We start from the raw sequence: 57671 nt of genomic DNA on the forward strand, positions 1-57671 counted from the left end.
TCATGTACTTTCATTGACGATTGTTGAAACTGATTATTCTGCCATGCTGAAAAATCTTTGTATTGAATGGTCAGTGGTGACAAATGCACCTCTTTCCCTTCATCAAGATCAGTGTAGATTGTTATCAGGTCCTGTATAAAAACGGCATCAGACCAGCCATCATTTATAATATGGTGCATGTTCGTTAGCACAATATGTTTTTCTTCAGCTATTTTAATCAGCGTCACCCGGAACAGCGGGCCGTTTTTCAGGTCAAATGGCTCATGTACGAGCTGGTCTGTGATCTTACGTACTTCCACATCCGGATCCAGCTCCGGTTGAAGATTGATATACTGAACTTTAAAGTTAAAATCAACCAGCTGATGTACTTTCTGAAATATTTCATTGTCTGCTGTTTCAAATGTGGTCCGTAGTATTTCATGTCTGTTGATCAATATATTGATAGCCTGTTCAAACAGCGGTCTGTTGAAGGACCCGATTATCTCGTAGGCATCACATTCATTATAGGCAACTGAGGTGGCTTCGAACTGCGATAATATCCATAGCCTCCGCTGGGCATGGGAGGTTTGATACAAGAGTTGTTCCGGCAGCGCCGGAATATCCGAAAATGTATTTGTTCTGGCTTTTTCAACAACGGTACAAAATTCACTTAAGACAGGATAATAAAATATATCTCTTAGATTAACATCTGCATGCAGCAGCTTATGAATTTTGGATGCAAGTCTTATGGCTTTTAGTGAATGCCCGCCCAATTCAAAAAAATTGTCGTTCAGCCCCACGTTATCCACATCAAGTACTTCTTCCCAGATCCGGGCCAGCCGGATCTCTGTTTCTGTTTGTGGCGCCAGGAACTGCTTCTCTTCCCTTGCTTCTACCCTGGCCGTGAGGACCTTCCTGTTTATTTTCCCATTGGAGAGCAAAGGCATTTCATCCAGTATAATAATTTTACCAGGCCGCATATACTCCGGAAGACTTTTATACAATCCCGCCTGTATCTGTTCTATTGTTATTCCCCCCTTTGCTGCGGCAGACACGTAGGCCCACAGAGAATGCTCCCCGTTCTTTTCTTCGCGTACAACAGTGCAGGATAATGCCACTCCGGGAATACCGCTAATGCAGGCATCTATCTCGCCCGGTTCTATCCGGTGGCCACGGATCTTCACCTGACTATCCTGCCGTCCCAGGAAGAACAAATTACCCTCCGGACTATATTTACCCAGGTCTCCTGTTTTATACATCCTTTCACCAGGATAAAAAGGATCAGCTGTAAAGGAAGGGTTATCTTTCAAATTAATATATCCTCTGCCAACACCAGCACCTGCAACACAGATCTCACCCTGAACCCCGGGCGGGCAAAGCTGTCCTTCACTATTCAGCACGTAGATCCGGAGATTTTGCAACGGCCTGCCTATCGCAACATTGTTTGTATGCGGCGCGCTATCCATAAAAAATAATGCCACATCATCTCCCGCCTCCGCAGGCCCATAGGCATTGATCATCTTTATTGCCGGGAAATGGCTAAACCAGCGGTCAACAAGAACCGGCGCAACGGATTCGCCTGTAATGATAAGATATTGCAACGACGATAACTGTAAACCAGTATCCTCTGCTACTTCCAGGATAAGCTGCAGATAGCTCGGAACGATTTCCAATATTTTTACCCCATCAGCTTCTATGGCCGCCAGAAAGCCTGCCACATCCAGGATATTCTGCTCCGTATAAATGGCCGTTGTTCCTCCTGCTATCAGCGCGGTAATAAATTGCCAAACAGAAATATCAAATGATGCGGATGCCGTTTGTGCCAGTATTGTATCTGAACCTATACCCAGTGAACGGATCATCGCCAGCTTGTGATTCAGCATGCTGCCGTGTTCTATCATAACCCCCTTGGGAATGCCGGTGGAACCCGAGGTAAATAAAACATATGCCAGATCAGCTCCGGAGGGCTGTCTTGCATCGTTCCGGGTAGCCGGGAAGACCATCAGCTCATCCAGAAAGTCCTGGTATTTTTGCCTGGAATAGCCGTTAACAGGGCTGGGAACCTTTTTATCAACGACCAATATGGTATCATACCTGAACCGGGTCAGCTCATTTTCAAGTACGCCAAGCTTTCCCGTATGCATAACTTCTTTAACGACCGGATTTTCATATGCAAAGTCATCATAAAAGCTCCGGGAAACAAACAACTCATTAGACCAGTTGACTTTTGTTATGTACCCGGTTCCGGGGTGCTGTTCTTTGAATGTTTTAAGAGAATGCAGCAATTCATGTTTGCTATCCCGGTCCATAATATCCCCGAGGAATAATATTCCCGTATTGCTAAGTAAGCCAATAGCATCAGACAATACTTTTTTCAGGTACTGATGATTTCCGAAATCCTGAATAACACTATTCATGATAATTACATCAAAGCTGCCTTCAATTCCGGATATCAAATGCGCAGGAAGATGCAGCTGCCGGATATTATGAATTCCTTTCTCATCAATAATCTCCTGATTCCTGGACAAAGTTACTGCCGACTGATCGATGGCAACATATTCGCTAACCAGTGGCGCCAGGTGGAACATAGTAAATCCGGATCCGCATCCGATTTCAAGCACCTTTGATGAGGTACTGAGATAAGGTAACAGCTTTGTAAGCACATTCCCGGAATATTCCTGCATCTCCGCCGCACTCAGTGGCTGCCCGGTATAGCTGCTAAACCACCCACCTGTTGCAATATCGTCTTTGCCGTCCTCCGCTACTGCCTCCCAAAAAGCCTGTTGTTCACGAAACAAGGCGTCATTCAGCACTACATCGTTCCTCCTGCAACCGGGGCACAGATAACCTGTCAGCGACTTATTGTCCCATATTAATTTATCCGCCAGATCAAGATAGGCTGACCCGGTAATCAAAAACTTTGTGGAAGAAGCTTCCAGCATTTCCAATATGCGGTCGTAAGGCAGTGACGGATCGACCGGCATATATGCTGCATTCGCTTTCCAGATCCCCAAGATGCTTTCAACAAAATCCGGGCTTCTGTCCATGAGAATACCTACTATATCCCCTTTACCCAGATCTCTTCCAGTAAGGTAATAGGCAAGCCGGTTAGTTTTCGTATACAACTCATTATAGCTGATTGCCGTTGCACCAAAACGAATGGCTGGTTTTTCAGGATACTTACGGCAGATCTCATCAATCAGCACATCTACCGGCGCCGCTGTATTTATTTTAACAACCGGTCCTTCGCTCCTGGTTAACACTTCTTTTTCCTGGGCCGGCGACAACAATGCTAATTCACTAATTTTCACCTCTGCATTGGCGAGCACCTGATCTACCAGGTTCGCAAAATGCATCATCAGCTGATCGATGAACGAAGGAGAATATACCTCGCTATTAAACCCGGCTTTAGCCAGCAGCCGGGAGCCGGGGAAAAATGATATTTCAAAATCATAACTGGTCTGGTCAAAGATCTCCAGGTCTGAAATCTCGAGCTTGTCCTCCGGGCCTTCCTCATCAGCAGCGGTTTCCGGATAATTCTGAAAACTAAAAAGATGGTTAAACAGCTCTCCTTTTGTATCGGCGAATTGCTGAATATTTACCAAAGGGAAATGATGAAACGCGCTGGTTGCAGCAGCGTCTTTTTGCGCCTTCCGGAGCGCAGATAAAAATGACTCCTCTTTAGAAAAAATGAACCTGATCGGGATCGTATTGATAAACAGTCCAATGATCCGTTCTACGTCCGGTATGGAGGGGGGGCGGCCCGAGACTACCTCTCCAAAAATAACATCTTCATTATTGTTATACTTAAGCAGTAAAACAGCCCATATTGTTTTTAACAATATATTCAGTGTTACCTGCTGCGTTTTTGCCATATCAACGAGGCGCTGCGTAACATCCCCTTCAAAATGGAAATCGTGGTTTACTTTGCAATACCGCTGGCCAAACGGAACGGTTGCCTCATCTAAAAGTTTGGTGGTGGCTGAAAAATCACGCACATAATTTTTCCAGTATTCTTCTGCACTTTGGTGGCGGGTACCGTTCAGCCATTTAATATATTCTTTGTAAGGCACCGGAGGCGGCAATACCAATGGCTTGCCACTTATCAGCGAATGATAGGTTCGCAGCACTTCTGCCGCCAACACCCTTGTACACCATCCATCAAACAAAATATGATGCCAGGTCCATATCAGCTTATATTCCTGGTCGCCCACTTTTATCAGACTCACCCTCATAAGAACATCCTTGCTAAGATCAAACCCGGCCTCCCGGTCGTTCTTTTTAAATTCTTCGACAAACTGATCTATTTCTTTCTTCCGGCTTAAATAGCCGGTTTCCTTATAAGCGACTGCTATTTCCCTGTTCTTGAGCACTACCTGAAGCGGCTTTTCTATTTTTTCGAATACAAAGGCCGTTCTTAGAATATCATGCCTTTTAAAGATCAGGTTAAAAGCCTGGTTAAATCCGGCAATATCAATGGCTCCCTTTATGTTAAAAGAATATTGCTCCATATAGACCGATGCCGATACCTCAGCCAGCGAATGGAACAAAATACCCTCCTGTAAAGGCGTCAGTTCATATATGTCTTCAAATTTGTGATTCATAGATTTCTTTATTCAATGGGAGGTTACAGTTACCGCATTTCGGGATCAGATCAGGCTATCTATTACATCAAGGTCTCCGGATGACAGTCCCTGGTAAGTCAGATCGGAAGGGCTTAAGAGTGTACCTTCCCGCTCCTCTGTTTCTGAGATCAGCATAGCCAGGTTGTTTTTATAGGTCAGCAATACATCCGTCATTGTTTCCTCTTTAAAATGCTTACCATTATAAGCAAGCTGGATTACGAGATCATTGTCAATCATCACTCCTGAGAATAAGAACTGGTACTCACGGATCTCTGCCGGGTCCATTAATTCACCGAGGCTCATTGACACAACATCGAATGAACCTGTTTTTGCCTGTCTGAATTGCCCGAGATAATTAAAACAAACCGCCGGTCTATACAGCTTTAACCGGTCTTCAGCGGGAAGCATATAAGCAGCAACATTATACGCCAGCGCCAGCCTGGCGGCACGATTCAACGTTTCCTTACAATAACGCAATTCCTGGATTCCCTGTCCTGCCTCATCCCCGTTTAACAGTACCGGGTAAATATTTGTAAACCACCCAACTGTCCGGCTAACATTCAGGTTTTCCGGAAGATGATCTCTTCCATGAGATTCTACAGATAAGTACAGCGCCTCCCTGTTGAAACACTGCCTGTAGGTACGTCCCAGCGCACAAACTAGGAAATCAGTGATCCCTGTTTTCAGCTTTTCATGTAATGACTGCCCCAGTAACTGTGCCGTAAGCTGTTTTCCAATGCTGATATTCACCTTACGCTCATTCCCTACATAGTCCGGAACATCCGGATCAAGTTCAGCGGGAACATTCTCCGGAATACCTTGCTGCAGGGACTTCAGCTGCCTTGTTTCCTGCCGCAGCTGATCGCTCAGGCTATACCGGAATAGTGATTCTGCCCAGACCTTATAGGCATCTGTTTTCATTGGCAATGGTGCATTTCCTGCTGATCTCAGCAAGGTATCCAGGTCTTCCAGCAGTATTCTCCATGATACGCCATCCATCACCAGGTGATGAACAGATATGATTAAATGCTGCTTATCATTTACTTTAAATTCAGCCGCTTTAATCAGTGAAGCATCGTTCAATTGTATACTATCATGTAAGGCACTTATTTGCTGCGCTAAAAGAGGGTCATTTAACGTGGGAAATGTTCCCAGCGCATAAACCTGATGCCCGGGGATATCCGGCCGGTTAAGCTGCAACACTTTCCCCGGATATTCATCCAGGTCAAATGTTATTCTTAACGCATCGTGATGCTGTATCAGCCTGGAAAAAACCCGTTCCAGCATATCTGCTCCCGTTTCCTTCTCAAGACCAACAATAACAGCCTGGTGAAACTTATGAGGATTTACTGTATATAGCTGAAAAAAACGATGCTGAATGGGAGTCAGGGGAATTTCTCCGGTTACCTCCTCCTGCGCGGACGTTACTGTTAATGGCGCCAGGTCTGCTGCAATTGCCTGAATGGACAGCTTATTGAATATATCTCCTACTTCGAGCTGGTAGCCCTTATTCTGAACACGTGAACAGATCTGAATTCCTATAATTGAATCCCCGCCCAATGAAAAAAAGTTATCATTGATACCTATGTCTTCCCTACCCAGCACTTCTTTCCAGATAGCTGCCAGCAGTTTTTCCTGTGCTGTCCGCGGGGCTACATATTCCCGCTGTACTGCGGCTGAGGGATCGGGAAGCTGACTATAATCCAGCTTGCCGTTTGTTGTTAACGGAAATTTTTCCAACCGGATATATTGCCGGGGGATCATATAACCGGGGAGCACCTGCTCTAAACAGGAAGGCGCAAAATCCTCCGATGATGACGACCGGTAATAAGCGATCAATTGCCCGTTATTCACTACCACGATGGCTTCCGCTATATCTTTCTGCCGTCTCAGCACGGCTTCCACTTCTCCCGGCTCTACCCGGTGGCCCCTGATCTTTACCTGCCGGTCTTTACGACCTATATATGCTACTTCTCCGTTCGGGAGCCATCTCCCCCGGTCTCCCGTCAGGTATACCCGCCGTTCTTTCAATGGCCCGTTGCTCAGATCAATAAACTTCCGGTCCGTTTCTTCCGGCTGATTAAAATAACCCAGGGCCAGGCCTGGACCTGCCACCACAATTTCTCCGGCTATGCCTATTGGCTGCAGCTGGTAATGATCATCTACAATATAGATCCGGTTACCGGCCATAGGGACACCGATATTTATTTCCCCCACTGCCCCGATCTTCTTTACCGTACAGCCGATCGTAATCTCAGTAGGCCCGTACTCGTTATATATTTCTATCTCACTGCTGATAGCATGTAAACAACGTACATGACTGCTATGCAGGGCTTCGCCTCCGACAATTACCTTCCGCACGCCGGTACCTGCTACGTTCATTTCCCGCAGCACCTCTATATGAGAGGGTGTTAACTTCACCGTGTTTACACCGGAATTCACATCAAAAACTTTTGCCAGGACGGTTCCCCCTTCGCTTTCCGAAAATATTTCCAGGCAATCGCCCCTTAACAGGGTTGTAAACAGGCTGGTGAGTGTTAAGTCAAAAGAGGGGGAAGTAAAAAAGGCAAAGCGATGCCCGGTTGTATCATTAAAATAGTAACTGTTGGCCCAGGACACATAGTTAGCAATACTCCCATGGCTGATCATGACGCCTTTCGGCGTGCCCGTAGAGCCGGATGTATACAACATATAACAGCCATCTTCACTGCTCAGGGGCGCCGGAGCCACCGCCTGCTGGCCGGCGGCTGCGATCTCTGTTTCCTGCAGATCTATCACCAGCAGCCTGCCCGGGTAGATCGCCATCAGGTCGTTCATGTAAAAAGACTCGGTGATCAGCACTGCAATGCCGCTGTCTGCAATAATGGACGCGATGCGGCCGGAAGGATACTGCGGGTCTATCGGAATAAAGACCGCACCAGCCATGATCGTTCCCAGTATGCTGGTAACCATATCTGCCGAGCGATCCAGCAGGATGCCCACGTTCTCCCCCTTACGGACAGAAAGATCTTTTATCAGAAAATGGCTCAGGGCATCTGAGCGTGCCTCCAGCAACGCATAAGTAAGCGCTTTCCCTTCATGGCTGATGGCGATGTTATCTCCATGAGAAAGGCATATTTCCCTGAAACCGGTTATCAGAGATCTTGCCGGGCTATTATTACTGCTGCTGCTGTTGAAAGTATCTGTCAGTAAATTAATTTCCTCGGGGCGCAGCAGCAGGTTATTCGAAAGGGGTAAACTATTGTTTTCCAGGAAAAATTCAAGCAAAAGCTTGTAGTACAGGCCAAAATATTTTATTTCAGCTTCATGGTAAATAACCGGGTTATAAGCAATACTGTAACCCATCCTGTTATTTGCAACGCCAAACCCAAAATCGAAATTTGTATTGGTGCTTTCAAAATATTCAACAATGGAGTCAACAACCGGTACCTCTTTCGCATGCTGATAAATATGAAAGTCAACGTAGCTGAACAGCACATCAAAGATCACTTTGTTTTTATCTGTTTCAAGCTGCTTTTTTATTTGAACGAAAGAAAGTTTGTCTACGCTCTTTAGATTTATCAACTTATCATTTACCCGCTTCAACAATTCTCCGGATGTAAATTTCCCTGCCCCTACATCCAGTTTAAATGGCACTGAATTCAGGAAACACCCGATAATTTTTTCACCGTCTTCTATGGCCGGTCGGCCGTCAGAGACCAATCCTACAATAACTTCATCTTTTAAGGTCGTCAGATGTACAAGATATAAGAATACGGCAAAGCAAACATGCTTAACACTCATATCAGCGTCTGATGCAGCCGCCAGCAGCTTATGCTGCAATTCCTTGTCAAGCTCAAAATAGCTGCGGCGTGTAACAACTTTTGTTTCATACGTTCCGCTTTTGAATGGCAATCCACTAAAGGAACTTTCCCTTAGCTCATTTTTCCAGAACCCGGTAACCTCTTTGTTATTAGCCATCTTCAACTGCTCTACCAGGTAATCCTTGTAGGAAGCCTTTAGCGGATATATATTTACCGGGTTGTTTTGCTTTAAGTCCTGGTAAAGATTATTCAATTCAGTAATGAGCGATGCCCTGCTCCAACCATCGATAATGGCATGATGAAAACTAAATAACAATCCGATCTCATCGTTATTCATATCGTAGATCATTACCCGCCATAAGCCGGGTTCATCATTGAATCCCTGCTGACGGTCGAGCTCCATATCCTTCTCTATGACTGACTTTTGAACGGCCTGTATTTCTGAAGATACATTGCGATACTTCATTTTTGATGTTATATCGAATGGCTTCATAACAATCTTATACGGTATTTCCGTATTGTTGATCACATACCTGCTTCGCAGTATTTCGTGCTTATCTGCAATTTTCTGAAGGGCATTCTGTAAAAGGGAAAGATTAAACGCATTATCCTTAAACTGATAGAAGAATTGATCATGATAGGTACTTGCTGCTTTTTGTAAACGGTTATGAAAGATCATGCCTGCTTCTATATCGCTTAACGGATAAACATCTTCCCATTTGCCGGTTTCTATTCCGGCAGCTTCATTATCCCCGGTCACCTTGTTTTTAAAGTCCGACAAATACTGCAGTATTGCATTTCCTTCCTCTTCGTTTTCTACCTGGAACTCCTGTTCCAGTCTTTCGAGTAAGCCAATAATAGATTGCTGATTAAAAACATCTTTTATCTCCAGGGTAACCCCAAATACCTTGTTGATCTTACTTACCAGGCTGATTGCTTTGATAGAGTCGCCACCTAATGAAAAAAAGTTATCATTGATACCCACCCGCTCTCTTTCCAGCACTTCTTTCCAGATAGCTGCCAGCAGTTTTTCCTGTGCTGTCCGCGGGGCTACATATTCCCGCTGTACAGCAGCTGTGGGATCGGGAAGCTGGCTATAATCCAGCTTGCCGTTTGTCGTTAACGGAAATTTTTCCAACCGGATATATTGCCGGGGGAGCATATAACCGGGGAGCACCTGTTCTAAACAGGAGGGCGCAAAATCCTCCGATGATGACGACCGGTAGTAAGCGATCAATTGCCCGTTATTCACCACCACGATGGCTTCCGCTATATCTTTCTGCCGTCTCAGCGCGGCTTCCACTTCGCCCGGTTCTACCCGGTGGCCCCTGATCTTTACCTGCCGGTCTTTACGGCCTATATATGCTATTTCTCCGTTCGGGAGCCATCTCCCCCGGTCTCCCGTCAGGTATACCCGCCGTTCTTTCAATGGCCCGTTGCTCAGGTCAATAAACTTCCGGTCCGTTTCTTCCGGCTGATTAAAATAACCCAGGGCCAGGCCTGGACCTGCCACCACAATTTCTCCGGCTATGCCAATTGGCTGCAGCTGGTAATGATCATCTACAATGTAGATCCGGTTACCGGCCATAGGGACACCGATATTTATTTCCCCCACTGCCCCGATCTTCTTTACCGTACAGCCGATCGTAATCTCAGTAGGCCCGTACTCGTTATATATTTCTATCTCACTGCTGATAGCATGTAAACAACGGACATGACTGCTATGCAGGGCTTCGCCTCCAACAATCACCTTCCGCACGCCGGTATCTGCTACTTTCATTTCCCGCAGCACTTCTATATGAGAGGGTGTTAACTTCACCGTGTTTACACCGGAATTCACATCAAAAACTTTTGCCAGGACGGTTCCCCCTTCGCTTTCCGAAAATATTTCCAGGCAATCGCCCCTTAACAGGGTTGTAAACAGGCTGGTGAGTGTTAAGTCAAAAGAGGGGGAAGTAAAGAAGGCAAAGCGATGCCCGGTTGTATCATTAAAATAATAACTGTTGGCCCAGGACACATAGTTGGCAATACTCCCATGGCTGATCATGACGCCTTTCGGCGTGCCGGTAGAGCCGGATGTATACAACATATAACAGCCATCTTCACTGCTCAGGGGCGCCGGAGCCACCGCCTGCTGGCCGGCGGCTGCGATCTCTGTTTCCTGCAGATCTATCACCAGCAGCCTGCCCGTGTAGATCGCCATCAGATCGTTCATGTAAAACGACTCGGTGATCAGCACTGCAATGCCGCTGTCGGCAATAATGGACGCGATGCGGCCGGAAGGATACTGCGGGTCTATCGGTATAAATACCGCACCAGCCATGATGGTTCCCAGTATGCTGGTAACCATATCTGCCGAGCGATCCATCAGGATGCCCACGTTCTCCCCCTTACGGACAGAAAGATCCTTTATCAGAAAACGGCTCAGGGCATCTGAGCGTGCGTTCAGCAACGCATAAGTAAGCGTTCTTCCTTCATGGCTGATGGCAATGTTATCGCCATGAGAAAGGTATATTTCCCTGAAAACGGTTATGAGAGACTTTGCCGGGCTATTATTGCCGCTGCTGCTATTGAAAGTATCCGTTAACAATTTTATTTCTGCCGGATGGATATACCTATATCCGGCAATGGCGCAATAAGGATCCTTCAGTATTTCGGTTAGCAGATTTCCAAAGTTGTTCAGCAGATTCGCGGCAATTTCCCTGTCGGCAGCGAGGCTGTTAAAATTCAACCTGAGCGCGGAAACATCCGGCCAGCCTACCAGCGATATCCTGCATGCATGATCCTGCATCGCTTCATCCGGGCCCTGTTCTTCGCCACTCAGCAGGGCAACAGCATTGCGGAAGGCAGGATATTTGTCGTCACTGTTTGCGGGCATATTTCCGGCGGAAGCCAGCGACTTATTAATCTCAGGCTTCATATCATTGAATACCGATTTGAAATTCGTATCTGCCCTCATCCGGCAGGCCAACAATAGATTTCCCTGGTAAGCACCCGTCCCTTCATTTGGGAAATCAGTTACTGTGAATATATCCTGCTGACCTGTATACTTAAAGATCAACACATTTAGCGCTGACAGATAGTAAGTAAATATTAAATAAGGATCATTGTTACAAAGGTTTTTAATTTTACCTGTAATATCAGGATGCAGGTCCATCGAAACCACGGATCCTACAAAGCCGGCAGCTGCCGGTTCGCGAAAAAAAGGCAGGCTATAGGTGTTTCCGCTGCTTTGGAACTTTTCCCTCCAATATCTTCCCTGAATGGCAATTTGATCGGGTATATTTATCATCGGAACGTTAAATGGATAGGTTAGAACAATTCTTTCTTTTCAAATACATTGTTACTCTCAGGTATAAACCCGCTATCATAATTCAGCTGCCTGATGGGAACATGCAGCTTATTATTTAAAATTTCCTCCACGATGCTTATCATTCTTGTTTTCATCAGCGCGATGGTAGAAAACTCATAGAGGCTTGTTTTGTATTCTAAGGATACACAAACGGCGGCGCCCTTAAAAATGGAGAAGGTCATATCGAATTTGCTGACATTGGGTTTCAGGTCTATGGGTACAACACCTGACCCGCCAAGCTGCACCTGCTGGTAGTTTCCCAGATCCTGATCATTCATGTTCACATCTATATCAAACAACTGATTTCTTGCAATATGCCTTTCAGGCGAAAGGTCCCTTACCAGGCTATCAAATGGATAGATCTGATGCTTCCCGGCCTCCAGTACCGTATGCTTAACTTTTGACAGCACTTCGGAAAACGTGTCATTACCGGTGATGCTGTCAGCAAGTACAACTGTATTAACATAGAAACCGATCTGGTTACTCAATTCCTCCGAAAAGCGGCCGGAATAGGGGCATCCGACCACCACATTTCCGTCACCTGCCTGCTTATTGATCAGCATTTTTATAACGGCCACTATTATCATAAAAAGGGTAACATCAAGCCGGCGAGCCATTTCATAGAGCTTAAGCGATTGTTCCGGGGTAAATTCAATTAGTACGGAGTTCCCTGAAAAGTCCAGGACCTCCGGTCTTTTAAAGTCCGGAGGAATCAGCACCCGTTCTGAAAGAGCACCAATCCTGTTCACCCAATAGTCCCGGTGAATGTTGCTTTCCCCGGAACGTAAAAACCTGTTGATCCAGCCGGCATAGTCTTTATACTGGATATTCAACGGCTTTAGCGGCGTACTGCTGTTGCCTGTAGCCGCATGGTATAAAATAAATATCTCCTTCAGGATAATTTCTATTGAAAAACCGTCTGCTACCAGGTGATGAAAATTGAAGAAGAGATAACAAGCGTCATCCGATGCCGGGTACAATACCACTTTAAACAAGGGCCCATTATTCAGATCAAACACTTCTTCCATTTCAAGCTCCATCCTCCTGGTGATTTCCTGTCCGCTTTGTCCATGAGCCGTTGTATCCACCTGAATGCCATGGATCCCTGCATCAAAAGCATGAATAAATTGTTTAGGGACGCTGTCCACGTCGTCAAAAGTTGTTCTCAGGCTTTCATGCCGCCTTACTACCTGTTCAAAAGCATGTTGAAAAGCCGGTATATTCAACGGTATTGATAACTTATAGGCGATAGCCAGGTTGTAAGCGTTCAGTTTCCCGTACAGCTGATGCATAAACCAGAGTCTTCCCTGGGATGGCGACACATCATAATACTTCTCTTCCGGCACCCTGGGGATAGTTCCAATAGGCGCGTTCCGGCTAACAAATCCATTGTCTATCAGCTCTTCGCAGCCTTGTATCACCGCCGCAATAAAGGTTTCAATATCAGCATCCGTATGTGCGGCAGATAAAAAACAGGTAGCCCCCTGCCAGAGGTAAATGCCTTTCTCCAATAATGAATAATACAATACCTGCATCACCTTTACGTCCAGCAATGGTTTAAAAGAAAAAAGCGATCCGCAATTCACTATATGTATTGGAATATTATTGGCATTAAAATAATTATTGAGGTAATTTTTGAGCCGTTCTGTTTTCTCATTTAAAGACCGGTATAGTTCTCCGCCCTTTTCTTTAATGATGGTTAGTGTAGCCTTTGCAGATGCCATTGCCAGCGGGTGATGGCAGAATGTGCCTCCTGTTCCTATCCTGTTTTCGGAAGGCCTGGAGTCATCACCGTATTCCCAGTATCCTCCATCCATGAAGTCCAGGTATTCTTTTTTCCCGCACACAGCCCCCATCGGCATTCCTCCTCCAAGCACCTTACCATAAGTAACAATATCAGGGACGATATCATAAAAACCCATTGCGCCTTTCGGATGTATTCTAAACCCGGTAATAATTTCATCGAAGATCAGCGGAACCTGCGCCTCCTGTGTAATAATCCTGAGCTTTTCAAGGAACTCTTTTGGCTGAAACTCCGGCCGTCTGCTTTGCACAGGCTCCGCCAGGACGCAGGCGATACGGCCTATGTTATCTCTGATCATATCCAGGGAAGCTTCCTTTCCAAATTCAAGCACCAGTACATCCCTGGTAATACCGCCAGGAATGCCAAGAGAGTTCGGAACACTGTCCATAGGGTTGTGAGGGCTCTGATCCGCCTGTACCACATCATAAAATCCATGATATGAATTGCTGAATTTAACCACCAGCTCCCGTTTAGTTTTAGCACGGGAAATTTTAATAGCATGCATAACCGCCTCGGTCCCGGAATTGGCGTAGGCAACCCGTTCCAGTCCTGTAATCTCAGTAATCAGTTTGGCCACCTCCCCGGCCAGCGGAGACATGGGGCCAACGAAAACGCCGCGCTGTATTTGTTTGAGTAATGCATCCGTCACCTCTGGGTTGTTATATCCCAATAAATGCACGCCGAAACCCATTACAAAGTCAACATAGACATTCCCATCAAGATCTGTCATTTTACATCCATTGGCCCCGGCTGCTGTTATAGGATAGATCAGCTCTTTGAAATAATGATCATAATACATTGCCTTCCGGTAGCTGGCAAATTCTTTCCTGTATTGCTGGGTATGCGCTTTGGACTTCCCGGTTCTGGCCAATACTTTCCGGATCAGCTCCTGGATAAAACGTTTCTGTATATCGTTAAAGGAGGAGCCGGAGTCGGAATAATAGTGTGAAGCCGGCCGTTTTGAAGAAGGTTCTGTCCTGTTATTTGCCGGATAAATGTATCCCTTCTCTGTTGCGGCAGTCTTTGGTGTTACGTTCCCCCCCGCAGACTTCAGCATATTTATCTGCAGCTCCATGATCTCAAGCTGCCTGGCAAACAGGCCTCCAATAAGATCGTCTGATAAGTCCTTCTCTGCGGTCAGCTTACCGTTGAGCGGCACAGGCTCTTGCGGCGGAATTGCATGGCCCCGTATTTGCCCGGCTTCCTGCGCGGGCAGTATTGGCTGCACCGCTTTCACTTCCCGGGTTACATATTCAACCAGCTTATCGATTGTATTCAGGTGGCTGAACAATTCCTCTACCGGTATATCAATATTAAAATGCTTCTGAAATTTTGTCTTTATATGAACAATATTAATAGAATCAAAACCCAGCTCAAAAAAGGTTTTACCGGTATCCGTCAGCTCAACATTCCCGTCGAGTGATTCGGCCACTATCTTCTTAAGTATGGCTGATATGTCAGCTGCTGCGTTCATATTATTTTCTTTTGAATGACTATTTACAACAGGTATTTGACTGGCAGCTGCTGCCGGGAGGTTTTCTTCCGGCAATGGCTGCTGCGTATGCAGATCCGGCCAGCAGCGGATCTTATCAAATGGATGTACAGGTATTCTATACCGGTAAGGTATCTTCCCGATTGCAGTAGTCCAGCTGATCTCACTACTAAGCACATAATGCCTTGCAGCATCTTTTATCTCCTCTTCACTCCCCGACACCCGTATATTCCTCCCGGGTTCCTGCCGGGCACTATCGGAAAACCTGTTATGCTCATGATAAAAAAACTCATCTGAATGGAGGGAAATACCTGCCTGCAGCTTATTCCAGGCCTCTTTCAACTTTTGTTTCAGTGCTTCCGTATCATTCACCACCAAACCCAGGCGAACCTTGTAATGATCTCTGTATATGGCAGCTGTCGTACAAAGCCCGGCGACCGGGATCTCGGCCTGCTGCCTGTCAAAAAAAGCGACATATTCAGCGATTAAATTGAGCAGCGCCGGTTTTGTTTTTGCAGAAACAGGAAATAAATAATATGCATCCTTATGGTGGTCTGTCATCTTCACCGGCTCTTCTTCATATTCCTCCAGCACTACGTGAACATTTGTTCCTGAAATACCAAAAGAGTTCACGCCAGCCAATCTTTTATGATTCCCGTTTGTATGCCATCCGGTCAGCATATCATTTACATAAACAGGAGAATCCAGGAAGGAAATTCTGCTATTAGGCTTTTCAAAATTCACCTGGGGAGGTATGGCTTTATGATAGAGGCATAACACTGATTTTACAAATCCTGCAATACCTGCTACCGTATCCAGGTGCCCGATGTTGGCCTTTACAGCGCCTATGGCGCAGAACTGGCGTTTCTTTGTATGCTTTCTGAAGGCATTTGTCAGCGCTTCCAGCTCAATAGGGTCCCCTATTTTAGTGCCGGTGCCATGCGCTTCTATAAAGCCTATATCGCCGGGATTAATTTTTGCATGGTGCCAGGCTTGCAGCAATACCTCTTCCTGAGCGCCAATACTGGGAGCCGCCATTCCTACTGACCGGCCGCCATCATTATTTGAAGCCCATCCCTTTACAACAGCATATATATTATCACCGTCCTTTAATGCCAGTGGCAACGATTTAACCAGCACCATGATCGTTCCCTCTCCCCTTCCTGCACCATCTGCCGCCTCATCAAATGTCAGGCACCGGTGTGAGCCGGATTCAATACCAATACCGGTATCTGTTGACTCAGTCACCCCAAATGTGAGGTTCACACCCCCAACAAATGCCGCATCCATCTTACCTGCAGCAATCTGTTCACATGCATTATGAAGTGCCACCAACGAAGAAGAACATGCGGTATCAACAACCATGCTGGGGCCATGAAGATCAAAAAAATAGGAAATTCTTCCCGGTAAGGTGGAAGCGATATTATGTACGATGGCATAGCTGGATAGTCCGGGGTTGGCTGCACATACCAGGTCATAATAATTATTCAGATTCCATGAATAGCCAATAAAGCAGCCCGTTCTGGTTTTGGCAATACGCGATCTTGTATACCCGGCATCTTCCATGCATTGCCAGGTTGTTTGCAATAGCTTTCTATGCATGGGATTGATCATTACTGCTTCATCATAAGGAATATTGAAAAAAGCATGATCAAAACAGTCAAGGTCGTCTACATAAGCAGCTTCTCCGAACTGGTAAGCCACCCTGTTACGTGCAAGCGGGGATTCCATGAGCTGCTCTACGTCCGCTTTTCTGTTTGCAGGCAGATCCCGGACACAGTCTTTCCCCTCTGAAACAATGCTCCAGAGCCCATCCAGCCCTTTGCCCCCTGGCAAATCAACCGCCATCCCAATCACGGCGATCTCATTTCCCCGATAGTTCTTCGTATCCAGGCCATCAGCCAAACGATCAGGATCAATATTGAATAATTTCTTTTTCATTATCTGCTATCATTCCGGGTACAGGCATTTCATACCTGTTTCGAATATTAACTGATCTACTTTCGCACTTACCTGATCATCCTCCAGTCCTTTCTTTTCCAGTATATATTTAAGATCCGACAGGGCAGCAAGAACGGTTGCCCTATCAGCGGATCTTTTTTCCTTTTCTACAGACAGCTGGATTTCCCAAATACGGTCATATACTTTTACAATATCGCCCACCTCCTGAGACAGTGTGTTGTTCCTGGCCGCAACGGCACTTACCAGGCAACGTGTTACAGGCGATACATACGTATCTATTTCAGCATTTATATAAGCAGCGCAGGCGTTCCTTGTGTCTTCACGTCCCAGGCTGAAAGCGCTGCAGCCCGGCCAGCTGCTGCCCATCATTTTTTCCAGCGTACTACCCGGACCTGCATTGATGAATAATGTTACCTTCCGGCGCACTAATGCTTGTAAAACGTGCTCCCATAAAACGGGCTGGGTTAACTGGCTCACCAGGTTATTTTTAATTTCCCGGCTATCGTAAAGCGGGTTACCTGTTATGCTTGAGTATACTGTACAATTGGGTTGATCAAAACCGGTTGCCTCCACATAACTTCTGAATTCGTTTGCTGCATTGCTCATCAATTCACTATGCAGCGGGCCATTCACCTTAAGCTGCATAAATATGCCTCCCAGCTTTGCCACCAAAACCCCCATCTCTTTAATGGTTCCGATATGGCCGGAGATGGCAAACTGCCGGGGTGTATTGAACGCGCTGATACCAATTGCTTTTCCCTGCCGTTGCAGTAAGCTAAGCTCCTTTGTAACCTGGTCCTGCGTTAATCCCTGCACTACCGCCATTCCGCCGCCGGCAGTCCTGGCACAATCATCCATTAACCGCTGCCGGTGTGCCAGCAGCCTGACGGCATCAGACAGTTTGAGCGCGCCTGCACATATAAGGGCACTGTATTCCCCTAAACTATGGCCGGCCATATAATGAACAGCAGGAAGCAAGCGGCGGTCCCTTACAAAACATTCAAAATTCGCCACACTACTCAATACAATACGAACCTGATCCGATGTTGCCGGCGTGGGTGCTGCGCTCACCTCTAAAAGATCACGTCCAAGCAAACTACCTGCTTCCGCAAATATTCTCCGGGCGACCGTATGTTTCCGGACCAGCTCCTCAGACTCCCGGATATCAATTCCCTGCCCGGGAAATATGACTGCTATCCTTTTCATGACGCTGATGAGATTTCTAACGGCATTTCTTTCATTGAATAAAATAACCGGGCCATATGCCCCGAAACAGCACTGATATAGTTAACACCGTTTGAGCCATTCAAACAAACCAGGGAACATGTAAGCGTATCTCCCGTCAACTGTTCAACGTCAAATATCAGGTCAAAGTTCCTGTAAAACGCCTCTGTTTTCTGTTCCTTCTTCAGCTGCAACAGGACGCAGGCTGTGAGCAGCTGCGGATCGGCTTTTGTGAACTTTATTTTTTCCAACTGATCTAACCCCATGCCTGCAGCGCTTTTGCCGGTCATTTGCCTGTTTACTTCCCTGAAAAGCCCCTGTTCATTTTCCACCTGGTCAAAATTTACGTTTATGAGCCAGCTGCTATCCTGCATTCCATCTGCTATATGCAAAGGAATGGTGTCAGCTGCTGCTATCAGATTTAATGAATAAAGGAACCCGCCTACCAGCATATCCTCCAAACTAACTCCCCATCCGGCTGCCAATCTTTTTAAACCCGGAATATTATCCAGGCTGAAATGATAGTGTCCATCAGCGGTTATGTCTTCGGATAAAAACTTCCTGTCGGGCGTTATCGCATTAACATCCGTAAGTAATACATCATCAACCAGGTTCATTTGCTGGTACTCCAGGAAGGTGGATAAACTATTAATATTATGATGAGAAAAAAGGTCAAGCACCCTGAACGACGGATATACAGGTTTGATCTTGTTATGAATGGCTATCAGCGAAACAGAATTAGCACCGAGGTCAAAGAAGCTTGTGTTATAGTCGATCTGCTCCACCTGCAGCATTTCCGAAAATATTTTTCCAAGAAACATTTTTACCGGTGTATCCGGCTGCTCCTGCGGATAACCGGTATCAACCGCGGGCTTTTCCAGGCCGGGCAAAGCTTTGTAATCTATTTTTCCACTTCCTGTTAAGGGAATATTGTCCACCCGCTTAAAATATGCCGGTATCATATGTTGGGGAAGGTATAATGCGGCATACATTTTTAACGCCGATGGCGCTATTGTATCAGGCCCTGTGTAACAGGCTGCCACCACCGGGTTATTGTTGCTAAGCTCCCTGGTATATACCACCACCTGGTCAATGCCCTCAAACCTGTTCAGTACCTGCTGCACTTCTTCCAGCTCCACTCTTTTCCCGTTCAGCTGAACCTGGCTATCCATCCTTCCTTCAAATACAATCTGACCATCGTTGGTCCAGTAGCCATAATCTCCTGTCCGGAACAGCTTCCCTGCTCCATATGCTGAAGCAACGAACTTCTTTGATTGAAGATCTTCATCATGAAGATACCCGTTTGCCAGGAGCCCACCCATTACACATATTTCCCCGGTAACACCCACCGGCAACATTTTCATTTGCGTGTCAAGAATAAAGATCTCGGCAAACGCAAATGGTTTTCCAATAGTCAATGGCCTGTTCTCTGCAGGCAGGTCTTCACCGAGCGTGCTTGTGGCAATGACTGTTGTTTCCGTAAGACCATAGTTGTTGACGATCTTATAATGCCTCAACTTTTTATTAGGTCTTATCCGGTCTCCTCCTGTATGTATGGTAACTGTTTCTATATACCTGTTTTTATTCCAGGTGAGCAGCTGATCCAGTATAACAGGCGGCAAAAAACAATGTGTCAATTTATGGAGGGTCAGGAAATCTGCAATTCCGGCTACGTCCAGCCTGTTTTCTGCTGGTAGCGGGTATATTCCGGCGCCTGCCATCAAATAAGGCCAGAGTTCCCATATGGCGGCATCAAAGGTGAGAGATGAATAGAGCATGGAAGCATGCCCGGCTTTAATATTAAATACGCTGTTATGAAAAGAACAAAAGTTAAACAGCGCAGCATGGCTTACTTTAACGCCTTTGGGACGGCCGGTAGTTCCGGATGTATATATGATATAGGCAAGATCATCCGGACTGCATATTTGAGAGGGTTGTATCTGGATCTCACCTTTTGTAACTGCTTCAACGTCTGTCAGCTCCGTCGTTATTCCCTGGTAACCGGCCGTGTTGATCCCATTGGTAAAGATCAGCTTTAACCCTGCATCTTTTACGATATAATTTATCCGCTCCGCGGGGTCGTTGGGATCTAACGGAACATATATACAGTTGGCCTTTAATATACCTGCAAAAGTTCCCACATAGAAAAATGAAGGCTGCATCATGACCCCGATGCGGGATTGCCTGTCCAGGTTTTTCTGCTGCAACAGGTAAGCGGCTATACGGCTGGCGGTGGCGTCTACATCAGCATATGAATAAGAACTGTCACCATAAAACACTGCCGTCTTCTCAGGCGATCCGGCAGTTTGGGTTTCAAATACAGCTATAACACTGCTAAACGCAGCAGCCTTTTCGACGGTAGTATTATTAAAAGCACGTAATAACGCCACTTCCGCTGCAGGGAGTATATTCAATTCATGTATCCGCAGCCTGTCAAAAACAGGAATTTGCTGTACCAGCTCGTGGAAGTGACCGATCATTCGCGTTATGCGGTCACGTTGAAAACAGGCTGTCTTATAATTGATCTGTATTTCATATAGTCCCTGGGCGTTACGGGTAAAAGAAAACGTAAGGTCATACTTACTTATATTAAATTCAAAAGGATATGGTAACGCCTTCAACCCTCCCCCGGTCAAAGCTGCGGGCCGTTGCGCCTCATCCAGCCAGGTAATAACAATATTAAACAGCGGCGTGGTAGAAAAAGGAAGATCCAGCTCGTCTATTAATACGTCAACCGGGTATTGCTGATTTTTATGAACAGAAGATATGATGTCCCTGACACCCAGTAAATAGGGTACAACCTCTTGTTCACCGTCTATATCGATCTTTATTGGAAGCATGTTGACATAGAACCCGATCTGATCTTCCAGGCCTCTTATCTCCCTGTTTGAGAAAGGTGTTCCTGTAACGATCACAGGCTGCCCCGTGTACTTAAACAGCAAAACATTTACCAGCGCCACAAAAAACATATAAGGGCTCATATCATGCCTGCCGATAAATGTGTGGATGTATCCGGACTGCTTTGCTGAAAACGTGCTTTTAATGGTATCTCCTGAAAATGCGGCCGCATATTCTCCTGCCCAATCGCGGTTCAGCTGTATCTGCTGCGGGATAGCGCTATAAGCGGAGCGCCAGAATTGCCGCTGTTCCGGCAGGCTTCCTTTCTCCACCAGGCTATTGTGCCAGGCGGCGTAATCCTTTTGCTGAAAGTGCAGCGTTGGGAGCGCTGCCTTTCTATTGTTTAAAGTGGCATCATAGAGAGCCAGCAGCTCTTTATAGAATAAGCTACAAGACCATGCATCAATAATAATGTGGTGTGCTATTAACAGCAGCACATATTGCCGGTCACTGATCTTAAAAAGTCTTAAACGTAACAACGGTCCTTTTTCAAGGTCAAAAGGTAATATTGCCTCCGCTGCTACAAATTTATCCGGCGCGTTTACCTCATCCAAATACTTAAAATCGCAACTATCCGGATCAAATGGGTGCACCTGCTGCATTACGCTGTTAGCGTTATGCGTGAAGGTGGTCCGCAGGATCTCATGTCTTGCTACTAACTCACGAAACGACTGCAGTAGTACGGGAACTACAATTTCACCCTCCAACATCCAGGCATCCGGTACATTATAAACGTACCCGGCTTCCTCCTGTAGCTGATTAAGCGCCCAGATCCTTCTTTGCGCATGTGAAACAGGATAGTATTCGGATTCCTCAACGCGAACAATATCAATGCGGTCTTCTTCCTTCCCGGCCTTTAACAGGAGCGCAATCTCTTTTAGCACGGGAGTTTCCAATATCTGTTCTACCCTGCAATCATATCCCCTGTCAGATAAATATGCGGACAGTGTGATGGCTTTGAGCGAATCGCCTCCCATTTCAAAAAAATGGCCCTCCAATGTAATGCGTTCGTCATTAAAAATATGCTTCAACGCATCCAGCAAAATAGCTCCCTCGGGAGATGTTTCATTTACATCTGCAATCCACACTTTCTGCGCTATCAGTTCGAGCAGCTTCTCCTTGTCTGTCTTTCCAACATCGGTAACAGGGATCTTACTGACGCAAACCAGCTTATGTGGCTGCATATACGAAGGGAGCGCCTGCTGCAGATACTGTTTAACTGCTGTCACGTCCGCAGCCCCTGTTGTTGTCTCCACAAAGCCATACAGTTTCTTCTGGTTATCCACCAGGAACGCTGCATCCCTGACGCTGTGATGGCGAATGGTTACACTCCGTATTTCATTCAGCTCTATCCTGAAGCCGTTAATTTTCACCTGCTCGTCTGATCTGCCAAGAAAAGACAGGGTACCATCTTCATTCCAGCGGCCTACGTCTCCACTTTTGTAAATAATGGATCCCTCTAGGGAATGATCTTCAAAGAAAGCATTCCGGGTGGCTTCCGGCTGGGAAAGATACCCGGAGGTGAGACCGGTTCCGGCAATACAGATCTCCCCATAGCAGCCCTGCGGGAGAAGTTTCCTGTCTTTATCAAGAATATAAATACGGGTATTGGAAACCGGATATCCTATGGGTATACTATCCGGATAGGTTTTATCCTTATTCACTATATATTTCGTGGATACCACCGCATTTTCCGATGGCCCATACATATTGCAAACAGTAAAATGGCGGGCATAAAATACCAGGTCTTCCGTATAAGCCGCTTCCCCGCCGGACATCAGGACCCGCAGGCCGGAAAGTTCCGCCCTATCCAGCAGCCTGATATAAGACGGGGTCATAGAGGTGATCGTCACTTTTTCTCTCCGGATAAGATCCAGCATTAACCGCACATCATTAATGGTTGCCCTGGAAGCGATATACAATGCCGCCCCGGAAGCCAATGCCATCAGCATGTCCCTGACAGCGCCATCGAAAGCGTGATTAAAAAACTGCAGGTACACATCGCCAGGGCCCACCTCAAACTGCTTTATGTCATCCAGTATCGTATTAATGATTCCTTCGTGCGTGATCGGAACGCCTTTGGGTTTTCCCGTAGATCCGGAAGTATAAATAATATAGGCTATCTCCTGGGGTGCAACGTAAGGAAGATCAAACTCCATGCATTCAGGGTACTCCGATGTTATAATGCTCCGGATATCTATACAAACGGTAGCCTCACGATGTGCGGGCGTTTTACCCGATGAGATGATCACCTTTGCCGAGGTATCTTCCAAAATATGCAGGAACCGGGCTTCCGGGCTGTCCGGGGAAACCGGCAGATATATGCCTCCTGCCAGGAGGGTACCCATCATTCCTACCGCCGACAGATACGACCTGTCCAGACAGGTAACGATGATATCTCCTTTTTTAACGCCGCAGTACTGTATAAGATGCGCAGCCACTTTGCACGAAGTCCTGTATAATTCTCCATAGGTCATCCTCACCTGTTCATCCATGACCGCTTTTTTCCCCGGGTCTAAAAAGGCGCGTTCCTCTAATAACTGCATTAAATTGACCGCCGGCAGAAAACTATCTGTGTTATTAAATCCATTTATCAGCTGTTCCCTTTCACCGGCGGGGATATAACTGAGATCCCTGTACAATTTTTCAAGCGATCTAAACTCAGCGGCAATACCATTAAAATAAGATGTGATCCGCCGCACATATGCTTCACTAAAAGCATCTCCCGGGTAGCGGATGTTAATGCTGATGCCGCCGGGATGGTGCGCTGCAAAAAATTCCATGCCGTTGAACCCTTCATTTTTCACTACCGGATGCAGTCCTTTGAAAGACAACAATGCCGCTACGTGTTTTACCGGTTGATGGGAATCTTCCAGCTGCCTGATAATCTTGGACATGTTCCTGTAAACAATCTGCACCGCATTCCCGGTTCTCTGTATAATGTCTTTTATACTATCGCCCGGTAGTATTGATAGCCTCACCGGCAGCAACGGCGCCTGCTGCCGGGAAGCATGGTCCTGTACCGGGGCGGGAATATAGATCGTAATGTCGTCCGTATTATTCAATTTACAGCACATCACTGCCAGCACAGATAACACCTGAACAAATATCTCCTGATCCCTGTTCCGTGCATACTTCCTGATCAGCGCCACACTCTCCATATCCAGCGCAAACTCATGATTGCATAAATGACTCATTTGTTCTTCCATCGTGTAATACATTATACAAAATCGAAATTAAGGTCAACGGTGTGGCCATTGTTACATGGTCTTACCAGGTATTCAATCTTTGCATCCGGATTTAGATCAACAGCGTTTACCAAACGGGTAAACTCTTGAAAAACCGTTTCAACAAACTGCTTATCAAACAGCTCAAGCCCATAATCTATATTAATATCCAGGTGTTTTCCCGATTCATAGGCATGAAAGCTCATTCCTTTCAACACCTTTACAGGCGTGTATTCCGACTTAACAATCCTCAATCCGTCTACTGCCAGCTCGTTTTCATTCAAAAGACCTTCATTATGAAAAGTGAAGCTTACGTTTGTAAGGCGATCATTGCCTTCATTGCATTGTTTCACATCTTTTTTTATCAGGTGAATGGGATATATTTTGTGTTCAAGAACCGCAATAAATCCGGCTTTTACCTGTTGAACAAATAGCCGGAAAGAGCAGGAAGGATCAACATGAACCTGGACCGGTACATTAAAAAGATAGGGACCTATCTGGGCATCCAGGTCGCCAGTCTCCCTATCCATCACGCCTGTTTCGACCGTGATAATTTGCTGTTCCGTGAAGCTATGGAGCAGCAATTGAATGACAGACAGCAAAACGATATATCGTGTTGTATTCAGCGCCGCGCATAACACATCTATTTTCTGCAGATCATTATCCGGCACCCGGAAACTGCTGCTTGCTCCTTCATATGTAATTTGACGGGAAGAAAACGGGAATGCAGAAAAAATAAAACCGGCAGTATTGCTGAATTTTTGCAGCCAAAAATCACGGCTATCGGCAATATTGCGCTCCTTTAGCCGGCTATTCTGCCATACAGCATAGTCCCTGTACTGTAAGGACCTGCTCTTTTGCGGATCTGCAGGTTTTGCGATCCCTTTATACTGTTTCAGCACCTCCTCAAAAAAAATCCGTAAGGACCATCCGTCTGAAATGATATGATGAATAATAAATACCAGCTGATATTTCTGATGGGCTTCCTTCAGCAGGAAAATTTTGAAAAGTGGTGGACGCTGAAGGTCAAAAACAGTATCCCGTGCAGCAGCAATGATGGTATCCAATTCCTTTACGGTGTCCTGGCTACCGGAAACATCCGCATATTGCAGGTCAAAGGCCATTTCCGGGTATACTACCTGCCTGGGTTCCCAATCAATCATCTTAAAACCCGTTCTGAGAATTTCATGCGCCAATACCACCTTGTTAACTGCCTCCCTGATCCGTTCAGCATCCGGTTCACCATAAATAGTCCAGGCAGTGCCCACGTTATAGTAAGAAATGGCCGGGTTTAGCTGCTGGTCTATCCATATATTCCGCTGCATAAAAGAGAGCTCATAAGAGGGTTCTTCACCAACAGGAACTATTTTTTCGCTATTCGCCTGGGTGGTAAATTGATGCCAGAAGCTAATCAGCTCCTGCTTATGCTCCCGGATCTTCTGCAGCAGGTATTCCGGGATCTTTCCTTTGGCATTGCCGAGAACAATACTATTGTCTTGTACCTGTAAAGGGATTCCTCTCTCCCGCAGGTCATTTATAATCTCAATAACACTCATACCAGCATGTTATCATTCTGGGAAAAGCTACCTTCCTGGGCATGGACTTTCATCCATTTTGCAGAATTAATGTAATTGTTCATTTCACGGATCGTGGGATATATATACATATCCTTTAGCGGAATATTAACGCCCGTGTGGTCATAGATAGCCGCGGCTACTTTCATGGCAGTAAGACTGTGGCCTCCTATTTCAAAGAAATTACTATCTGCGCTCAGCTTATCTGTATCCAGAAAATGAGCCCATATTGCCGCCAGCTGCGCTTCTGCATCTGACGTAAGCGGTATTACTTTCTGATCGGTTTCAAACCCGGTTATTGACAGCAGCGCTTCATTGTCAATTTTACCGTTGCCGTTCAGGGGAAAAGCGGCTATTTTCCTTACGGATGCCGGAATCATATATGCAGGAAGCGCCTTTATAAGATAAGCCAGCACGTCCTCACTCGTGTAAGTTGAATGCCCGGTCCAATAAGCTATCAGCTTTTGTGCATTCCCATTTTCCCTGAGCGCCAGCACCCTTGTCTCAAATACGGCGGACTGCGTTAAAATGGCGGCTTCTATTTCATTCAGTTCAATTCTGTGTCCTCTTATCTTGACCTGACTATCATTTCGTCCTATAAATTCAATAACACCGTGATGATTCCATTTTGCGAGGTCGCCGGTTCTATATAATACATCCCCTTTCGTTAAAACATCTTTAACGAACTTCTCTCCGTTCAGGCCGGGATTACCCAAATAACCCCGGCTTACCCCGGCACCTCCAATAAAGATCTCGCCAATTACGCCTTTGGGTACCGGTTTCAGGTTGTTATCCAGTATAAAAACGGATGCACCCGATACCGGCAAACCGACCGGTACATTCACCATATCATCCGTAATCTCTTTCACGGGATAATAAGTAGCAAAAACCGTTGTTTCTGTTGGGCCATAAACATGCACGATTGCATCTTCATTTTTCCTGTAACGGATAGCGGTGCGGACAATGTTAACGGAGGCCATTTCCCCTCCAAAATATATTTTATCAAACTGGGAGATCAGCCTGGGCCGGATCTCAACCATGCTATTGAAGAACGCAGTTGTGAGGAAAGCGATATCGATCTTTTGCGCTTCTATAAACGCCGACAGGTCCTGTACATTTAATGCCTTGTCTTTTTCAATAACTTTCAATGTTGCTCCATTCAACAAAGCGCCGAAGATCTCGAATACAGATCCATCAAAAAACAGCGGTGAAAATTGCATTACATTATTCTCCGGGCGAATGTCCTGATAATTGGTTGATTTCACCAGGTTCACAACCTGGCTATGACCTACCTGTACTCCTTTCGGAATACCTGTTGAACCGGATGTATAGATAATATAGGCAGCATCAGCTGCGGTAGCATTATTTATTGACGGAGACGCTTTTTTCCGGCTATCAAGGTTGCTGACGATAACTACGGTACCGGCCATACCTATTCTTTCGCTTGTTGCAGGTTCATCTGCCAGTACAATCTTCACTTCCGCTTCTGTAAGCATATGCCCCAGTCTTTTTTCACTCTCCGCAGTGTTGAGCGGAAGATAAGACGCCCCTGCCCTGAGGATCCCGAGTATCGCGGCAATGGCAAGATCAACACGGGTAAACATAACACCTACACAATCTCCTTTCTTTATGCCATGCCTGTCCATTAACTCCCGGCAAAGATTATTGCTAACGTCCGACAGTTCACGGTAGCTGATCATGCCGATAGCAGATACAATAGCGGTTTTTTCGGGATGTGCTTTAACCTGCGCTTCAAAACAATCAATGATCGTGGCATTTTGCTCCGTTCTCTGCTCCGCGGCAGCTATACCTGCCGGACTGCTGAAAACAATATCCTGAACCGGAATAGCGCTATTTTCCGCGACCTGGTCCATTAACCCCGTGTAATCCTGCAGCAGCTGGGTTGCAAACCATTCATCGAACAAATTGACGTTATATATCAGCTCAATATTGATACGATCACGCTTTTTCCTTGCATTGAAAATGAGATCAAAAGGGCTTTTTTTCTGATCAACGGAATAGCTTTCAATTTGTATTCCCTCTAACGACGTTAAAGGGTCCGGTAATTCATCCTCCATGTCCAGCAGTCCCAGCATAAGCTCGAACACTGGCGCGCGGCTAAGGTCATTCTTTATACCAATATTTTCCACCAGCCTGTCGAACGGATAGTCGGCATGCTTAAATGCTTCTATGGCGTTATCCTTAACGTCAGCTAAAAACTGATTGAAATGACGGCGGTAATCAATCCTGTTCCTCATTACGACCGTGTTCACGTAAAACCCCAGCTGGTGCTCAAATGCGGCGTGATCCCGGCCTGAAACAGGCACCCCTGTCAGGATATCGTTCTCCCCGGTGTATTTGCCCACCAGAAGATTCAGACCAGCCAACAGCACCATAAAAAGGGTGGCATTTTCCTTTCCTGCGATCTGCTGGAGCAGCGCTGCCGTTTTGGGATCAAGGTCAACACTTATAACTGCCGAGGAATAAGTTTTTGCAGCGGGCCGCCCCCCTTTCTTATATGCAAACTCATTTTTAGGGAGCGCACCGGCTAATTTCTGCAGCCAGTACTTTTCACTATCAGTGTCCTTCCCGGAGAACCGTGCGTTATGCCAGGCCGCATAATCCCGGTACTGAACAGGCAGCGGCTCCAATATCAACGGGGTTTTGTTCAGCGCTGCATTATATAAACGGGAAAACTCCCGGATGAATACTTTATTGGACCATTCGTCGGCAATAATGTGATGGAAGCTGGATACCAGTATATGCTCCTGGTCAGACAACCTGAGAATACAGATCCTGAACAACGGTGTTTGGGTTAAGTCAAACACCGCTTCTGTTGCATGATTAATATAATTTTCAATGGTTGTATACTTACTTTTCAATTCATTCCAATCCTGCAATACTATAACAAGGTCCGGATCGACGGTTGGCTCTATTTGCTGATAGATCTGGTTGTTAACATAAACAAACTTGGTTCTCAATATTTCATGCCTTTCTATCATCCTGGCCGCAGCATCTTTCAGGGCAACAAGATCCAGCGCCCCGGTGATCTTCAGTGACCAGTTTATATTATAAACACCCTTTCCTTCCTGCAGCTGGTCCAGCACCCATAACCTGGTCTGGCCGCTGGATACTTCATAATACGGCTGTTCCGGAAGCCGGTCTATAACAACGGCCGGACTATCCTCCTTTCTTTTATTAATTAATGCGACTAAAAAACTAATGGTGTCATTCTCAAAAAAATCTCCCACATCAATGTCCACATCAAACTCCTTCTCAATAGCTGTTACCAGTTGTACCGCCAGTATAGAGTGGCCGCCAATCTCAAAAAAGAAATCGTCAGGGCCAATTGAGTCCGGCTCTGCCCCCAATGCTTTTTCCCACATGCGGGCAAGTATTTTTTCTGTAGAATCTGCGTTGGAAGCCACTTTCCCACTTCTTTGCGGGCCGGGAACAGGCAGGGCTTCCTCATCGATCTTGCCGTTGGCTGTTAACGGCAGGCTGTCCAGCTGAATAAATTGATCAGGGATCATCGACGGAAGCAGCCGTTGCTTTAAGTATGCCTTTAGATCGTCTGTTTGAATGGCGTCGCCATCCGTTACGAAATAGGCAAATAATCTTTGCTGAGCGGCCTTAACATGTACATTCCTGATTCCCGGGTATTCATTTAAAGTATTTTCAATTTCTTTTGGCTCTATCCTGAATCCATTAATTTTTACCTGCTTATCTTTTCTGCCTATGAACTCAATATTTCCATCTGCATGCCAGCGGGTAAGGTCACCTGTATTATAGATCCGTTCACCACTTATAAATGGGTTGGCAATAAATTGCCGGGCCGTTAAGTCAACATCAGTCAGATACCCTTCGGACAATCCATCGCCTCCTACGAACAGTGTACCAACGGCGCCGAGGGGAAGCAGCTGAAGATCATCATCCAGTATGTATGCCCTGGAATTGCTGATAGGTTTGCCGATGGGTATGGGGCCGGCAAACTCTTTTTCTATTTTATATGCAGTAGAGAAGGTGGTATTTTCTGTAGGCCCATATCCATTTATGATAACCGGCTGTGGACAGGCCGCACGTACTGCGTTCATCGGGCCAACGGGGATTACATCCCCTCCTACGATCAGGTTCCTGAGGGTGGAGAACATAGCAGGGTCTATAGTGGCCATTTCTCCAAAAAGGGGAGCTGTAAGCCAGAGCGTTGTTATCCTGAAACGCTGCAGCTGCCCATGCAGGGAAGATGCCGTAAGAATGGATTCTTTTCTTGTGAGATATAAAGCCGCGCCATTCAGCAGCGCACCCCAGATCTCTAATGTGGAGGCATCAAACGTGGCAGGCGCCGTTTGCAGGATGCGGTCGTCCGGTGTGATAGCCAGGTACTCCTGGTTAAGCACGAGCCGGGCCACGTTCTTATTAAGTACGCGGATACCTTTGGGCTTCCCGGTTGATCCGGAAGTATACATCACATAACAAAGACTATCCGGACCGCCTTTCCATTTTTTGTCCGGCATTTTACCACTGTCACTTAAGTCCGTTACGATCTCAATACCGGTAATGGAAAAATTTTCAGGAAGTTTTATCGTGCCTTCCGTCAGTATCACCGGAGAAGCGCTTTCTGCGATCATCAACGCCGCTCTTTCAGCCGGAATGACCGGATCAACCGGCATATAAGCTTTGCCCATTTTGAGCACTGCAAGTATACCAACGATCATTCTGAGGGGGTTGGTTGCCATCACGGGAATGATATCACCCAGCACGATCCCGGGTCCAGATAGCAGGGCCGCCTGATTGTCCGCCATTCTATTCAATTCAAGATAGGAAAAAGACCGCCCTTCATAATAAAGCGCCTGGCGATCGGCGCTTTTTTTCACCTGCAGCTCAAAAAGCTCAATGATGGCGCTTTCCCGCGGGTAATTTGTTCCGGTACGGTTAAAATCTTCCAGCAGCAAGCGCTGTTCTGACAGATCAAGAAATGTAAGATCCTTTACCAATCGTTCCCCGCCCTTCAGAACATCCGACAGCAATGTTGTATAATTGCCGATAAACCGCCGGATAGTATCCGGTAACAACAGGTCTGTTGAGTATTCAATTTCACCAAAGAAGGTATGCCGGTTCTCATAAATAAAAAATGTGAGGTCACGCCGGGTTGCATTCCTGTTAAAGTGTAAATATTCTACCTCCACTTCGTTCAGCTGTAAATCACCAAATTCCACATTGATATGGGAGAATGCGAAATTGAACAGCGAGGCGTTGATGGTTTCCTGTTTAAAATTCAGCTGTTCCTGCAGGGTATATATATCCATGTTCTGATGGTCTAATACCGCTGCCATATTGTTTTGGATCTGCTTTACCAATTCCAGGAAAGGAAGATCCTTATTTACGTGTACCCTGACCGGCAGCATATTCACAAAAACGCCGATCAGCTGCTCCAGCTCTTTCCTGTCTTCGCGGTTCGCCAGAGGAACCGGTATGGTAAGGTCTTCCTGGCCCGTGTACCGGTATAACAGGGTGGAATAGACCGCACAGAATAAAGCGAAATGAGTAACTGCATTCTTATCACAAAAATGTTTTACCTCCGCTATGATCGTTTTATCGAAAGTAAAACGTTCTGATCTGCCCCGGAAGCTGTTCCTTTTTTCCCGGGCTCTGTCAAAAGGAAATTCAACATATGGCCTGGCCCCCTCCAGGTATTGTTTCCAGTACTCCATCCCGCTGTTTAGCTGTTCCCGCTGATGCTTCTCTTTCCAAACAGTATAGTCAGCATACTGGATATCCAGCTTAACGGGCATTGGCTGCCGGCTATCCGAAAGGGAGTTGTAAAAGAGAGAAAGCTCTTTTACAAAGATCCCCACTGACCATCCGTCAAAAACGATGTGGTGAACCGTAACGATCAGTGTAAACGTTTTACGATCTGTTTGCAGGAGAAAGAACTTCGAAAGTGGTCCGTTTTCCAGATCAAACGGCTCTGCGGATCTTTCCTGCAAAAATTCTTCTACGTTCTCTTCAGGACAAGACCTTTCTTCAAATGCAACCACCGTATCAGCATGTACTACCTGGTAGTAATGGTCATTTTCCCGGCGGAAAGTAGTTCTTAATGCTTCATGCCTTGAAAATATCAACCCAATACTTTCCTTCAGCACCTGAACATCCAGGTCACCTTTCAGGCGCAGGGCAATGACTGTATTATAAGGAGAAGCCTCCATTGTGTAATTGGCCTTTTCAAACAACCACAAGCTTCTTTGCGCTGCAGACATGGGGAATACATACGTTTCCTTAGACATATGCGATATCGGTTTATTAAGACTTAAATGATTATAAACAGTGGGGAGGTCAGGCTGTCAAACGCGCGCCTTTGAGGTATCCAAAGTGTGGATATGCGCCGTATAGCGCTTATTAGCATAGTAGTTACTGAGTGGCCATCCGTTAATCTGGCTAAGGTGGATCCTTTCCAGGTCATCTTTTACCATATAAAAATAACTGCCTTTGCGGCCCTGCAGCCATTCCCGGTGCTGGCGAAGGATCCCGGGAGGTATACATAAGTTACCCGGATCAAAAAAACGGATGGCGCCATCTTTATCTCTCAGTGTTTTTACTTTACCTGCATTATAGAAACTGGGAGCAAAAGGAATATCCATCTTTCCTGCTGCAAAGGCTTTAATAACGGATTCCGCCACCTCTCCTTCGCCCATGGCCAGGATACTATCCACTATACTTCTGACTGATTGCTCAATCATTCGTTGTTCGAAAATAACTTTTACCGGGTCATAATCTCCGGAAAGCTCAAATCCAATTTTAGTCAGCTCAATACCTCTTACGTTAGCTTCTTCCAGCGGTACATTTACCGACTCTACCGGTGATTTGGTCATAATCCTTGTAGCATTTGCCAGCCTGGCCGTAACAGCGGATTCAACTATTATTTCTTCGGCCATTTGCTGATTTAGCGGGAAAGCGGCCATATAGGTATGGAAAACAGTTGAAAGCATTACATCCTTATATCCATACTTCTTCAGGTATTCATCTGTCAATATTTCCAATGACCTGATGGCTGCAATGTCCTGCTCCCTGTTACCCTGTTCAGCATAACCAAGGGATAAATACCGTACGCCTTTCCCGGCTGCAAGCAATGCCTCCAGGATATTTACGGAAATGGCGATAGCCGGTTCTATCAGGGTTGCTGTGAGCGTACCGAAAAACTCCCTGTCAACAGGTAGACCATTGTTCGTCAGATCCCCGCAGAGCTGATCTACATATTGCCATGCTCTTATTGAATCTTCCAGGGAAACATTTGAAAAGTAAGGTACATTATAACAGATGGCCCCTCCTTCAATAGCGGTAAAACCGCTGGCAAACCCTGCTTCCGCCAGTAAGCGGCCATCATAAGAGCCATGCCGTACCTGTAACGGCATACCAGGAAATTGCCGCACCAGCTTTTTACCGGCTGTTACACCCAGGTTGATCAGCGGATATCCATTCATCTCTTTTCCGTCCCGGAGTAACCGGTCCGCGTCTTTAAACCGGTGGTGCCTCGTAGCGCTGTCTACCTGTATGGAAAGACAATCTGCACCGGCATGTTTCAATTTTTCAAACAGTGCTATCTGCCCATTAACAGAAGGCACACCACATCGTGGATGGATCAACGTTCTACCTGCTTGCCGGGCTGCCTGCAGAACTAACGGGAAACGGGTGGAGATCTGCCGCTGTACGGCAACCATTTCTTCCAGGGATCCTATTCCTGCATCATATTCTTCCAGTACATTACTCCGGCTGTTCGGAGAAATGATAATGCGGGGTTTTTCGGCAGGGGCCTTATCTCCTAAAGACAAGATCCCAAGCCCTTTCAGATCTTCTTCCAGCTGTTCCAGGAAGATTGCCAATTCGAAATTTCCCGGCTTAACATAAGCATTCGTAAACCCCATTTCCAGGAACTTGCTCTTTACTTCGCGCGGATCTTCATGAATGCATAAATTCCCCCCAATATACCATATGCGTTTACCATTGATGCGTTCAAAGTCACTTATATCCTGCTGCAAACACTTGTCCAGCAAGCCGCTTGCATGCCCGTTTAAAGAAGATATCAGTACTGCATGGGCGTACCTGGCCGCTTCCAGAAAATGATGAAATCCGTTCTGCAATCTGAGGTCTACAACCTGGTACCCGCTCTCCTGCAGCGCAAGAATGATCAATGACCTGCCGACATTATGGGAATCGTCGCCGTATGTTCCTACAACAATCCTGTAATCTGCCGGTTTGAAATGCTGTATCATTTAAAGGTCCTTTAAGAACTTATTACTATTATCTACTAAAAATTTCTTTGGTTTCCTTATCTCATCCGTTACTTCAAAGGCCAGAATAGTTACAATATCCCCTTCCCTGATCAGATGTGCAGCGCCTCCATTCATGCAAATGACCCCGGACCCCGCTTCCCCTTCTATAGCATAGGTTTCCAGGCGGGCGCCATTTGTATTGTCAACCACCAGTACCTTCTCACCAACCAGTATATCGGCCAGCTCAAGTAAGTCCCGGTCTATCGCTATACTACCATTGTAATTCACATTCGCTTCTGTTACAGTGGCCCTGTGAATTTTAGACTTCAGCATAATTCTCATTTTCATAGTTTTTCTTCAAAATTTTAATATAAACCCGGTTAAGGTGACGTCTGATATATAATTAAATATTGTTAGCCTGGAAATCTGAGCGGTTTAGCACCGGGATCGGCTCTTCCTGTTTTCCTGTTCTTTGCTTACTTTTCATTAAGGTGGCAATGCTGAAAATATCTTTGTGTGTAAACAGGTCCCGGTAACTGATCGTCATTGAAAATTCCTCTTTAATTCTTGAGATAACCCTTCCCATAACCAGGGAGTTTCCACCGAGATCATAGAAATCCTGGCGGGCGCCTATTTTTTCTTCATTGATCTCCAGCACTTCTGCCCAGATCTTCCGTAGCTTCAGCTGTACAGGATCCGACGGCGCCGGAAAAATCATCGCGGATCGCTGTGGCGTGGGAAGCGCACTGACGTTAACCTTACCATTAATCGTAAAGGGCATCTCTTCTATGCGGATTATATATCCGGGAATCATTATACCGACCAGGTAACGTCCCAGGTAATTCCTGATAGCATTTTCGTCGAAACGATCAGCCTCCATTACTACATAGGCCACAATACCGGTGGCCTGATGCACTACATAGGAATTTCTGACCCCCGGAAAGCCATTGAGCAGGCTTTCGATCTCCCCGGGTTCTATTCTGACACCGCTGACTTTAAACTGCCGGTCTTTCCGGCCGAGAAAATCTATATTTCCGTCGTCCATCCACCTCGCCAGATCTCCGGTGTCGTATATTATCCGGTTCTTCATAAAAGGATCCTCAATAAATCTTTCCCTGGTGAGCGCCTCATCATGGTATCCTGCGGGTATTCCCGCGCCGCCAACATACATATTACCTGTAACGCCCACCGGTACCGGTTTCAAGGCACTATCCAAAATATAGACCTTTGAATTGCTGATAGGCCTTCCTATTGAAACGCTTCCGGTTACTTCCTCACTTAAGCTAAGACAGGTGGAGAAAACACCGTTCTCTGTGGGTCCGTAGGCATTGGTAAGCTTAAGCTGGGGGCATGCCCTGATCACCCTGTTCACTTTATCGGGGAGCAGTATATCTCCACCGGTCACCAGCTGCCTAAGACCATTAAACATAACAGCATCCAGTGATGCCATTTCGTGGAATACAGGAGTGGTCAGCCAAAGGAACGTGATGCTGTGTGCCTGCAGCTCCTGCCGGAGGGCAACAGGATTAAGCACGGATTCCTTTTCAGTTAAATAAAGCGTAGCGCCATTCAGTAAGGCGCCCCAGATCTCCATAACAGAAGGATCAAAAGTTAATGGAGAAGTTTGTAACACCCTGTCGCCTGCTGACAAAGAAATAAGGTTGGTATTTCTCACCAGCCGTACCACATTCCTGTCGATCCCTTTAATACCTTTAGGCCGCCCTGTTGACCCGGAAGTATACATAACGTAACACAAGCTATCAGGCGTTCGCAGTGATCTTTTACGTTCAGGCGCCTTATCCCGTGCTCCGGTTTGAATAATCAATGGTATCAATTCTATCCCAGTCCCCGCAGGCAGTTCCGCCTGCTGCTCAATTAACGCCAGGCGGGAGCCACTATCTGCGATCATCACAGCTATCCGCTCTTCCGGAAAGGTGGGATCAACCGGCATATATGCTTTACCGGATTTCAACACCGCCAGCATTCCAACAATCATCTGAAGCGGGTCGCGGGCTATAATAGGGACAATCATTCCCAGCTTATCAGCTTTTGCTTCGATCAACGCGCACATCACATCAGACAATTCGTTTAATTGCTGATAGGAAATTGCTGTTCCGTGGCGAAAAATGGCCAGCTGACCGGGATCTTTTTCCGCCTGCTCTTCAAACAGATCCACTACCGTTCTGTGGCCGGGGTAGGCCGTATCGGTTTCGTTAAACCTGTTAATCAATAATGCTGTTTCCCAATCCTCCAGATAACAGATCCCGCTCAGTAATATACCGGGGGCTTCTAATACTGCTTCCACTATGTTCTCCAGGTGTTTGATCATCCGGAGTACTTTGTGAGACGACAGCAGCGCCGTATTGTATTCAACCGTGATATTAGCCGATGAAATTCCTTCCCGGATAATGAAGCTAAGGTCGGATATAACATAATCCCTGGCAAGATTCCTCCTGGCAAACGTAGTCCCGTTCAGCTGTTCCAAAGACCGGTCTATGCCGGTCATATCTTCCATCAATATCGAAACCTCCAGCCCTGCTTCTCTGGATGCCTCCTTATTCATCGCCAGCTCCCGCAGAAGCTCTATAAACTCAAACTGCTGATGCGTAAAGGCATCCAGCAGCTCTTCCTTTACAGCTGCCAGCAGGTTATCAAATGAATAATGTGTATCAAACGCTGTTTTCAGTATCAGTGTGTTAACAAAAAATCCGATCTGATGTTGCGCTTCGGGATAGTCCCTTCCTGATACAGGAAACCGGATAGCAATATCGGTCTGACTGGTATACTTATATAACAATACATTGATGGCTGCTGTAAGGAACATAAAGGTGGTAACCTGATGTTCCGTGCAATAATCTTTCAGAAGATCAACCAGGTGGCCTTCCAATGTAATATTTGCCGAGGCGCCGTTGTACGTTTTGCTTTGAGCCGGCCGGTAATCGCAGGGGAAATCCAGCGAAGGGATACCTTTGCTGAACTTTTTCAGCCAATATAATTTATCCTGCTCATGTCCGGCGCCCGCCCTGTACTTTTCTTTCATTGCCACCATATGCCTGTACTGGTACGGCTCTTTCAAGGGTGCTGTCTCCACCGCCAAAGGCGCATTATACATTGTCACAAACTCCTCCATCAATAATTCCAGGGACCAGGCATCTGTGATGAGGTGATGCATATTGAGCAGCAGGTAAAAGTGATCTGTTCCAATGCAGAATAGTACAGGGTTGTAAAGGGGTCCGTTCTCAATGTCAAACGGCCTGTTCACCTTTTCTTTCACCTGCTCTTCTATAATGCCGTTTCCTTTTCCCTGCAGGTCTATTACTTCAAAAGGCCGCATCATCGCGGGGTGATCCAATACCCGCTGCATGGGCTGTCCATCAATAGTTTCAAATACGGTTCTTAAGATCTCATACCGTTCTACCAGATGATACAATATTTTATTGAGCAGCGCTATATCAACAGTCCCGTTTATTTCCATTAATGCAGGGATGTTCAGGGCAAGGGATGAATTTTCCAATTGGTTAAGCAACCATAACCGGTGCTGTCCGGCGCTAAGGTTAAAATGATCCCCGGTTTCAGGCAATTCAATATCCTGTGTATTATTCTTTGATGCTTTAACGACAGCAGCCAGCTTTTCTATAGTTGGATGGGCAAAAATATCTTTTAGTCCAACACTTTTCTGAAACGTATCCTGTATGCCGAACTGTAGCCGGGTTGCAGTAAGACTGTTTCCTCCGATCATAAAGAAATCGGCATTCGTGCTAATATCTTCAGCCGGACATTTTAACAACCGGGAAAAGATCATCAGCAATTCCTCTTCAATGTTATTCTGAGGTTTTATCACCCTTCCGGTTTCCGGTATCTGATCCGGGATGGGCAGCCTGCTTCTGTCCAGCTTTCCATTCGCATTAACCGGTATTTCTTTAATTTCTATTATGTGGGCAGGTATCATGTAATCAGGGAGCTTTGTTCCCAGCGCTTTTCTGATCTCTGCCGTGGCCAGCCCTTCTGTAATTACATAAGCGCAGATCTCTGTTCTTTCATCCTTACGGATAGCAGAAAGTACGGCTCTCTCAATTCCGGGGATACTTATCAGAACATTCTCAATTTCGCCTAATTCTATTCTTATCCCATTTACTTTCACCTGGTCATCCACTCTGCCGGCAAACTGCAGGGTGCCGTCGGGAAGAAAGTATCCCAGGTCGCCTGTTTTATATAGTTTATCGCTTTTAATATCCGGGAAAGGATTATCAATAAAAACCTCCCTTGTCTTTTCCGGTAAGTTATGGTACCCTGCACCCAAACACAGGCCACCCAGGCAAATTTCCCCGATGCTGCCGAAAGGCGTCAGTGTATGGTTATTGCGGAGTAATACCACTCTTACATTCCCCATTGGTTTTCCAATAGGTATAGGGTCCGTTGAGTCGTAAGCAACTTTATGAAAAATAACAGCCATAGCCGCTTCCGTTGGCCCGTATGTATTCGTGATCTCTATCCGGGGGTATTTCTTCATAAACTGCCGGACATATCGCAGGCTCATCACTTCTCCGCCTATAAGTATATGCCGCAAACTATTAAACGTAATGCTGCTGGCCGGTTGCCGGTTTAAATACTCTACCAGGAGGTTGAATACAGAGGGCACAAAATCGGTGATCGTTACCTGATGCCGGTCTATCACCTCCGCCATTTCAGCGGGGTCAAATCCCTTATGGGATCCGGCAATAACAATCCTTGCACCGAGTGTCAATGGCCAGCACATTTGCCAGAAAGATGCATCAAAGGTTTGCTTACTTGTAAATAAAATGGTATCAGCCCCGCTTCCGTTAAACCGCGCCGTCATGTCAGAAAAACGGTTCATAACACCGATATGCCTGTTTAAAGCGCACTTCGGCTGCCCGGTAGTTCCGGAGGTATAAATACCATAGATAATACCATCGGGATCAAATCCATACTCCCGTTCAACAAACGTTTCGGGGGAAAGCAGGGATGTTACATTGATAGCGCGGTCTGACCATTCCCGCAATGAACCGGTATCGAAATCGCCATCAACAAGGATAACAGGAGCAGCAAGGTCTTTGAGTAACGTGAGGATCCGCTCCCGTGGCCAGTCTGTATCGAATGGCACATAAGCAGCTCCTGCCTTCAGGCAACCCAATATGGCGATCGGAAGATCAGGCGTTTTGCCGGTAAGAACAGGGATCAGTGTACCCGGTGGCAGCATTCCTGATCTGAGCTCGTTTGCCACCGCTTCAGACTTAAGCCACAGCTGCCCATATGTGAGCGTGCTATCTTTATAAAGATAGGCAGCACTGTCCGGTGCGCGCTGAACGTGCCTGAAGATCTGTGTCAGCAAATGTAAACCGGGTACCGGAACATCAGATCCATTTGAGAACTGAAGGATCTTCCTGTACTCGGGTTCATCAACCGGCAGCGTATCAATCACCGGTTTCAGCGGCATGCCGGGTTGGTCAAGCATTTTACCAATGATATAACGGTACTGAAAAATCAGCCGTTCTGCTTCACTCCTGCTTATTTTCGCCGGGTTGCAATCCATCCGGATGCGCAGCTTGTCCTGATCAGGGAACACGTAGCTGTTAATATCCAGATTCATCTCTACTCCCGGGTTTTCCTGAAATGCCTCGTAGATCTGCCGTTCAGATAACGGATCATTAAGGAAATTAAGCCCGTTAAAAAAAACGGTTGTCTTTCCATTGACAGAAGAAGAGAGCCCCTTTGTTCTCCAGCCGTCAAGAACATCGTTGAAAGAGCTACGCTGGTGCAATAATCCGTCGTTCAGTACCTTACTTACCTTTTTTATTAACGCTACAGCAGTATCATTTTCACCGATATCTATCTTCACCATGATAGCATTAATAAAAACGCCCATCGCATCCATAAAGGCGGGCATTACCCGGCCATGGGTTGGAACGCCAACAATTACCTGGTTACGTTGGGAGATCCCCGAGAGTAACAGGGAAAATGAGGTAAGCAATACGGTATATATATTGGCAGAAGACTCTTCTGACAATTCTTTTATCTGCCGGCACTGATCAGCAGTTAACTCCAGCGACACCGTAAATCCATTCCGTGAGGTAACCGTTGCCTTATCCCTGAAAGGCAACACAAAATTCTCCACCTGGTCAAATTGCTTTATCCAATATGCTTTATCCGCCAGGAAAGCGGACGACTGCTTATAATGCTCCTGCCATTTTACATATTCCCGGTAAGAAGTGCGGCTTCGTTGATCCGCTGCTGTAATTTCTCCCGCTAATGTTCCCTGACCCTGCAGCAGCGCTTTCATAAACAGGAATACCGAGCGGCCATCAGCAATAAGGTGATGAAATACAGCCAGTATTTTAAAAATGTTCCCGGGAAACTTTATAATAGTCAGTGAAAATAACGGTCCCTTATCCGGTTCAAAAATACGGGAAGACAACCGGCTTACCTGCAGGCTGATCTCTTCAGGGGCCAACAGGCTCAGGTCCAGCCGGCCGATATGATGATCATACCCCGGAAGCACCTTTTGGATTGGCCCGTCCGGCTGGAGCAGGAATATCGTTCTGAGCACCTCAAAGGTTGACACCAGCCGGTTAAGATTGGCTGACAGATAACTATCATCAGGCTCCTCTTCCAGGGTTAACAAACAGGGGATATTATAACTGCTGTTCTTTTTAAGATTAAAGTCGTACCAGATCCCCAATTGAACCGGGGATAACGGGTAGTACACCGATTGCCCGGAGGGTACAGGCTCCTGTATTGAAAACGGAATTGCAGAGATGGCGTTTGCAAAAGAATGGATATCCGGATGCGAAAAAATAAGATCTAATGGAATCTCTTTTTTGAGCGCTTTACTCAGCGATATTGTTAAGCGGGCCAGCTGCAGAGAATCCAGCCCCAGAGAGAAAAGATCCGCATGGCTGTTCTCTGGCACACGTCCCGTTACCTGCTCCACGGTGTTCCTGATAGTAAGTTCTAATGGCGTGAATGTTCCATCAACCATTTCCACGGCAACAGGAGACAACGGTTCGAAGAGAGATCTCATATAAAGGTCCCTGCATTTTATCCGTTGGATCTTTCCGCTGGTGGTTCTTGGTAACGAATTTTTTCTGACCAGCAGAATATCATAGGCATTAATTTCGTAGGATGCAGACAATTCCCTGCGGATATCAGAAATAATGGTTTGAAGATCCGGCTTGAAGGTATTGGATACTTCACAAACAAGTACCAGTTTCTCCTGCCTGTCCTGCAACACGGAAAAGGCCGCCATCCGGTCGCTGGACAAAGTCTTATGAACAGCTGCTGCAGACCGCTCGATATCTGTTGGATAATAATTCCTCCCGTTAATAATAATCAGCTCTTTCAGGCGCCCTGTGATATACAGGTCCCCCCCTTCTATAAAGCCCAGATCTCCGGTATTAAGATAGGGGCCGTTACCGTTAATGAATTTATTAAAATCCCCGCCTGCGGCGTTATCGTCATTCCAATATCCTTTTGACACACTGGCGCCTCTCACCCAGATCTCTCCTACTACTCCTTCTGCAGCTTCGTGCTTATCCGCATCAATGATACGCAGATCAAAACCTGTTGGCCTGCCACAATTAACAACAGCAGCTGTTACCGGAACCGAAGTAGTCCCTCCCTCATATATTAATGACCTGAATTCCTTTTTCCTAACGCTATAACCTGCATTTTTTGGACTGGCAGCAATCAGTAAAGTTGTTTCCGCCATACCATAACAGGGTTGCAATGCTTTTTCATTAAACCCGGCTGCTGCAAATTTCCGTGCAAAGGCCGAAAGGGTGTCTGCATTGATTGGTTCGGCGCCACAATATGCAGATTCCCAGCCAGAGAGGTCTATTCCTTTCAATTCATCATTTGAGATGCGGTCCACGCATAGCTGGAAGGCAAAATTCGGGGCGCCGCTAACGGTCCCTTTATACCGGGACATTAGCTCCAGCCACAATATGGGCTTCATCAGGAAATCAACCGGTGGGAACATTACTGCACTGGCTCCTACATACAGCGTATGTATGATACTACCCATCAATCCCATATCATGATAAAAAGGGAGCCAGCTCACAATAATGCTGTTGTCGTGCTGCCCAAATGCCTGTTGTATAAGCAGCTGGTTCTGTAATATATTTTCGTGCGTAAGTACAACGCCTTTGGGAGTGGCCGTTGATCCGGAGGTGAACTGTATCATCACAGTGTCCGTGGCAGATATTTCCGGGAGCGTGACAATACCACTTTCCGCTACATCCGGATCATCTACAGCTATTACGGTGACAGATCCGGGCAACAACTGTTGCACCTTACTGACCCAGGAAGACAGGGTTAATACAATGGCTCCCTGGCAGCGGTCAACGATAGCGGTTAACCGGTCCGAAGAGCTGTTGGGCCTTGGCGGATTTACCGGCACGGCAATCATTCCTGCCATTACAACGGCATAGAAAGAAGTGATAAAACCGATACCGGGAGGAAATATAAGCAGGGCGCGATCTCCTTTACGGAAGTCCCTGGCCAGCCGGAAAGCGATATGCTCTGCGTCGTTAACCAGCTGCGCATAGGTTATCGTGTGCTCTTCCTTTCCCTGATGACTGAGAAAAGTATAGAGCGGCTTATTCCCGCTACTCCTGGCATGGTAAAGCAGATCTGTGAGGGTGCTAATTTTTCCTTTTACCATCAAGACAATTGTAAGAGTATTTCACTCAAAGAGGGGTTACTAAATATATTCGCTACCTGGCTTTCGGATAAGCCAGACTTCAGGAGAAATTCAGAAATATCCTGTATCTGCCTTTCCAGGGGATTCATAAAGCTGAACAACGGCGCATCAGATCCAAACACGATCTTCGCCGCAAATTTTTCCATATCTTCCGGGGAAAGCAATTGAAAAGGGTTACTATCTTCTTCCTTCAGCAGTGACTGAATGCCTGCTATGTCAAAATATACATTGGGATATCCGGCTAACTCTTTCATGCCCGGTTCATGCAGCTGGTATCCTGCATGCGCCAGGATAAAAGGAACTCCCGGATATGCTTTTACCACAGCAACAGCATTGGCAACTTTACTGAAAATGTTATCGAGTATTTGCAGGGAATCTCCTGTATGGATAAGAACAGGTAATTTATACGCCTGGCAATATTCATAGATCCTGCATAATACCGGGTGATCCATCCTATAGCCCATTGGCGGGTAAAGCTTTAACCCGCGGAATCCATAAAACTCAATACTTTTCACAAACAGGTCATAGGCGTTATCACGGCGGGGATCTACACCGGAGAAGACAATGAACCTGCCCGGGTATTGTTTCATTACCATGTGATGCTGTTGATAGATCTCCTCTATTGATAACAGCGTTCCCAACCTCAGCTCACTGTCAATGATCAATAGTACGGATTTATCTATTCCCGCCCGGTCCATCTCCGCAATATGCCGGCTCCCGTCCTTATCCCGTAGAAAGGCTTTATACAATACTTCCAGCCCGGATGGAGAGATCTCCGGGCTTCCAGCCAGCATACCGCTTAAATAGGAAGGTGAGTAAACTTTGTAATAAGCCAGGTGTGTGTGAATGTCAATTATCAAAGGCTGCTATTGTACGGTCAGGAATGGGATTAAAGCTATACCGCTGCCTGTCTTCAATTATCTTATTCCGCTTAATTTTAAGCGTATTGGTTATATGACCGGATTCAGGGCTCCAGGGAGTGTAATCTACCGCCAGCTCAGTTATCCGCTCATGCTTACTCATTTTTTTATTCTCCAGTCCTACTGATCTTACCAGCTCACTGATCCCGCAGCCTGGTTCGGCAGATATTATCGCCTTAAGTGATCTGCCGGTATCGGAGAAAACCACCGCATGCTGAACCCCCTTGCACGCTTTTAATCTCAGCTCTATATCGGCCGCAAAGACCTTAAGCCCGCTCTCCAGGACGATAACCTCATCCTTTCTCCCTTTTAAGAACAGGTATCCCTTTTTATCCAGGTAGCCCACATCTCCCGTATGAATATAATTATCCTCGTCTACGGTAAGGATGTCTTTATTATAATCGTGGTAATAGAGTTCGTTAAACTTCAAAAGGATCTCTCCATCAGGAGCTATTCTCACATATGGCCCGGGTTTCCCCACACTGCCAATTTTAAAATTCCAGTGCGAGCTCATTGAAATAATTCCGGTTTCACTCTGCCCATATGCCTCCAATATCCTGACGCCTACATCATAAAAAGTGCGGACTGTCTGTGGATTTACCTTCGCGCTGCCTACTATGAAATAATCAGCCCTTCCACCATACAGCTTTCTGATCTTATGAAAAAGATACTGGTCCATCAGCAATTTTATGGGATTCCAATTTGAGCTTCTGTTAATCCGCAACGCTTTATACAAAGCATAGATCTTTTTTTTAACCGGAGAAAACTGGCTGGTCTTTTCACGGATCCTTCCCGCTATCATCTCATATATGACGGGAACGGAAACCATAATGTTCGGCCGCTCTGTTATAATATGACGTATTACGTTTATTTCATTGGAAATAATAATGTTAATATTATTGAGCAATGCCATTTTAACCAATGTACGCTGTTGTATATGGGAGAAGGGCATAAATATAATGACCTTATTATCACTACGGGACCAAAATGTAAAAGGGAATACAATGGCTGTCAATGCCCGTTCAATAAAGCCAGGCTTCGGATCATTGGTATCCACAGAAACCATGGTAATCCTTTTGTGTCCTCTGGTGGTACCTGAAGTAAACCCGGCTCCAAACTCCGCCAATATATTGGGCTGTACCACTTCCCTGTCATTAACGTTTATAGCTTGTATATCTTTACTGTCAGGTGTTCTGCAGTTGAAATAATAAACACTGGCAGCGGTTATCTCACTGGTTTTTTCAGACAATACCTGATCCGCCAGTACAATATCCAGCTCCTCGGATACCACGAGGTCATTCAGGGCTGAGGGTGCAAAATGTTCAGGAAGGCCGGTTGCCCTGAATCCTCCTTTAAGGCATGCCAGGTCAATTGCCATCCAGCTGTAACTGATGGGGCCAATGATGCCTATCTTCAACAGACTTATGGCACGCGTCTTCCTGATAGTTTCCAATATCCGGATCAAATGATCTATATCTCCGGAAAGCGCCGCCCAACTTTTTTTTATCCGTATGTTGTCCTCGAAATAGACGACATACTTTTTTGTTGATGCAGGAAGTTTCCCAAATATTTTTTCCAGCTGAGTTTTCATAACGCCTACCGTAATTCCTCTACCAGGTCCACAACGTCCTCAATTGTGTTGATCATAGCCAGGTTGTTGACTTCGTCTATAATTTCTTCTATGTCCTTTCCAATCACATCTTCCAGATTCAACACCAGGTTCATAAACTTTATGGAATCGAATCCCAGCTCTTTTAAGTTCATCCGGGGTTCCAGTTCTACCTGATCCAGTTCGTTGTTGCTCACTTTTCTGATCAGCGCAAGGACCTCCTCTAAGATCTGGCTCCTCGGCTTTTTATCTTTTTGTTTGGTTTGTCTTTTAAACATGCGGTATTATTTAATCGTATTACGGAGTTTTCTTTCTTTACAAACGTTAATAGCGCCGGCCAGTTCCTCAAACCACAGCCTGAACACACCCAGCTTAGTTGCCCGGCTAAAGTTCCTGTTATCAATAAAATCATATAAATTTTCAAGGTCACGGTAACCATACAGCGCAGATCCTTTCGTGGGTGGCGGTAATTCAATCAGATCCCCGGAAATGATCCGGTCAATATTCATCTGATAGATCAGTGAACAATAATGCAGACTGGCGTGCATTACCTGCTGAAAGGTTGCATTTTTATCTATATCAAATTTCATGATTGCATAACAGGGCCCTGTATCAATTCCCTCATCCACTTTATGCAATGACACCCCATATTCGGGTTCACCGCGTAACAATGCAAACAGGATACAAATTTCCGGCATCCCTCTGTATCCCGGTACCAGTCCATTATGAATATTATATATGCGGATATTGTCAATGGACAAAATGCTTTTCTTAAACAGCTGCCCATTATTCACCGACATAATTATTCTATCTGTTGATTGCTGCTGTATCCATTCGCTTTCGCTATTAATATCCCTGGTAATCTTATATTGAATGCCGTTTTCCTCCAAAAAAAAAGACAATTCATCATTGCTGCAAAAAACATACTCTACCGGATGTCCTTTTTTTATGGAACAGGTCAGGGCGTCTTTGAGCAATGCACCGTCTCCTACAAACATCATACGAACTATTTAAAGCATTTTTAACCTGTTACCGGCAGGAATGTGAACAGCAGATAGTGCATCAGGATCAACACGGGGCATTAAATATCCGCAACAGATAACTTCATCTATAAAATCGGTAAAAACTTTCTTCAGGAAATCGCTAAATTCAGTTACTCCGTTATACTGAAAAACATTTTTGATCAGCTTCAGGCTTTTCTCATTGACGTTCATTATATAATCTACCAGCCGATCGATTGCCTTCCACACGGGGCAACCAGCGAGAACCTGGTCTATCAGTAATCTGAAAACAAAAAGATCTATCTCTCCGACTTTGTTATAAGCATGTTTACGAATAAGCCAGGTCCTTTGCCCATAGGTTGTAAAAATCCTGGCTAGTGTGGTCCTGTCCTGGGGATCGACTTCAAAAATGTCAACATATGTTTCCATATCCAATAACAAAACATCCTCCGGAATTACAAGCGGGATCTCCCGCATTTGTGGGTTACAGAAGTAATCTGCAATTGATGCAGCAAAATGTCTATCCTCTTCGCGGCTTCTTAACCGTGTGTTGACAGTCCATTCAACTTTAGCCAGTTCCAGGCGGAATAAGCTCCTTGCACTTCCGAAATCCCTCCGGGGGAGAAAGGTAGTTTGTATAAAACGAACGAAGTCGTTATAGGGCCGTTTATGATCCTTATTCAGAAAATCCGCTGTGAGCGTACCATCCATTCCCAGGCAGGCATCCAGTGTTCTGTCGAAGTTCTTTCGTATCAATATCTCATTATAGCTGCGTCTGTCTATACCAAAACTCAGATCTTCACAAGTTTTCATAACAGGCGATGAGGTCATTTCCCTGATCTCCTGCAAGATCAGAAAGAAATATTGGCAGGTATTACGTTCTTTTTCCGGCAAAAGGGTATTTCTCAGCCCATCTTTTACCTCTTCCAGAACAAGCAGCTCTTCGAGGATATCATTTATTCCGGTATGTTTTTCCAGTGATGCAGCTGCAGTTTCTGCTATAATTGACCGGACGTCTTGTGCTATGTTACGGCATAGTTTTATATAATCGTCATCCGGGGAACAGGCATGGTAGTAATAGCAAACAAATGCAAATTCCAGCAGTGAGGATATCAGCGCTATCTTAAATGCAGGGTTTTCTTCCGAAAGATCCCCTGCCATAGCCATTTTACGGGAACAAACCTGTTTCTCATAAGCTAACAGTTCTGTAGCAACCTTAAAGAAATGACCGTTTCCGGATTGCCGGCCCAGTCCGATCATCGTAAATGCAACTCCGGAGTATCCGTTTACAAATCCGATACCCGGCTGATATCCCAATCTGTCAGAATCGAAATAAATACCCGATCCATTGATCCGGAGCTGTTCAAAAAACCGGTGAACAACAGATACAATGGCATTATCAACCTCTTCATCCCGGACATGACCTCTTAACTTTGTCAGCACAAATAATAAGCCCGATAATCCCTGGTGAAATGAGTATTCATTCGTTAATACCAGTAGCCCGCTATTCAGCAACCGGTGAAACATCTTCAACGCATTTTCAAGCAATACCGGTTCTCTTGTCAATTCAAACAGCTGAACATTTAGCCAAAGGGCGCCGCCCTTTCCGGTTCCCAGGCTGATATTCCAGGAAGGGGTGTTATCCGTTAAATGTGTCAGTAGTATATTCTTTTGAGATGCAAAGTCCAGCAATTGCCGGTCACCGGTTTTGAGATACCATACTATTAATGCGTACAGCTCACCTGTTACGCCATTGTATAAGCATAGTTTGCTGAAATCTTTTTCCGCCGGTTTATAGGCAGCCAAAGAAGACGTTATACGCTCAATGGCATCTTGTATTTTTCGTTCGTTGAACATATCTTATAAAGCTGATTAACAACAAAACCCCGTTTCAGATCTCCGATCTGCTATACAAATCGATGATGTTCCGGTAATAATCAGGGAATTCCTTTTCCAGTCTGGATTCCAGGGTCTTATAGTGATAGAAACTTTCCTTTAGTGATCCAAGGAGATGAATATATTGTTTTGAGTAGTCATTGGGATGGAAATGGCCGATAGAGGCAGGGAAATTTTCCTGCGGAGGGAACAGGCATGCGATGTCCAGTTCTTTACCTTGGAGAAAGCAGTATAACAATACCTGTTCGAAAACAGAATTGATGGCTCCCGAATTGGCAGCAGTAATTTTATCGTAATTGTTATCGATAAAAGTGAACGCTTCTTTAGAAAACGCTTTGATAAGCTCCGTATTACATCCCCCGAAAATTCCCAGGTTGAAGGCATGCAGATCTCCCCCGCGATCCAGTACCCCTTCCATATATTCCGGCATATACTCAAAAGACAGGTCGCCTCCATATCTGAATCCGGTTTCAATGTTCTGCGCGATAATATCTGCTTTTTCCATGTCTGGCCTGAACCTGTCATAGATATAAATGTCCCCGTCTATGTGAATAAAAGGTTCATCCTGAAGACTGTAAGCCTGAATTTTTCCCAGCGCCCATAACAATGAATTAGCTTCTTTAAAGTCATCAAGCCCCATCACGATCCGGGTGTATGGCAGGCGCAGTTTATCTATCAGCAGCTCCCGTCCGAATGTATCTGTTACTATTTCTACGTCCTGGTAGTGACGTCTTAAGCAAAGGCAGCTATAGCTCCAGCTAAAATAATTATACAGCCTGACCGGCCATCCGCCGTTTAACCGAAGGTCCACCTTTTTCGGATTAGAGTTGACCATAGGATATGTCCAGAAACTTTGCACTATCTTCATACGTGTCCAAAAAGGAGGTTAATACTTAATTGTTCATGATACCAGGTGGTTTTCCTTATCTAAAAGCCCCATCTCCTGTTCGCTCAATACATTTGCATTCGCGACAAATGTTCTGCCATTATAATTCTCGGCCGTTAACTTATTAAATCCATATTTATCCTCCCCGGACACTAATACAGATCGGTAGTTTTCCAGGTCATATCTTTCTCCGTGATCCCATACTTCTGTTAACCCGGGGAATATTTTGGTAGAGCAGGGCACATACCTGATGTTAGTGCTATATCGCGTTGAATCTTTTGTGATGTTTGGAGTTGATCCATGAACGCATTTTGTTGTAAAGATGACGGCTTCACCGGGCTCCATCTCCATTATTCTTGCTTTTGATTCATCCGGTTTCCAGTCCGGATCATATTTCAGATCTGCGAATTCATATCCATAAAATCCGGTACTATCCATATCGATCTTTTTTTCAAATTTTCTGGACTCATCGAAGTACATTCTTTCATGAGATCCCGGCAGAAATTTCATACAGCCGTTTTCCCTGGTGGTTTTTGAAAATGCTATCCAAACCGTAAGAACGATGCCCCATTTCTGCTTAACGGTTGGAATAAGCTGGGGAGCGTTATTGTTGGCATAAGCAAAATCTTCCACCTGGTGCCATTCCGTGCCCTTTGCACCCGGCGATTTTGAGAATACCTCTGTTCGCCAACAAAGTATATCCGGTCCGATAATGCTCTGCAGCTTATGCACAATTTTGGGGTTGGTTATATTCTCTGATATCAGATCGATATCCAGGTGCCTGTCATAATGATATTTATTTTCATGATACACCTTACTCTTCTCCATCATCAGGGACCTTCGGATCTTCTTCCATTTATTCAGCGCCTCCTCCTGCTCAAATACTTTAAACGGACCAAAGAAACCATTCTGAAAGAAAGAGGCTCTTTCCTCAGGCGTGAGTTTGTACGCTTCCATATGTATATTTTTTTGGATTTTTGAATCTGGAGATTATAATAACTGACAACAGGAGTCTGTCAGGGGTGTCAATAATTGATACGGAGTTATGCTATTTTTATTTATGGTTATTACAACTAAATCGCAACAAGCATGCTTGCACAGCTATCGCTACTGCAAGTACCAGACCTTGCAAAAACAATCAAAACATGGAGACTAAATGCCGCTAACACTGACACAAAACTTGTCATAAGATAACGCCAAAAAAAACATTTATCTATGTTAGGACTACGAATTTTCGTTGCGGTTACTACTAAAAAAAATCAAGGCTGTAAATTCGCGCCGAAATATATTACACATTTAAATACATTATCAGCAATCGCTATTAACGAGTGGGTGGAGCAAAATAATCCTGGTTTTAATAGCATACTTCATCAATCCGATCGTTGATTTAATACCCGTTTTTTTTCTCAGGTCCTGCCGGATCTTCTCAACAGATCTTACACTGATAAAAATTTCATTCGCTATCTCTCTATTACTTTTTTCTTCCCAGACCAGCTGCAAAATCCTCTTTTCACGATCGTCGAGCGCAATCAGGTCATAGGAAGCATGAGCCAATGTATGATCCTGCCGGCTCCAGTACAAAGCTTCTGTAAACAAATTATTACGGTAAATTTTCCCACTGGCGACCTCTGTAATTGCGCCAAGAATTTCATCGGGATCACTCATTTTGGACATACAACCGTGTATGCCAAGGTCCAGCAAACCGCTGATCAGCTCCATGTCCGTTGATTTAGACAACACCAGTATTTTTACCCCGGGCGATGTTTCACGAATAAGCTCAAGTGTTTCCAACATATCCTGCTGGTTAATAAATAAACCCGTCAGCAACACATCAGCATTGATATCCGCTAATTTTCGTTGAAGTGCCGACTGATCAGATCCGTAAAAGACGACCTTTACATTTCCGGCTGTTTCCAGGTAATTTTTGAGTAATTTACTAAACAGGGATTCTTCGTCAAGTAAGGCTACATTAATGGAGGACTTTAACATTGGCTTACAGTTATGAGTTTTCGCAAATGGTTATAAATATTCTTCTTCTCTGGTTAACCGGTAGTCATTTTTTACTTCGATGTAATTTCAATTCTATAGGGTGGTTCTACGCCCCGGATTTTCGTAACGATCTTCTGATTGGATAATACTACAGCTTGCTTAGTGAAAATAATGGATACAACAAAAGTCTTTAACAACGACGGAATGGAATTAAATTTATGACTCTTAGTTTAGCATACATGATTAAAGCACCTGAATTAACATGGTAGAACCAATATAAAAAAATAAATACTAAAAAAGAAAATGTTCGTCTTACTTTCTTAATTACTTACACCAGCCATTTTCAATCTTCCTGTAATCGTCATACACATATATACGCATAATATAATATTATTACGCAGCCTTGCCGGTACAAGTGCGGGTACGTTCACTTTTTCTAAGGATACTTTCTATTATCCGTCATTATTTTCTATTTTCATTAGTTGTAACCAACCCTTTAATGTCACCGATATTACCCAATCAATTAAACCCAGGGACTATGGAACCCAACATTTTTTGTTTTCATTTTGCAGGTGGAAGTAAGTATTCCTATAGGCAGTTTATTTCATTGGCTGCAGATAACCTAAGGTTTATCCCAATTGAGCTGCCTGGCAGAGGAGCCAGGGTGCGGGAAACACTTTTAACTGATATGGAAATGATGGCGGATGATCTCTTAGATCAGATCAGGAACCGGCTTGACGTTCCCTATGCGATATATGGGCACAGTATGGGAGCCCTGCTGGCTTACATGGTGACTGTTAGAATTATACGAATGGGATTGAATAAACCTTTACATTTGTTTGTTTCCGGCTGCGAGGGGCCTTCTGCTGCAAGGAGCACAAAAGGCATATCTGCATTGCCCCGCGAGGAGTTTATCCGTAAAGTCGAAGCGATGGGCGGTTTCCCGGATGATTTGCTCCGGCAGCCTGAAATAATTAATTTTTTCGAACCTATATTAAGATCGGATTTCCAAAGTGTGGAGACCTATAACTACGAGCCAACAACAAAGCTGGACCTACCCATTACCGTAATGATCGGCGATGACGAACAAGTGAAATACAAGGAAGCCTGTGAATGGAGACAGGAAACAACACATGACATTGAAATAAAGATCTTCCCGGGAAAACATTTCTTTATTTTTGAACATACACAGGAAATCATCAATAACATTTCATCTTCCCTGGGTTTAGGAATAGCCGCGAAAAATCCGTAGGCTGTTATAATAGCAGTGATGAATCAGGAAACCTGATTCATTCAGTCGTTCATAAAACATATTCTATTTCTTATATATACAACATTCAGTCCTTCTCCTTAGGAACTATTTTCCCGATCTCCCAAAACCTGCCGGTTAAATAAAAATCCATCCCCGTCTGTTCTTCTATATCTACCAATGCATTCCTGGTTTCCACAGTGCGCATTCCGATATCAGCCCTCAGTTTATTCGACCTGGAGATATCATTCTTTGAGAGTGTATTGAGATATCCATAAGCAGCCTCTTTATGATCTGATTTTACGACCACATACCAATCTTCGATCACGGCATAGTCGTAAGGAGACAGCTCGCCCTTTTGAATGGCCTTTATTAACAACGGTTTCATAGATAGATACAAGGTATCTTTTTGTTCATATGCTGGTGAGATAGAGTTATGGTGACTTAAAATCGTCCACATCCATATGCTGTTGCCAATTATCATTTCACCCGGGTAACCGCTTTCCTCGATTATACGCCTCAGCTTCACCATTTGCCGCTCACTTTGAGGAATGAATTTTTTATGAAGTAATCTTTCTTTGCCTTTGCGGCTTATTTTAAACAGATTAGCGAGGGCCAGATGCTGGTCATCTTTGAACATCTTATGTATTTCTTTCCTCAGTTGCAGGTTAAGTTTACCCCAGTACTTTGCATGTAAGGAGTCATATTGCCGTTTTACCTCCTTCCATTCTTTATCCATTCGTAAAGACGACAGAAATTTCTCTTTTTTGATTTCTTTTAATGTCCATCCGCTTAATATGCCCATCCTGAGGAAATGGAAAGCTCTTTTTTTGTCGCCCAAATACAAGGCTAGCTCCGTGGCAACTTTATAATCTCTAAGGAATACAAAATTATAGGTATCAAAAACTTTTGAAAAAGTATCGAGCGCAGCAGTAGCTTTTTTTTGTACGATTAATTCTTCGGCTCTGATAATCGACAGATGGTATGCCTTATAGTCTTGCCGGCTCTGAGCCGATAGTATAGAAAGATTGCAAAGGAGTGCCGCAATCATCATGAACTCCGTTCTTATTCTGGCAGGTATTTTCATTGAGCTACAGTTTACCGGTTAATCCTTCAAATATCCGTAATTCCTGTGGGTTAGCCACCGAATAAATTGCAGTCAGTCATACAACCTGCACCATCCACGGCATCCCATTTAATGGGATACCGATTTAAGTCCAACAATAGATCCTATCAATGTTGCTATAAAGAACAGCCGCCAGAAATGGGCAGGCTCATTAAATACAAAGATCCCCATCAGGGCGGTGCCCACGGCGCCAATACCGGTCCACACTGCGTAAGCGGTTCCCAAAGGGAGGTTTTGGGTGGCTTTCATTAATAACAGCATACTGGCTACTAATGAAAACAGAAAAGCGCTATACCACAAATACATAGCTGTGCCGGCTGACTCTTTTGCCTTTCCAAGACTAGAGGTAAATGCTACTTCAAACAAGCCGGCGATAATTAAAATGATCCAGTTCATGCTAATTGATTTTATGACTGCAAGTTCGCAAGTTAGCCGGAGTAAAAATTTATCAAATGATAAAAAGCAGCGGGCTATTTTAATTCAGCCCTGATCCTGCTTAAGCTAACCTGCGTCATGCCCAGGTAAGAGGCGATATGGCCCAGCTGAACCCGTTGCAGCAGTTCAGGATCGGTTGCCATCAGCTCTTTGTAACGTTCCGTGGCGGTTCTGCATTGCCGGAAAATAAGCCGTTCTTCTACCTTTACCAGCTCCTGCTCCGCAAACTTTCTGCCCCAGTTGGCAATATGAATATCTTCGTCAAAAAGCCTGCGCAGGTTTTCAGCTTTCATTTGATATAATTCGCAGGACTCCAATAGCTCTATATTTTCATATCCTTTTTGGTCATGCACATAACTTTTCATGGAGATCACTGTATCACCTTCCTTGCCGAACCAGAAAGTGACCTCATTATCGGGAGTTTCTGCATAAGCGCGCACCATACCTTTTTTTATGAAGTAAATATCTGAGCTTATCTTGTTCACTTTAAACAGCAAATGCCCCCTGGCATAAGTCACTTCTGAAATGCTTGCTTTCAGGCTGACTTTTGACTTTGCAGGCAGCATATATACATTGTCAATGATAACATCGAGATCCATTAGCGCATGTTTTGAAGGTAAAGTTGCCTAAAAATACGGAATGCACATAAAGAAGCCGTCCCATTCATTATGAGACGGCTTCGATAGCTTTTCAGGCCCCTGTAACTATAGCGTTGAGCAGGTATTGCCTGTTAAGGTAGCTCCTGCGCCATTGGATGCTGTTACCGTTGCTTTTACGCTGGATGCATTGAGTATGGTAATACTGTAAGGCGGCGTAAATGCGGTAACGCCATTGCCGGCAGCAGTGCCTGAAGTGCCGGTTAAAGTATTGCCTTTTAATTGCACCGCTGTAGAAGTTTTATTCATCAGGTCAACCGGGTTTTTAACGTTCTCAAAAACATTAGATTCTATTAACAGGTTTGCTTCAAAACCGGCCTGTACACAGCTCTTGCTGGCAGTGCTGTTAAAGTAGCTATTCACAACATGTACCTGGCCAAAACGTACACGCGGCATTCTTGCCACGCAGCCCGCTGCCCACCAGCATCTTGCAAAAGTAATACGCAGGTGGCCCCTGTCTGCAGTAGCGCCGTCACCGGAGCCCACCAGGTTAGTGAACCGGTGATCATCAGCACCGCCTGAGCCGCCTGCTTTTGGCGGTTTTAAGTAAGTGAATTTGCAATAGGAAACCGTAATGTAGTCGGAGGTGTTCTTAATGTCAAAGTTACCATCTACTCCATCCCTAAATTCACAATGGTCTACCCATACATTATTACATGCATCCAGGGTGGCGTTATCCCAGCCATCTACATCATATGCGCCCGGCCCTTCAAAGACCAGGTTCCGGATAATGATGTTGTTGCATCTCCTGATATAGATAATGCCTGAGTTATCCTGGGTTTGGTCTGTTGAAACTAAGCGGGCGTTTGCACTGCCAAAGAGGGTTTTGCCTGTCTGGTCCTGGAAAGAGATCCTGCCTCCGGAAGGTATGGTAATGGTGCCGTTAACCTCTATCACTTTAACGCTTTTATTTTGAATAGCTGCTTTTAAAGCATCATAGGTAGTAACAATGGTTGGCGTTGCGGCGCCTCCGCCGGTAGTGCCTCCGTTCAGGGAGGCCCATGCCGGTGCGGAACAAACTGCTGCACTTACTACAGCCGTAGTAACAGGCTCCGGGTTTGCCTTGCTGGTATCTGAAGCTTCACCTTTGCTGCAACCGGTAAAAATAAATGTCATTATAACGGTTAACACTACACGGTGTAAATAATTAGTTTTCATAGACAAAGGTTTTTCTTAATTTAAGTTGTCACGGTATTTGAAGGGTTATGGAAGTCAGCCGGATTACTAAACGATACTGTTGCAACAAATGTACAAAGAAATGACAGAATAACAGATGCAGTCATCATACTAAAAGTAATCAAAACTACTGTCCGTAAACGCACATGCCTGTTCCGTTACCGGACAACCGCAATCACTTAACCAATTGATTATAAGACCCGTAACAGCATGGCACATTTATGGTGCCCCAGCATTAACTTTACCCTGCTATGTTAAAAAGCTACTTTAAAATTGCCTGGCGCAACCTCTGGAAATACCGGCTATTTTCACTGATCAACATTATAGGCCTGGGACTGGCTATTGCCTTTTGTTTCCTCATTCTTATACAGGTTCAGTGCAGTTTTGAGAAAGATACCTTTCATCCTTACCCGGACCGTACTTACCGCATTTTAACAGACATTACCGGCAAAGATGGCAAAACATTTTCCTTTGCGTCGTCGCCGCTGCCCCTGTCAGATAAGCTAAAGAACGAACAAAGCGGCATTGAGCAAACAGCCCGTGTAATACGCGGCATTGGTGGCAGCTTCAGTAACCGCATTAAATCATTACCGGTAAATGGCATATATGCAGATGCCGGCTATTATGAGTTATTCAACTTCCCTTTGCAGCGAGGCAAGCCGGCCCTAGAACCGTATACTACAGTGCTGTCTTATGAAACGGCCATACGATTTTTCGGTGCCGCTGATCCTATCGGCAAAACGCTTGAACAGAAAGACTTTGGCACACTTACCATTACCGGTGTGTTTGCACCGTTAGGCAACAGAAGCACGCACCTTAAATCTGATATGGCAGTTTCGATGGCAACTTTTCCATTGCGGTATCCCAGCGAGGGACAGGCCGACTGGTTAAACTATAATGCCTTTACATTTGTACGCTTATCCAAAGGCGCACCGCCAGCCGTGCTGGACCGCGCACTTGCCGGCATTGCAAAAGATAATGCACAGCATGTTGACTTTAAAGACATGCAGGTGCATTCCTTCCGTAAACAGCTGGTACGCAGCATCTCCCCTGCTTTTGAAAACCTGATCAATAATCCCGGCGTAGAGCCTTTGTTTAAAGTACTGGTCAATATTATTATGGGACTGCTGATCGTATCACTGGCAGGTTTTAATTATATCAACCTTACGTTAACCCGTTCACTTAGCCGTGCCCGGGAGGTAGGCGTACGCAAGGTAGCAGGCGCCCTGCGCCGGCAGCTGATCCTGCAGTTCCTCATAGAAACCGTGCTGTTATCAGCGATGGCTTTTATTATCGGGTATCTGGGGCTGCTGTTCATGAAATCGTTTATACATGCCCCCTGGCTTAGCTGGGAAGTGCAGAATGGCAGCCTGTTATGGATAGTGTTTATTGGCTTTACCCTGCTAACCGGTTTGGCAGCGGGCATATTACCTGCCCGCATCCTATCGTCCTATCAACCTGTTCAAATGCTCAAAGGCACTTTATTGCCTGCCGGCATTGGTAAAACGGGGTTCCGGAAAGTATTGATCGTAATACAATTCGTAGTATCGCTGGTATTCATGATCTTCACCGGCACTATGTACAGCCAGTTTAAATACATGGCAACAGATAATGAAAATTTTAACCGCAAACAAATACTCAACATTCCATTACCGGATAGCGCTGACTACAAGCTGCTGCGGAATGAAATGGCGCATGAAGCAGGCATTGAGCGTATTGGCCTGACATCGGCCCCGTTAAATGCAGCTGCTGCACGTATTAAAATAAGCCGGCCTTCTCCTGAACCATCTCTGCAGGCTGCA

General features: G+C 45.4%; 24 protein-coding genes (2 of these 24 cut by a window edge). 2 read left to right on the forward strand and 22 right to left on the reverse strand.

The features are described from left to right. The 18 genes from KVT36_RS07870 to KVT36_RS07955 form a co-directional block, all read right to left on the reverse strand. Positions 1-4583, reverse strand: partial view of a non-ribosomal peptide synthetase gene (locus KVT36_RS07870; protein ID WP_217602941.1) — the beginning only. It extends 7345 nt beyond the left edge of the window; 4583 of the gene's 11928 nt are visible here — the first part of the coding sequence; the start codon lies at positions 4581-4583; its stop codon lies beyond the left edge, outside the window. Positions 4584-4628: 45 nt separating this feature from the next. Beyond that, positions 4629-11327 carry a non-ribosomal peptide synthetase gene (locus tag KVT36_RS07875; RefSeq protein WP_217602942.1) on the reverse strand — a complete coding sequence of 2233 codons (6699 nt, stop codon included), beginning with the start codon at positions 11325-11327 and terminating at the stop codon, positions 4629-4631. Between the two features lie 392 nt (positions 11328-11719). Further along, positions 11720-16996 carry an aminotransferase class III-fold pyridoxal phosphate-dependent enzyme gene (locus tag KVT36_RS07880; protein WP_217602943.1) on the reverse strand — a complete coding sequence of 1759 codons (5277 nt, stop codon included), beginning with the start codon at positions 16994-16996 and terminating at the stop codon, positions 11720-11722. Positions 16997-17005: 9 nt separating this feature from the next. Further along, a complete protein-coding gene (locus tag KVT36_RS07885) occupies positions 17006-18223 on the reverse strand; it encodes an ACP S-malonyltransferase (protein ID WP_217602944.1) in 1218 nt (405 codons plus the stop codon). Beyond that, positions 18220-24348 carry a non-ribosomal peptide synthetase gene (locus tag KVT36_RS07890; protein WP_217602945.1) on the reverse strand — a complete coding sequence of 2043 codons (6129 nt, stop codon included), beginning with the start codon at positions 24346-24348 and terminating at the stop codon, positions 18220-18222. The genes KVT36_RS07885 and KVT36_RS07890 overlap by 4 nt, the downstream gene beginning before the upstream one ends. An 11-nt stretch (positions 24349-24359) precedes the next feature. After that, on the reverse strand, positions 24360-25922 hold the full coding sequence (locus KVT36_RS07895) for a condensation domain-containing protein (protein ID WP_217602946.1): 1563 nt from the start codon (positions 25920-25922) through the stop codon (positions 24360-24362). Then, positions 25919-32224, reverse strand: coding sequence for a non-ribosomal peptide synthetase (locus KVT36_RS07900; protein WP_217602947.1), 6306 nt, complete (start codon positions 32222-32224; stop codon positions 25919-25921). The genes KVT36_RS07895 and KVT36_RS07900 overlap by 4 nt, the downstream gene beginning before the upstream one ends. A gap of 57 nt (positions 32225-32281) precedes the next feature. Further along, positions 32282-34207, reverse strand: a complete 1926-nt coding sequence (locus KVT36_RS07905) for a methylaspartate mutase subunit E (RefSeq protein WP_217602948.1) — start codon at positions 34205-34207, stop codon at positions 32282-32284. Beyond that, the gene (gene panD / locus KVT36_RS07910; RefSeq protein ID WP_254639901.1) at positions 34208-34555 is read right to left on the reverse strand and encodes an aspartate 1-decarboxylase; all 348 of its coding nucleotides are present in this window, start codon (positions 34553-34555) and stop codon (positions 34208-34210) included. A 55-nt stretch (positions 34556-34610) separates the two neighbouring features. Continuing rightward, positions 34611-42887, reverse strand: a complete 8277-nt coding sequence (locus KVT36_RS07915) for a non-ribosomal peptide synthetase (RefSeq protein WP_217602949.1) — start codon at positions 42885-42887, stop codon at positions 34611-34613. Beyond that, the gene (locus tag KVT36_RS07920; RefSeq protein WP_254639902.1) at positions 42887-43786 is read right to left on the reverse strand and encodes an amidohydrolase family protein; all 900 of its coding nucleotides are present in this window, start codon (positions 43784-43786) and stop codon (positions 42887-42889) included. Before KVT36_RS07920 ends, KVT36_RS07915 begins: the two co-directional genes overlap by 1 nt. Then, positions 43776-45437, reverse strand: coding sequence for an AMP-binding protein (locus KVT36_RS07925; protein ID WP_217602951.1), 1662 nt, complete (start codon positions 45435-45437; stop codon positions 43776-43778). The genes KVT36_RS07920 and KVT36_RS07925 overlap by 11 nt, the downstream gene beginning before the upstream one ends. 5 nt (positions 45438-45442) lie before the next feature. Continuing rightward, on the reverse strand, positions 45443-45733 hold the full coding sequence (locus KVT36_RS07930) for an acyl carrier protein (protein WP_217602952.1): 291 nt from the start codon (positions 45731-45733) through the stop codon (positions 45443-45445). Between the two features lie 6 nt (positions 45734-45739). Beyond that, a complete protein-coding gene (locus tag KVT36_RS07935) occupies positions 45740-46456 on the reverse strand; it encodes a formyltransferase family protein (protein WP_217602953.1) in 717 nt (238 codons plus the stop codon). A 9-nt stretch (positions 46457-46465) separates the two neighbouring features. Next, positions 46466-48313 (reverse strand): lanthionine synthetase LanC family protein, encoded by a 1848-nt coding sequence (locus tag KVT36_RS07940; protein WP_217602954.1) that lies wholly within the window; start codon positions 48311-48313, stop codon positions 46466-46468. Between the two features lie 34 nt (positions 48314-48347). Beyond that, complete coding sequence (locus tag KVT36_RS07945; RefSeq protein WP_368670009.1) at positions 48348-49220, reverse strand: DUF6734 family protein; 873 nt, start codon at positions 49218-49220, stop codon at positions 48348-48350. A gap of 33 nt (positions 49221-49253) precedes the next feature. Further along, complete coding sequence (locus KVT36_RS07950; RefSeq protein ID WP_217602956.1) at positions 49254-50195, reverse strand: chlorinating enzyme; 942 nt, start codon at positions 50193-50195, stop codon at positions 49254-49256. 351 nt (positions 50196-50546) lie between these two features. After that, the gene (locus KVT36_RS07955) at positions 50547-51227 is read right to left on the reverse strand and encodes a response regulator transcription factor (protein ID WP_217602957.1); all 681 of its coding nucleotides are present in this window, start codon (positions 51225-51227) and stop codon (positions 50547-50549) included. Positions 51228-51765: 538 nt separating this feature from the next. Between KVT36_RS07955 and KVT36_RS07960 the strand changes: the two genes are divergently transcribed. Next, the gene (locus KVT36_RS07960) at positions 51766-52479 is read left to right on the forward strand and encodes a thioesterase II family protein (protein ID WP_217602958.1); all 714 of its coding nucleotides are present in this window, start codon (positions 51766-51768) and stop codon (positions 52477-52479) included. A gap of 85 nt (positions 52480-52564) precedes the next feature. On the opposite strand, the gene KVT36_RS07965 is transcribed toward KVT36_RS07960, so the two are convergent. From KVT36_RS07965 to KVT36_RS07980, 4 genes are all read right to left on the reverse strand, one after another. Continuing rightward, positions 52565-53563, reverse strand: coding sequence for a hypothetical protein (locus tag KVT36_RS07965; RefSeq protein ID WP_217602959.1), 999 nt, complete (start codon positions 53561-53563; stop codon positions 52565-52567). 108 nt (positions 53564-53671) lie between these two features. Beyond that, entirely contained in the window at positions 53672-53998 is a 327-nt protein-coding gene (locus KVT36_RS07970; protein ID WP_217602960.1) for a multidrug efflux SMR transporter, read from the reverse strand. A gap of 74 nt (positions 53999-54072) precedes the next feature. Continuing rightward, entirely contained in the window at positions 54073-54636 is a 564-nt protein-coding gene (locus KVT36_RS07975) for a Crp/Fnr family transcriptional regulator (protein WP_217602961.1), read from the reverse strand. A gap of 105 nt (positions 54637-54741) precedes the next feature. Then, positions 54742-55851 (reverse strand): polysaccharide lyase family 1 protein, encoded by a 1110-nt coding sequence (locus KVT36_RS07980; RefSeq protein ID WP_217602962.1) that lies wholly within the window; start codon positions 55849-55851, stop codon positions 54742-54744. Between the two features lie 269 nt (positions 55852-56120). Between KVT36_RS07980 and KVT36_RS07985 the strand changes: the two genes are divergently transcribed. Beyond that, a protein-coding gene (locus tag KVT36_RS07985; protein WP_217602963.1) for an FtsX-like permease family protein crosses the window boundary here: on the forward strand, positions 56121-57671 show its 5' portion. Its footprint extends 810 nt past the window's final position; 1551 of the gene's 2361 nt are visible here — the first part of the coding sequence; it begins with the start codon at positions 56121-56123; its stop codon lies off the right edge, out of view.

It is taken from the genome of Chitinophaga sp. GbtcB8 (assembly GCF_019091455.1).
Classification (GTDB): domain Bacteria; phylum Bacteroidota; class Bacteroidia; order Chitinophagales; family Chitinophagaceae; genus Chitinophaga.

Bases quoted from the DNA above. Each gene is read 5' to 3' on its own strand.
- KVT36_RS07875 (WP_217602942.1), bottom strand. From the start codon at position 11,327: ATGAAGCCTGAGATTAATAAGTCGCTGGCTTCCGCCGGAAATATGCCC.
- KVT36_RS07880 (WP_217602943.1), bottom strand. From the start codon at position 16,996: ATGAAAAAGAAATTATTCAATATTGATCCTGATCGTTTGGCTGATGGC.
- KVT36_RS07885 (WP_217602944.1), bottom strand. From the start codon at position 18,223: ATGAAAAGGATAGCAGTCATATTTCCCGGGCAGGGAATTGATATCCGG.
- KVT36_RS07890 (WP_217602945.1), bottom strand. From the start codon at position 24,348: ATGGAAGAACAAATGAGTCATTTATGCAATCATGAGTTTGCGCTGGAT.
- KVT36_RS07895 (WP_217602946.1), bottom strand. From the start codon at position 25,922: ATGAGTGTTATTGAGATTATAAATGACCTGCGGGAGAGAGGAATCCCT.
- KVT36_RS07900 (WP_217602947.1), bottom strand. From the start codon at position 32,224: ATGTCTAAGGAAACGTATGTATTCCCCATGTCTGCAGCGCAAAGAAGC.
- KVT36_RS07905 (WP_217602948.1), bottom strand. From the start codon at position 34,207: ATGATACAGCATTTCAAACCGGCAGATTACAGGATTGTTGTAGGAACA.
- panD (WP_254639901.1), bottom strand. From the start codon at position 34,555: ATGAAAATGAGAATTATGCTGAAGTCTAAAATTCACAGGGCCACTGTA.
- KVT36_RS07915 (WP_217602949.1), bottom strand. From the start codon at position 42,887: ATGGTAAAAGGAAAAATTAGCACCCTCACAGATCTGCTTTACCATGCC.
- KVT36_RS07925 (WP_217602951.1), bottom strand. From the start codon at position 45,437: ATGAAAACTCAGCTGGAAAAAATATTTGGGAAACTTCCTGCATCAACA.
- KVT36_RS07930 (WP_217602952.1), bottom strand. From the start codon at position 45,733: ATGTTTAAAAGACAAACCAAACAAAAAGATAAAAAGCCGAGGAGCCAG.
- KVT36_RS07935 (WP_217602953.1), bottom strand. From the start codon at position 46,456: ATGATGTTTGTAGGAGACGGTGCATTGCTCAAAGACGCCCTGACCTGT.
- KVT36_RS07940 (WP_217602954.1), bottom strand. From the start codon at position 48,313: ATGTTCAACGAACGAAAAATACAAGATGCCATTGAGCGTATAACGTCT.
- KVT36_RS07945 (WP_368670009.1), bottom strand. From the start codon at position 49,220: ATGAAGATAGTGCAAAGTTTCTGGACATATCCTATGGTCAACTCTAAT.
- KVT36_RS07950 (WP_217602956.1), bottom strand. From the start codon at position 50,195: ATGGAAGCGTACAAACTCACGCCTGAGGAAAGAGCCTCTTTCTTTCAG.
- KVT36_RS07955 (WP_217602957.1), bottom strand. From the start codon at position 51,227: ATGTTAAAGTCCTCCATTAATGTAGCCTTACTTGACGAAGAATCCCTG.
- KVT36_RS07960 (WP_217602958.1), top strand. From the start codon at position 51,766: ATGGAACCCAACATTTTTTGTTTTCATTTTGCAGGTGGAAGTAAGTAT.
- KVT36_RS07965 (WP_217602959.1), bottom strand. From the start codon at position 53,563: ATGAAAATACCTGCCAGAATAAGAACGGAGTTCATGATGATTGCGGCA.
- KVT36_RS07970 (WP_217602960.1), bottom strand. From the start codon at position 53,998: ATGAACTGGATCATTTTAATTATCGCCGGCTTGTTTGAAGTAGCATTT.
- KVT36_RS07975 (WP_217602961.1), bottom strand. From the start codon at position 54,636: ATGGATCTCGATGTTATCATTGACAATGTATATATGCTGCCTGCAAAG.
- KVT36_RS07980 (WP_217602962.1), bottom strand. From the start codon at position 55,851: ATGAAAACTAATTATTTACACCGTGTAGTGTTAACCGTTATAATGACA.